The organism is Asticcacaulis solisilvae (genome assembly GCF_017875235.1).
In the GTDB taxonomy this organism is placed as follows: Bacteria; Pseudomonadota; Alphaproteobacteria; order Caulobacterales; family Caulobacteraceae; genus Asticcacaulis; species Asticcacaulis solisilvae_A.
Window position 1 is genome coordinate 288358 of the sequence record NZ_JAGGMI010000004.1, and the last position, 55872, is coordinate 344229.

A 55872-nucleotide genomic window follows, 5' to 3' on the forward strand; every position below is an offset into this window, starting at 1 on the left:
TCGCCGTCTCGACAGGCCAGGTGATGCGCTGCTCGGTCTCGAGCGGCGAATAGCCTTGCGCCTCGGTATTGATCTGTACCTGGACATTGGTGATGTCGGGCACGGCATCGACCGGCAGGCGGGTGAAGTTCCAGACACCGAGCGCCATGAGGCAGAGCACGATGGCCATGACGATCCATCGCTGGCGGATCGATTGAAGGATGATCTTTTCCAGCATCGTCCGTCCCTAATGATCGTGGCTGGCGCCGGACTTTTCGATGTCCGCGCGGATAAGGAAGGCGCCCTTGGTGACATAGGCCGTGCCGGGCTCGAGCCCGCCCAAGACCTCGGTCCATTCCGGCGTCTGGCGGCCGGTTGCGATCATGCGCACCTCATAGGTGTCGCCGAACCTGGCGAACACCACCGGCATGTCGCGGAAGGTCTGGATGGCTTCGGTGCGGACGGCCAGGGCCACGCCCTGCTCGCCAGTGAAGAAGCTGGCTTCGACACCGAGCCCGGGCCGGAAGACGCCCTGGCTGCCCGGGAGGTGAACGTGGGCCATGACCGTCTGGGTGGCGGGATCGGCGCTGGGCAGCACCGTCTCGACCCTGGCCGTGACTTTCGTCGCCTTGTCGAGCGTCCGGACCTCGACCTTCTGCCCGGCGCGGACCTTTTCGGCGTCGCGCGGAAACAGGAAGAATTCGGCGTGCAGCGCATTGGGGTCAGCGATCACATACAGCGGACTGTCATAGGCGACGCCGCCGACATTGGCGTTCTTTTCGACGATGACGCCAGAGATCGGCGCGGGGATCGGGTAGGTCTGCAGGCTCTCGCTCGATTCGACCCGGGCGATGACCTGGCCCTTGCGCACCGCCTGGCCCAGTTCGGCCGACAAGGCCATGATGCGGCCGGGATACCAGGCGCGGACCTCGCTGCGGCCTTCGGGGGTGGTCTCGATACGGCCGGACAGGTCGATGCGGTCACTGAGCGTCGCCGGACCGGCCTGTTCGACCTGGACGCCGGCTGCGACCGCAGCCGCCGGGGCGATTGTCGTGCGGCCCTCGTAGGACGCATAGGTCCAGACATAGGCCTGGCCGCGATATGTCGCGTCGATCCGGACATCGAAGGAGTGCGGTTCCGCAACCACGCCCTGCCCACGCAGATAGTCGCCCTGGGGCGCGAAGGCGAAGCGGTCGACCTTGCCGCCGAGACGCGTCAGCTGCGTTGTGACGGTGACGGCCTTGGGGTCTACCGGCTTGTTTTGCCAATAGGGAAAAAAGCGGAATTCCGGTTCGACCCCGGTCTCATAGATGGTGACTTCAAGCGAGAAGCCGCCATCGCGCAGCAATCGTCCATTGTGCGGGCCGCGTTCGAATTCCTCTTCCGCGCCGTGGCCTTGGCCATCGTCGTCCTTCGGCCTGCCGCACGCCGCCAGTGCCAGGGCCGCCATGCCACCTAAAAGGATGTTACGCTTGTTCATGTTACTGATCATTGTGCCGTCTCCATGTCCGGCAGTACGGCGGCCCATTTGCCGCTCAGGCGCTCGCGGCGGGCCTGTTCGAGGTGAAACTGCTTGAGGATTTCGAGGCGCCGCGCCCTGACCTTGAGGAGCGAATCCTGGGCGCCCATCACGTCGCGATAGGTGAAACCGCCACGGGCAAAGCCTTCGCGGACCTGCGTCACCGCGCGTTCGGCCTGAGGGATGACCTCGGCCTCGATGCGGCGGACCTCTTCGGCGGCATTGACCAGCCGCAGCGTGCTGGCCGCGATCTCACGCGACCGGATACGTTCCGCTGCTTCGATGTCGGTGGCCGCCGCCATGGCTTCGGCCTGCGAGCGCGCGACGGCGCCCTGGTTGGTGTTATAGCGCCCGAGCGGAAGGGTGCCGCCGATCACGAAGGCAAAAGCGTCATCAGCCTTGAAGTGGCGGATGCCGGCCTGCAAGGTCGGGTCCTGGGTGCGGCGCGAGGTTTCGACCTTGATCTCGGCCGCCGCCACGCGTTGCTGGGCGCGCAAGACTTCAACATCCGGCGTTTCAATCAAGGCTGGCGTGGCGCCGGCCGCGCTGACATCGTTGAGCCAGGCGGGATCAAGGTCGAAGTCAGCGCCTCCGTTCCACAAGCTGGCCAGTTCAAGCCGCAATTGCCGGGCCTTGGCCGTCGCCTGATCAAGCGCGATCCGGCTTGAGGCGACATCGCTGTCGGCCAGTGAACCGGCAAACAGCGGGTCGCGCGCGGCCGCGACACGGCGGCCAATTTCAGCTTGCGCTGCCTTCGCCAAGCTCAAGCGGTCGGCGGCCAAGACGGCCTCTGCTTCGGCGGCCATGGCTTCAATCCACAGCCTGTGGGCGTCCCACACGACGTTCCATGTCCGCAGGCGGCCCTGCGCGGCGATCAGGTCGCGCTGCGCCTGCGCCGCGCCGATGCGGGCGGTGCGTTTGCCGCCGCGCTCATAGGACTGCTGGTAGCTGAGCGTCGTTTCGGCCCGGTCGATGCCGCCGTACGGACCGGAACCCAGTGCGTTCTCGACCTCAAGGCCGAGGCTGGGATTGGGGCGGACACTCGCCTGGCGGATATTGGCTGAGGCGGCGGCCAGACGCTGCTGCGTCGCCTGCGCGGCCGGATCGGCTTGCGCGGCCCGCGTCAGGGCGGTGACCAGGCTGAGCGGTTCCGCCCACACGGGCGCGGCTATGACAAGAGACGCGACGGCGGCAGACGCCATGGCGAACGGAAGCGCGCGTTTTCCGCGCGAAGAAAGGGAGATCATCAGAGTCCTCGGTCGAGAGCGTTTCCCGGCGAAGCGGACACCCGTTCGCCGCCAGGTTTTTGATGCGCCGGAGACCGGCGCGCGAAATCAAAAACGCTCAGGCGCGCGGCGGCTGGTCAGGTATGCCGACATATCGGCCGGCGAGGCGGGCGTTGTTACCCGGACGCAGGTCCAGCGCAACGGCGTAGGCGATGGCCTCTATCGGAAAGCCTCCGGCAGGGGTTCCGAACTGGGTTTCGCCGCCGGCATGGTGATGATGGACAGGCCCGCCGTCATGGCTTTCCGGAACAAGATGACCGTCGCAGTCATCGACCTGGCCGTCACAGGCCTTCGCCCATCCGCCATCCGCCAGTTGCATGTCGCCGCTGACCATGTGCTGGATGTTGAGCACATTCGACTGGACCGCGGCAAAACCGGCGTGCAGCATCGCGGCCATGCAGAGCATGGCGCAGACCGTCATCAGTCGAGACAGATATGTGGCAGTTAGAGATTTCATGGCAATGCGACAACCATCGCATCAGAGCATAAGCGCCTTTACAGGAAATGAAAGGCGTTATCTTGTACGGCGATGATGCCGGCAAAACAGCTTTGTGACAAAAAACCAATTTAATAAATGCTGGTTATGAGGCTATTATCCACGAATTGAAGATGGAATAGTTTCGTCGCCGAATCATGGATACTGACGCAAAGCAGCAAACAGCACGGCATCGCCGAGGCGCGGTGACGATCCATGATGTAGCCAGGCATATCGGCGTATCGTCCATGACCGTGTCGCGGGTGATCAACGGCGAAAAGAATGTGCGGGATGAGACGCGCCAGAAGGTCCTGGCGTCCATCAAGGAGCTGAACTACGCTCCCAGCCCGACCGCGCGCACCCTCGCCACCCGCGACCCCGTTCAGCTGGCGGTACTGTACTCGAATCCCTCAACCGCCTACCTCAACGAAGTCCTCCTGGGCGTTCTCATGGAAAGCGGCCGTTGCGGCTGCCGCGTCAGCCTCCAGGCCTGCCGGGACGTCGACGGGGCGGTCGAGGCGCTGGAGCAGTTCAGCCGCTCTGGCATAGAAGGCGTCATCCTTCCCGCGCCCTTGTCGAACTACAATCGCGTCGCCACCACGCTCGAGGCTCTCGGCCTGGCGTCGGTCGGGATCGCGGCCGCCCAGCAGCCGACGGGGCGTACCATTGTCAGCATCGACGATCGCGCCGCCGCCTTCGCGATGACCATGCGGCTGATAGAGCTTGGTCACACGCGCATCGGGTTCATCAAGGGACATCCCAATAACCGGGCAAGCGATTTCCGCGCCGAAGGCTTCATGGCGGCCATGAACGCCGCCGGCCTCGACGCCGATCCGGACCTGATCGTGCAAGGCTATTTCGACTATCATTCCGGCTTCCAGGCGTCGGCCGAGCTGCTGGGACTGGCCAAACGGCCGACCGCGATATTCGCCTCCAACGACGATATGGCCGCCGGCGTGCTTGCCAATGCGCACAGCTTTGGCATTTCCGTGCCTGGCGAGTTGTCTGTCGTGGGCTTCGACGACACGACGGTCGCCACCACCGTCTGGCCGGAACTCACCACGGTCCGCCAGGCGACGACCGACATGGCCGTCCGCGCCGTCGATCTTGTCCTGCAGCAGGTCCGCGCCCAACGCAGCGGCATGGCGTACGAGCCCACCTGGGAAGTGCATCCCTTCGAGATCGTGGAACGCATGTCAACGGCGCCGTTGCCGAAGGCATAGAGCTAGCTGAGCCGGCGGCCGGCTCAATCATGTTATAACATGGCGCCTCCCTGAACGGGATTCCGCCCGCGCACCGACGACGCTCTCTATCGCGCCCGCAGCCTGCTTTTGCTCAAACGCTTTTCCTTGTTCGGATTTCTGAGCAGGCGAGATACCAGCGCTCAGGGTTTTGCGGAATTGTTATCCCATAGTCCCCGTCATAAATAAAAGCTTTCAATATGGCCAAATTTCAGGCTTTATACTCATACAATAACCGTCTTATGTCGTTAGCGCCTGATCATGCTGCACAAAAATCTGAAAATGGACATGTCTCAGAAAGATGGTACCGGTCACATCCTGACGGATTACCCTCCTCTGCCGCGTCTTTCGAACCTTATCTCGCAGCAACTGGGCGTCGATATCGTCAGGGGGCTTTACGCGGCTGGCGAAGCCCTGCCGACCGAGGTCACCCTTGCGAAGCATTGGAACATCTCCCGCTCGGCGGTCCGGGAAGGCATATGCGTCCTGGCCTCCAAGGGCCTGGTCGAAACCCGGACCAAGGCCGGAACGATCGTTACCGAACGGGCGCGCTGGAACCTGCTTGACCCGCTCATCCTGTCGTGGATGCGACTAAGCGATCCGAACGCGTCATTTATCAACGCCCTGCTCGAGCTGAGATACATTATCGAACCCCAGGCCGCCGCTCTCGCCGCCAAGCGTAGGAGCGACGAGGACGTCGATGATCTGCGCAGATTGCTGGACATCATCCGCGCGCCCGGCCGCACCGAGGAAGCCGCGCGAAGAGCTGATCTCCAATTCCACACAACGATTTTAAAAGCCGCGAAGAACCAGACATTCATCCCCTTGATCGATCCGATCGAAGCGTCCGTCGCCTGGTCCCAGACCTACCGCGCCACGCTGAATATCGACGTGCGAAGCTCTGCCAGCAGCTATCTGAGGATCATCGAGGCCATCGCCAGCCATGATGACGCAGGCGCCAGGTGGGAGATGGAAATGCTGATCCGATCGACCATGACGATCGTTACGGCTCAGCAACGCCAACCCGTGGCCGATGCGCCCCTGGTCCTGACCGCCTGATTGCCGGCTGTTCCAACTTCCGCCCCGCCGGAGGTCATACATATACCCACATCGCCCCCTTACGGCATCATATGCAAGATGCCGGACTGAACAGGAGGCCATGCCATGTCCGATTCCAAACCTGACAATCCCCTGAAAGGTCAGCCGCCCGCACCGGATGATCTTCGCGACAAGGACCCTGAGGGGCACAATCCCAACGCATCCTTCCATGTCGAGAACGATCCGAAGTGGAAGAAGCGTCCGGAGCAGTACCCCGCCGCCAAGGACGGCATTGCCAATCCGGACCGGCGTCCGGCCGATTGACCGCGCCGGTGAGCTCTTAAACCGGCTGGACCTCAGCCTTGGCCGTGAGCACGAAATGGCGCCGGTTCACGCTGAGCCAGATGGCGGTCGCCAACCCTATGAGCGCAAGGATCACCATTGCCGCATAGGCCCTGGCGCCGGCAAATTCATAAAGACTGCCGGACAGCAGGGTGACGACGCCCGTCATCAGGCCCGTCGTGTAGGCGGCGTTTACCGTCTGCGCCAGGCCTTCCTGTGATTTCGGCGTCAGGTGGTAGATCAGCTCAAGGCCAGCGATATAGGCCGCGGCGAACGTAAAGCCGTGCAGCAATTGCAGGAACCAGAGCAGCCAGAGCGGCGCCAGCGACATCATGGCCGCCCATCGCACAAGGCCGGCAATTCCCGCCACGATCAGCAACGTCCACGGCCCCAAGCGGTGCTTCAGCCGGCTGGCGAATACCAGGAACACCACTTCGCCGGCCACGGCCGCCGCCCATAGCAGACCGCATATGGTCGAGGAAAATCCGCGCTGCTCCTGCCAGATGATAGTGGAGAAGGCATAGTAGAAACCATGCGCCGCCTGCAGACATCCCGTTGCCAGCAGAAGCAGGAGAAAGCCTTTGTTCCGCAGCAGCTGCTGCAGCGGCTTCACGCCGCCTGAAGGCACGGCGTGGTGAGGCTCGCTCGCCGTCAGTCTGGGGTGTGGCAGCAACAGCCCCCGGCCGCAGACGGCAAGGCCCAGGGCCGAGGCGACGATCCATATGAGCACGATCTGGGTCGTCGACCACTGCAGCACAAAGCCCAGGCAGACATTGGCCGTGACAAAGGCAACCGAGCCCCAGGCCCGGGCGCTGGACTGAGAAAACTTGCCGGCCCGGGCGAGATGCAGCGTCATCGCATCGAGCAGCGGACTGATGTTGTTGATGCAGGTATAGCCGACCAGGTAGAGGACGATGAAGGCTTCGAAGGCGAAGCTGCCATAGCTCCGCCCCGGCAGCATGAGGGCATAGGCCGCGGCGCCCAGCCCCGCCAGGATCAGGATCGGCGAGCGATGGCGCGCGAAGCGTTCCGCCCAAAGCCCCGTCAGCGGCCCCGTCACGGCGCGCGCCAGCAAGGGGATGGCAAGGATCAGCCCGACCTGCTGCGGAGTCATGCCATTGTGGCTCAGCCAGAGGGGAATGAACGGCAGGCTCGCGCCCGTCCCCGCGAACAGGAGCGCGTAGAACAAGGATTGCCGCGTCCGGGTACTGAGCGGCCTGCCTGTCGATGGTCCTGATTGCTGTTCGGAAGACGCCGCATACATGTCCACCTCCGCTGCCGGATGTCAGACATATGCAGAATATCGTCGTAAGTTTTCTATCAGCAACACGGCGGACAAAGTATCATCAGGATCAACGTCTCATATCCGATGTCCTGATAACTCAAAACGCCAAATAATGACGTTATCATTATTTGTGAATTGATGTCATTCTGATCGCGTCCAGCGCCCCGATAAACGCGGCCTGCGGTACCGGCAATGCCGCCTTCCTCTCGCCGATCCGGCCATCGTCTTCGAGCACAAGGACGACAACACTGTTGCCGTTTTGGTGCGCGACAATGATGCGTCCGATCGCCTCAGCGAGATGAAAATGGCGCGGCGACTGGCTGTGCGTCGAGGCATGCTGCAGCAAGGTGATCTGCCCGTCATCCGCGATCGCGAACACCGCCAGGCTGTCGTGTCCGCGGTTGGAGACATAAAGCCGGGTCAGCGCGGCGTTCATTGCGATATGGCCCCCAAGCGACTCTCCGGCATAGCCGTCGGGAAGAGTCGACAGGCGCTGGATTTCCTCCAGCCGGCCATCGGCCGTCATGCGCAGCACAAAGACCTTGCTTCCCAGTTCACTGAGCAGGTAGGCGACCGGCAGACGGGGATGGAAACAGATATGCCTGGGCCCCTCGCCCGGTGGCGCCTGGAAGGCAACCACTGTTGTATCTCCCTCGGCGGCGATGCGTCGCATCAGGACGGAATCCGTGCCGAGGTCGGTGCTATACAACCGGCCGCCACGGAACCTGGCGCAGTGCGCGTGCGGCCCTTCCTGCCTGTCCGGATTGGGGCCGCGCCCGGCATGGGCATAGACCTGTATCGGATCCCAAATCCGGCCGTTCAGGTCGATCCGGTACTGGGCGACATGGCCGCTCTGGTAATTGGCGACCGCGAGGCAGGAGCCATCATCTTCCAGGGCCACGAAGCAGGGCGCGCCACCACAGGTCGGCAGGCTTTGCAGCCTTTGCCAGCCATCGTCTCCGCGCCATAGGCAGGAAGAAACCGTATTGCCGCCTTCGTCCAGCAGGTAATGGACGCCCGTGCGCGGGCTGAAGGCCGCGAACGAACAGTTCTCGATTAACGGATCGGACGCGCCCAACGCCCAGCTGTCATCCTGAGCATTATAATCCAGGAGATAAACGCCCCGTCCATCGTCGGACGTATAGGTGCCGACGAAAAACGTCACGGCGGTCATGGGCGACGGCGGCTCCACCCGAATAGGGCATTGAAGAGTGCCGCCAGCAGGGCAAGAAGCGATGTCATCCGAACCTCCTGTAATATAAGCGCCAGATCGGTATGATTTTAAGTGGAACCGATCTAAGTTTTTGTTTTGTCGCGATATTTAAGGCGAAAACCGCTTACACTTTTCGCCATATCGCTCTAACAGATTTTCTGATGCAAGGGCTCAATGCGCAAGGTGACGACATCGACACCCGGCGGCCGCGTCGCCGCGTACATGATCGCGTCGGCGACTTCCGCCGGGGGCAGCATCTCGTGGCTCTCGACGAATTCCGCCAGCTTGTCGTCGGAATAGGGCTGCAGATGCGTGCCGATCGCCCCCGGCTCGATCAGGGTCAGCCGGATCTTTTCGGCCATCAGTTCCTTGCGCAATGTCTCGGCGAACAGGGCCACGCCACCTTTTGACGCATTGTAAACGCTCTCGCCGACCGCCTTGATGTGGACGCTGATCGAACCGACCAGGATGATCATGCCGTCCGTTACGCCTGACGCCTTGATACGGTTGATGGCCTGTTTCGTCGCCGCGACGTAGCTGACCAGGTTGGTGTCGATGACGGCGCGCCAGTCTGCATCGTCCAGTTCCATCAGGGGCAAGGCGCCAATGCCCGTGCAGGCGACCAAGATGTCCAACCCACCCAGCCAGTCGTCGACCTTGGCGAAGGTTTGCGCGATGCCGTCCGCCGTGGCCGCGTCGGCGGCGACGATGTCTATGTCGCCCGGCCCGCCGCCGAGGCTGTCGCGGACGGCGCCCAAGGCGGCTTCGTCGCGGTCAGTGATCAGCACGCTGGCGCCCGCCATGACCATGCGGGCGGCAATATTGCGGCCGACGCCGCCCGCCCCGCCGGTGACCAGGACGCGTTTGTCTTTTAAGCATTCTTCCGGTTTTTCCATGTGATCTCCGGCCGTCAATCGATGGTCAGGGCAACAAAGAGCGCGCCGGTATGCGCCTTGTCGCGCGCGGTGGCGAAGCCTTCGTTGATCCGGTCGAGCGGGAAGCTGTGACTGATCATTTTTCGGGCGTTCAGCTTCCCCTTTGCCAGCAGGTCCAGGCAGATCTGCATTTCGGGATAGATGCCCCAGTAAGCGTAGCTGGCGCTCGGGATGATCTGCTTCTCACCCATCTGAATGTCCTGCCAGTCGAGGCCGATCGACACCTCGCCCTTGTCGAAGCCGCCGACCAGGACGATCTTGCCGCCGCGCCGGGTGCAGGCGACTGTTTTCGGCAAGGTCAGCGGCATGGCGGTCCCGCCGGCGCATTCGAAGGTGATGTCGGCGCCGCGCCCGCCCGTGAAGGCCTTCACCGCCGCCTCGACGTCTTCTTTGTCGCTATTGACCACGACGTCGGCGCCCAGCTCCCTTGCCAGTTCCAGCGAGGAGTCGACGATGTCGGTGATCAGGACGTCCGCCCCGGCAATCTTGGCCAGTTGCAACTGGCCAAGCCCGATTGAACCGGCGCCGATGACAAGGACCTTGTCGTTGAGCTTCAACCCGCTCAGCTGCACCGCGTGCAGACCGACGGAGAAGGTGTCCAGAAGCGTCGCTTCTTCGAAACTGACGTGGTCAGGCAGCTTATAGAGCTTCTTGGCCGGCGCGATGACATAGGTGGCAAACGCCCGCGACACGGTCTCCATGCGCACGGGGTAAAGTTCGGGGCAGATATTGTACTGCTGGACGCGGCACCAGTCGCAGTTGTCGTCACCCAGCACCGTTTCGACCACGACGCGATCGCCGGCCTTGACGTTTTTCACCGCTTCGCCGACCTCGACGACCTCGCCGGCCATTTCATGGCCCATGATTTCGTGGATCAGTTCAGGCTCTTCCTTTTGCCAGTGACGCAGGTCGGTGCCGCAGATGCCGGCAACCCGGATGCGGACCAGGGTCCAGTCCGGACCTGGAAGCCTGGGGGTATCAACCTCTTCGACCTCGAACTCGCCCTTGGGCGTCTTGAGGGCGGCCTTCATGCGCAGGCTGTGATTATGCTGGCAGGCAGTATCGTGCATCACTCAACTCGTTGTCTGTATCAGGGGTTCAATACGGAGATTGACGACGTCGGCCCGTTCGGACCGCGTCAGCGCGAAAAGGATCGCCTCGGCGACCTCTTCGGCGTAAAGCATTTCGTCCTTGGCGATGGCTTCGCGGCGGGCATCATCGCCGCCAGGCTGCATGTCCGTGCCGGTGGCGCCGGGCTGGATAACGCTCACCCGGATGCGCCTGTCCTGGACTTCCCGGCGCAGGGTTTCGGCAAAGGCCTGGACGCCCGCCTTGGACGCGGCATAGACGCTCTCGCCCGGCTTCTTGATGATGGTCGCGATCGACGACACGAAGAGAAGTTGCCCACCTTGCCTGTCCATGCGCGTGAGGGCGCCCTGGGCGCAGGCCATGTAGCCGGACAGGTTGGTGTCGATGACGTAGCGCCATTCGAGCTCTTCCATTTCGTGGACAGGCTGGGCCCCCAGCGCGGCATTGGCAACCAGGATGTCGAGGCCGCCCAGTTTATCGTCGACGGTGCGAAAGACCCGTTCCAGGTCTTCCGCGCTGGCGGAATCGGCGGTCATGCCATGTACCTCGCCGCCGGCCCGCTCCGTCAGGGCGCGCACAGCCTCAAGCGCGTCATCGAGATGGGCCCGGTCGCGGCCATAGGTCACGACGCGCGCGCCCTCTTCAGCCAGCAACATCAGCGTTGCCCGGCCAATGCCGGTCGTGCCGCCGGTAAGCAGGACGCGTTTTGCTTTGAGGGAATTAAAACGAACAGGCATGGAAATATCTCATTTGCGTTCGGATGTTTGACGACCGCTCGCCTCGTCAACGCCTGACGGTTTCCGGGGCGTTGCCTCAGCCTGGCGCGCTACGGCATCGCGAAAGAGCGGCCAGTTATCCAGGCCGGTCCACCGGGCAATCAGGCGTGACAGGAAGCGGTTCATAGCCGCGATCCGATGTCTTTCGGCGTGAAGCAGCCGGCGGGTGAATAGGCGCCACTGACCAGCCATGCGCCGTGACGGTATAAGGTCAGCACACTGTCCGGACGCTCGACGCTCAAGACCCAGACGCCTTTCGTGTCGGTCCAGACCATGCGGGCGTCGGCCGCCTTCACGGCCGCGAACACAGCAGGCGGCGTTGTGTCCGGGCCGAAGACGACGGTCACGGCGGATCCGCTTCGCCACGGCAGGACGGCCGCCACGCCCATGAGCACGACCAGAATGACCATCGCCGTCACCGGTCCATTGCGGTCCGGGCCCGGCGGCCTGCGTTTGAGGATCAGTCCGGCGGCGAGCGCGGCAATGCCGAGCCCCAGGAACAAAAGGTCCCACACAAGCGGAATCGCGCTGCCTGGATTGATGCGATGCAGGCCCAGAAGCCAGTGTACCAGGATGCCATCGGCGAGATGCCAGGCCCCGAAACCGATTAGCAGGTGCGCGAAGACCTGCCGGCCGGCTCCGGAGCCAGACATCTCTGAACGGGCCTTCCACACCAGCCACATCCCGACCGCCACAATCAGGTACATGGCTGCGTGAAAAAGCCCGTCGGCCAGGATCTGCCCTCTCAGATCGCCGAGTGGCCCTTCCCGCACATTGCTGAGGAGGTGGTGCCACTGCAGGATCTGATGCAGCAGAATACCGTCGAAAAACCCGGCGAGCCCCAACCCCAGGCACAAGCCGCCCCAGGCCGCCGCAGGATTTGACAAACGGGGCGCCCCGGTCGTCATGCTTTATCTCCGCGGCAGCATGAAGCGGAGGATGGCGACAGCGCCCGGCCCGCTCAGGCCGGCTGAAAGCAGCCGGGTGACAGGCAGCGGACGGGCGGCGTCCTGAGGCGGGATGGCAGGGAGGGCGAAAGACCGGGCGGAATCCAAAGGCATGCCAATTCCCTCAGAGGGCGTTTTCGGGTGCGTTTTCCCGCGCGGCTTCAACACGGTCTGTCGCGCGTGCCTGGCGGTGGTCCATTTTCGCAATGTGGTTTGTACGCACAGGCAGGCCTTTCCCGAAGCGAAGCACTTCGTGGTCAAAAGTGGCAAGGACGGGTTCAGCCGGTCTGCGGCATGTAGAAACATGCCTGCGGAAGGAGAGCGCGGCATAGGCCGGCTGAAGGGATATGAGGGTCAAGCCGGCTTCTGCCGGGCTGTTTCAATCATGCTATGATGACGTCGGTAAAAATGGCGGCACTTTGAGCGCGGTTTAAAATAAAAAACGAATTATACTTCCACTAGTGAGTATAGCTTTTGAAAACGCACACTTCGGCCGCTGCACTGCAACGATGGCTGGCAAGCCTGGATTCACTGGACTGCGCACTCAAAACCGCTATTTCTTCGCAATATGGGTTTTCGACGTCTGAGGCGCTTGATTCACCACGACCTTTTTACAAAAATTTCCATTAGATTTGCGTACTTTTTATTTCCCAAAAGGTAGATTTCTCCCGCAACGCACACAACTGGCGCCCTGTCGTCAGACCCTATGACACCTGGATGCTTCAATCTGAATAGCGAAATGCCGAATATATACTTTAACAATAAAGTATATGCCCCGATGCTTGTCCATGTATTCCTTTGTGGCAGGACATCCTGAAATGCCCCTATCCGCTTTTCAACATGGCCACGCCGACTTTGCCGCATTGATGACAGACGTCTTTATCGCAGCGCCCAGCGACCGTGCCCACCAATTCGCCACGCTGCGCGAAGCTATGACCCCGTACCTGGAAGAGCTCGGTGCCGGCAAGCCGCCGCGCGACACCGCCCACTTCGTCGCCACCGCGCGGACCTATCTGCGCGCCCTGTCGACCTATCCGTCGGACTACGCCGAGTGGCTTGAGGTCTTCCGCGCCTTCCAACAGCTCTTCAACGCCTATCAAACCGCACGGTCGGCTCGGCCCGCCGAACCCGTCATGACCCGCGTGCCAAATTCGCGCGCGTGGCGGACCTGACCTCCCGAAGGACTCGTAGACACGCATGACCACCGCAGATGACAAGATCAAAAGCCCGCAGCCGTTCGAGGACCGTCCCGGCTTTACGCCCGAAACATTGAATGTCCACCCCGAGCTTAGCGGTGCGGAAACGCCGGAAAGCCAGTGGCCGTTCGGCGACCTGACCGTGTCGACCCATGCCGGCCGCGACGGCTTCTGGGTCGTGGCACGGCGGCCGGGCGGCGGCGGCATCGCGCTGCGCACCTTCCCGATCATGGGGGCCTATGCGCTGAAAAAGGTCGCGGGCAACGACGCGGGCGGGGACTGGGAGGTTGAAACCAACTCCGGCCATTACCGGATTTCGCTGCGGCTCGAAAACGGCCTGATCCATATGACGTCGCGCCTGACGCCGTCGCACGACCTGCTGGTCGCCTTCTGGCCGCGCGACCTGTACGTCCTGGACAATAACGACGACCCAAGGGCCGCGAAGGGCCATATGGAGGCGGCGCAACGTGGCCTGAACGGCGGCTACTGCTATTTCTGCCTGAACGAACCGGATTTCGGCAATGTCCTCTACATGCAGAACCTGACGGCGCTCAATCCGTTCTTCAAGGAAACCAAGACGACGCCTGACGGCGTGGTCGGCGGCGAATGGCCGGAGCTGGGCTACCAGCCGCCGGCCGCGCCCAATGGCAATACGCCACCGGTCGATCCCCTGCCCAAAGGCCAGGAGGTCGTCATTTCCGACGCTCTGATCGCCATACGCGCGCCCTGTGCGGAAAACGAATTCACCATGGCCCGGACCTTCCTGGAACTGCTGGCCGACATCTATCCGCACATCGACAAGCCCGAACCCGTCCTGCGCGACTGGCGGTGGCGCGCCGCCCGCACGCTGGAGGACCTGAAAACCTCGCCCGACGCCACGGTCGAGCACTACGGCTTCAAATATCTCCATCCCTACACGGCCTCGGAATATCCCGACAGCATGGTGCAGATGTCGGTCGTGGCGACGCTGCGCGAATATGAAGAGGTCTGCCAGATCGGCGGCGGTTTCTCGGCCGAACTGGCCGCCGGCATGCGCAAGTTCTACGACGAGGAGCTGGGCGTGCTGCGCCGCTACCTGCCGAATGTCGGCGCCGACAAGGACAGGGACGCGGTCGATTCCTGGTACCTCTACCATCCGCTGATGAATCTGGCGCGGCTGGCCATCAACGGCGAGGGCTGGGCGAAGGAGCTGTTCTTCGACGGTCTGGACTTCGTCATCCGCGCGGCGCAGCATTTCGACTATGTCTGGCCGATCATCTACAAGGTGACCGACTTCTCGGTCGTGGTGAAATCGCGCGAAGGCAACGGCGAAGACGGTCTGGGCCAGACCGATGTCGGTGGCATCTACGCTTATGTCATGCTTCAGGCGCATCAGTTGACCGGCGACAGGCGCTATGTCGACGAAGCCAAAAAAGCCTTGAAGGCTTTGGAGGATTTCCGCTTCGAGCTGGCCTACCAGACCAACCTGACGGCGTGGGGCGCGGTCGCCTGCCTGAAACTCTACAAGCTGGAAGGCGACCAGCACTATCTCGACCAGAGCCTGATCTTTATCGCCAGCCTGCTGCACAACTGCGAACTGTGGGGCTCGCACCTGAACTGGGCCGAGCACTATGCCAACTTCTTCGGCGTCACCTGCCTGCACGACGGGCCGTACCTGGCCGCCTATGAAGCGTTCGAATGCTTCATGGCCTTCGATGAATATCTTCAGGAAGGCGGCGACGACATCCCCGATTCCGCCCGCCTGCTGCTGGCCGAATACTGGCGCTTCACACTCGACGTCCTGTGGTCCTTCTATCCCGACGCCCTGCCCGAAGAGGCGATTTCCAAGGAGGTCCGCAACGGCCATATCGACCGCAACCTGTCCTTCCCGCTCGAGGACATCTACGGCGACGGTAGTCCGGCCGGACAGGTAGGCCAGGAGATATACGGCGCCGGCGCGGCCTTCGTCATCGCGTCGCGCGCCTATGCCGAGTGCCCGGGCGCGCCGTTCCGCGTCTTTTCGGAATATCCCATGCAGGTCGATTGCCGCGACGGCCAGGTCCACATACGGCTTCTGGGACCCAAGGGCTATAAAGGCCGCCTGAAGCTGACGCCCAAGGACGAAGGGGCCGCGCCGCGGATCGCGCTCCTGGCCCACGACGGCGAGCCGGTTCCTGCCGAAGACCACGACATTTATCGCGCCGCCGCCGATGGCCGCTTCACGGTCATGTGGCAGCCGCCGGAAAGTACGGCCGTATGATGCCCGCCTTAAAGGAACACGCCGTGCTTCTGCACGGGCTTGGCGAAACGCCGTGGCAGATGGCGCTGATCGAAGGCGCGCTCCAGGCCGCCGGGTTCGGCGTGACCAACCTGCGCTATCCATCGACCGAAGCCTGCACCGCGGAACTGGCGGACCGCTTCGTGCGGCCGCTGTTCGACCGGTTTCGCGACGCGCCGAAACTGCACTTCGTCACCCACTCGATGGGCGGCATCATGATGCGCTACCTGCTTCAGGACCGGCAGCCGGCCAATCTCGGCCGCGTCGTCATGCTGGCGCCCGGCCACCACGGCAGCCAGATCCTGGAACTCTATCGCCGCACGCGAATGTTCAAGGAGATGTTTGGCCCCGCCGGACAGGAGGTGGGCACGGGAGACCATTGCTTTTCCTGCTTCCTCGACGACACGGCGGAATACGAGCTTGGTATCATCGCCGGCATCCTGTCGGGAGACCCGCTGGCCAATCTTGTCCTGTCCTGGCCTCATGACGGGCGGCTGTCCGTGGAGACCACGCGCCTTCACGGCATGCGCGACCACACCCTGGTTCCGGCGACCCACGACCACATTACCTTCCACCCCTTGGCCATCTTCCAGACCCTTCAGTTCCTGAAAACCGGACGGTTCTTCAGGATCACCTCGTCCTCCTCAGTGCCCGTCCCTGCCGGGACACGCCCAGCGATTTTCGAAAGTACTGACGCTTAGCGTTTCCCGCTAAACCGCATTTATTAGTGGACGCTGCCAGAAATTGCATCGGCGCTTTACCGGGAAACGCCCAAGATTCGAATGATTTCGGATAAACATCATTCAAGTCCGGATTTTTTACGTTATCGCGATATTTAGATCGGTATGATTTTAAATGGAAACATTATACCAATCTACGTTTTGTTTTGTCGCGATATTTAAGGCGAAAACCGCTTACACTTTTCGCCATATCGCTCTAGCCGAAATCCGCCCAACGCGTTTCGACGTATCGCTCCACAGTCCGGCACACCTGTCAGGAGGCCGCGCACCTGACCCACAGCCTCCGGAAAGCACACGGCCATGACACTGCGGTTCAGCGATCCCCGTCACATCCATCTTCTCTGCAGGATCGCGGAGGGCGATCTTTCAACCCTGAAAGCCCTGTACGGCCTGACCGCGCTGGTCCTTTACGCCTCCCTGCGCCGTCGCATGGACGATGATGAGATTATCGAGCGCTTGCTGGCCGATATTTTCGCCGCCATCTGGAAACGTCCGCATGACTTTCATGCGCGGTCGGAATGGGCTGGAAAATCCCGGGAAACGGCGCTGCTGCCGTGAGTAGTTCCTGAGCATGGCGCCGGCCACAATGGTGTTTGTGGTGCTATCCTTGACCCACAGCACCCGCCGCGTCTTGCGCTCCGCGGCGATCGACTTCGCCCGGACGGCTGCCGCCTGCGTTTTTCTCCAGCTTGCGATCGCCAAAAGTCTCTTTGAAGAATTGTGGGGTAGCCACTATAGTTCGCGCCCGTGTTGGCACGCGTTTTCAGGACCGCAGGCCAAACCTCTCAAGCCCTTATAAAACCTGGCGCACCCGGCGCGATTCGAACGCACGACCTTTGCCTTCGGAGGGCAACGCTCTATCCAGCTGAGCTACGGGTGCCTGCTTCGCCGGACACCGGCCTCAGGTGGCGCGGAACCTAAGCCAATCCCCAGCCACACTCAACCGCAAAAAGCGGATAACCACAAAAAACGGCCTCCGGCCGCCAGGTCAGGCAGCAAGCCCCGCCGCCTGCATCATCGGTTTCAGCGCCGCCAGGGCCTGGGGATTGCCCATCAGGCTGTCGCGGATCTGCGGTATGCGTAGCAGCCGCATCACTTCCGCCTTGGCCTGGTCGCTGACCGGACCCAGCGGCGCACCATTGCCGGCGGCGAAGTTGAGCAGCATGGCCAGCTTGTTCATCGGCGACACGGGGGCCTTCAATGTCTGCTGGATCAGATGGATGTCGCCGGCGATCTGGCCGCCGATATGGCCCAGCTTGGCCATGATCTCGTCCCGGTCGGCATCGCTCAAGGCCGCCTTCAGCACCTTCTTCTGCATCTGCGCCAGTTGCTGCAGCCGTTGCGGCGCAGGCGTGTTGGAGTTGCGGATCTCGCGTTCGAACTTCAGGCTGGTGATGGCCGACGCCAGCCAACGCGCCGCCTGGCGCTTGTTGGCCGCGCCCGCGACGTTTTCGCAAAGCCAGATCAGCTTGTCGATTTCTTCGGAGGCGGTGTTGGCGTTCTGGGTCAGGCTGGCAACGAAATCCGACGACACCAGCATCTTGGAACGCTCGGTGAATGCCTCCTTGACGTCATCGCGCTGGGATTCTTCCTTGCCGGCGGCCGTCATGCACATGGCCAGGGCGCGCAGAATCTCGATCTCGCCTTCCGGATCGCCCGGCTTCAGGCGGCGCGGCCCCTTCAACTCCAGCATCAGGCGCTTGGAAATGTTTGCCGCCAGGGTTTTCAGGCAATCGCGCAGGATCAGGTTGTGATAGCCTTCCAGCACGTCCTTCAACGGCGGGATGATGCGCGCGATCTGCGGATCGACCTTGGCGACCAGATCGACTTCGCGGCCCGCGGCCATGCGGGTCATGATGGCCAGCGACGTGCCGAGATCGGCCTCTTCGCCCAGGACATCCGACAACGAACTGCGCGACGCGAAGATTTCGACCACCGGCGCCTCGATGACGTGCATGGCCCACTCACGGCCATCGAGATTGTCGGCCAGCACGGTGGCGAACAGCAGCAGTTTTTCGAGCTTGACCGCCGGCCGCCTGTCCTCGCCCAGCACCTTTGCCAGGGCGCCGCCCAGGATATAGGCCTTTTCAGGGTGGCCCGACAGCTTGTCGATCGTGCCGAGCCAGTTGGATGGCACCACATCGGGGAAGGTCTTCTTGCGGCCATCGGTGATCAGGCGGGTCACTGCCTTGTCGATCAAGGCGCGCCAGCGGCGCATCAGTTCGTGCAGGTCCTGGCCCGTGTCCTGGCTTTCCGGCACGGCCAGCTTCTGCACCACATGCTGGAGCTCGGTGCCCGTTGCCTCCAGCCGTTCAGCGAGGTCGGGCCGGTGCAGCAGTTCAAACGGCGTGACGGCATTGCGTTTCAGCCATTCTTCCAGAAGGCGCGAAATCTTCTCGCGCGCCACGGCGGTATACAGGTCCTGGGGGGCGGTACAGACGCTGTCGACCGAAGCGACCGTCTTGACCTTTGTCTTCTGTTCGGGGGCGCCCTTGGTGAAGACGGTCAGCGAGCGGTATTCACCGCTGTTGTTGTCGAGCGTCTCCTTGCTGACCATCACGGCCGCGAAGCTTTTTTCGACCAGCAGGGTCTCGGCCGACTTTATGGCAAGATCACGGTTTTCCAGCGCCATTTGCAGGGCCCATGACGATGACGGCGTCTTGCGCGCGAAAACCTCGTAGTGCACCTGGCTGTGAGCAAAGGAACTCATTACATTTCCCGGTCAACCCCTACCATGGGGCCTTGAAATTCCTGCAAAATTTACACAAATGGGGTTAAAATCCCATTGAGGACGCAGACGCGTCCCGATATGACCTGCTTTGAGCCGCGTTCCCGCCTTGAAATGGTCGCTATTGCGCTCGAAGAACTGTAGCAGTGGCGTATCCTATTCTACCCTTTACAGAAAACCGGAGCATTCATGGCCCGCATTACCCTGGTCGATGACGACGAAAACATCGTGACAAGCGTATCCCTCGCGCTGGAAAGCGGCGGTCATACGATCCAGGCCTATTACGACGGGGCCACCGGCCTGGCCGCGCTCGAGAAGGATCCGCCGGATCTCGCCATTCTCGACGTCAAGATGCCGCGCATGGACGGCATGGAAGTCCTGAAACGCGTCCGGGCGACATCGAACCTGCCGGTCATCATACTGACGTCCAAGGACGACGAGATCGACGAAATCCTGGGTTTCAACCTGGGCGCCGACGACTATATGCACAAGCCGTTCTCGCAGCGCCTGCTGCTGGAGCGCGTCAAGGCAGTGCTGCGCCGCGCCGGCATCGTCGAACAGGGTGAGGCGCCTGAGGTCCAGGAAGCGCTGAACGCCAAGTCGCTGAAGCGCGGCAAGCTGGTCATGGACGCCGCGCGTCACGAATGCACCTGGGACGGCAAGCCCGTACGCCTGACCGTCACCGAATTCCTGCTGCTGCACGCCCTGGCCCAGCGTCCAGGCTTCGTCAAGAGCCGCGACAACCTGATGGACGCGGCCTATGACGATCAGGTCTATGTTGACGACCGTACGATCGACAGCCACGTCAAGCGCATGCGCAAGAAGTTCCGCGTCGTCGATCCCGAGTTCGATTCGATCGAGACGCTGTATGGCGTCGGCTACCGTTACCGCGAAGCCTGAGCACACGTCCTGCCATAGGAAACGGCGATGACACCCAGTCCCTGGTACAAGCGGCTGCCCTTTATCCATTCGCGCCTGGGGCGGCTGGTTGTCGGACTGAACATCATCAGCCTGCTGATCCTTGTTTCCGGCACATTGGTCGTGAACGAGTTCCGCCGCGGTCTGATCCAGGCCTATGAGGATTCGCTGAAGTCCCAGGCCCAAACCATCGGCAACCTGATCGGGGCCGTGGCGACGGGTGAGGAGAACGAAGCCCCACATCTGCAGCCCTATTACGCCGCGCAGGTGATGAACCGCTTCATTCCGCAGGGCCAGCGCGCGCGTCTGTTCGACATCAACGGCGAGCTGGTATCGGACGGCACCTGGATCGCCGACTCGCTGGCCGGATCGGACCGGATCGAGGTCGCGCCCCTGCCGCCGGCGCGCAAGTCCACCGATCCGCAGCCCAAGGACAATTCTTCTGAAATGGCGAAGCTTCGCGCCCAGGGCCAGAGCGACCTCCAGGACGAGGTCGCCATGGCGCTGAGCGGTACGGAAGTGGCGCATGTCCGCCACAACGAGCGCGGCCGGAAGGTCGTGTCAGTCTCCATTCCGATCAAGCGGGTGAAGACGGTTCTGGGCGTGCTGACGCTGGAGCGCGGCAATGTCGACGAGATCGTCCAGGCGCAGCGTCAAGCCATGGTGCCCTTCATCCTGGTCGCCTTGGGCGTGACCTTCATCTCGTCGATCATGCTGCATTTCCTGATCACGCGTCCGATTCAGCGCCTGTCGGTGGCCGCCGATACGGTTCGCGCCAACCAGGCGCGCGCCATCTCCCTGCCTGATCTCGAGGAGCGCCAGGACGAGATCGGCGGCCTGGCGCGGTCGCTGGAAAGCATGACCGATACACTATGGCGGCGGATGGAGGAGATCGACCGCTTCGCCGCCGACGTGGCGCATGAGATCAAGAATCCGCTGACCTCAATCCGCAGCGCCCTGGAGACCCTGTCGATCGTCAGGGACGACAGCGCCAAGGACCGGCTGATGGGGGTGCTGAACCAGGATGTACGCCGGCTGGATCGCCTGATCACCGACATCTCCAATGCGTCGCGCCTCGACGCCGAGCTGTCACGCGACGTGCCCAAGGCGGTCGATGTCGGCGGGCTGATGGAAGACATCGTGTCGCTGTATGAACATACCGGCACGGTGCGCGTCTCCTTAAGCCGGGAGATCGCGCACGCCCGGGTCAACGGCCGCGAAGGCCCGCTAGGCCAGGTCTTCCGCAACGTCATCGACAATGCCCGCTCCTTCTCGCCCGAAGACGGTGAGGTCCGTGTCACCCTGCTCCCGGGCGAGGCCGGGCAGCTCCTGGTCACGATCGAGGACGATGGCCCGGGGATTCCGGAGGAAAACCTGGAGACCATCTTCCAGCGGTTCTATACGTCGCGGCCGAAGGGCACGAGCTTCGGTAACAATTCGGGCCTTGGCCTGTCGATCTCGCGCCAGATCGTCGAGGCGCACCACGGCAAGATCTGGGCGGAAAACCGGACCGAAGGCGACACGGTGTTGGGGGCGAGGTTCAGTATTATCCTGCCGAGCGCCTGATATTTCCGGGGTGTGGGGCCCGTGGCCCCACGAACACCCTTTTTTCTTTTCCTCTTTCGGCCGCTTGCGGCCGAAAGAGGAAAAGAAGTAAGTCTTGGGGCCCAAAAAACGTTTCTTGGGGCCCCAATCCCATAAGTTTTCGGCACCCGCATGAGCAAACTGATCCTCCACGCCACCTCCCTGACCCTCCTGGTCGGCCAGACCTGGCGCGGCGTGCTGATCGTGGGGCCGTCCGGCATCGGCAAGAGCGACCTGGCCCTGCGTGCCATCGAATCGGGCTGTCACCTGGTTTCGGACGACTATTCGTGCATCTGGACGTCCGGCGGACACCTCTATGCCGCCCCTCCCGAAACCATCGAAGGACTGATGGAAGTACGGGGCTTAGGGATAATCGGCCAGGGCCAGCGCCGTCCCATGACCCGCGTCACACTTGTGGCCCTGGCGCAGACCGATCCGGTCGACCGCTTGCCGGAAAACGAAATCACTCCCATATTGGGACTGAACCTCCCGACGACCCGTCTCAATCCGCGTGAAGCGTCATCGGTGTCCAAGCTTATCACGCGCCTGCGGCAAAACTAGACGGGCGCTGGTTTCGCAGCACCGTCACATCTTTACCGTGCCCTTACGTCAAGTGACACAGAAGCCACGGTTTTCGCTGTGGTGCGGGTTTTGCTGGGAAGTTCAGAATTTCTCATTTTGCAGTGCGAAGCAAAGAGGACTAGTATCGCGCATTCGGCCGGTCGCACGAGCGCGGCAGTAAGGTTAAGGCATACATGATCGGACTGGTGATCGTTACGCATGGCAGGCTCGCCGAAGAGTTCGTCGCGGCGATGGAACATGTGGTGGGGCCACAGAGCCAGGTAACCCCCATCTGCATCGGCCCCGAGGACGATGTCAGCCTGCGCCGTCAGGAAATCCTGAAGGCCACGGCCGAGAACGACACCGGTGACGGCGTCATTCTGCTGACCGACATGTTTGGCGGCACGCCGTCCAACCTGGCCATTTCGGTGATGGAACAGACGCGCGCCGAAGTCATCGCCGGCATCAACCTGCCCATGCTGATCAAGCTGGCCTCGCTTCGCCGCAACGAAGACCTGGGCGCCTGCGTCTGCCACGCCCAGGAAGCCGGACGCAAATACGTGACCGTCGCCTCCTACGTCCTGTCCGGAGACAACTGAGTCTCATAGGATTTTGACTGGACTCAGAATCAGAACTCTCGCATCATCCCGCAAAACACAGAGCATCGCCCGCTTCAAATGAAGCGAAGCTATGCTCTTATTTTTCGTTTTGTCGCATTTCCTAACGGCGAACCGCTTTGGCACTTCGCCGGGAAATGCTCCGCCTCCCAAGGAGGTCCCATGAGTGAGACGGCATTACCGGTGCGAGCCCAGGTCGAAATCTGCAACAACAAAGGCCTGCACGCGCGCGCCTCGGCTAAGTTCGTGAAACTGGCCTCGAGTTTCGAAAACGCTCAAATCCATGTCATCAAGGACGACAATCGTGTCGATGCCCTGTCGATCATGGGCCTGTTGATGCTGGGCGCCGCCAAGGGCTCGCTGATTGAAATCGAAGCCGAGGGCGAGGAAGCCGAAGCCGCCGTCACGGCACTCAGCGAACTGGTCGCCAACCGCTTCGACGAAGAGGCATGACGTGAAACCGCTCTGGCTTGCCGTTGCCCTTGCCCTTTCGTTCACGGCGCCGACTGTCGCGCACGCCGAAGAGGGCGAGCCCGAAGCCACGGCGCCGGTAAAGAAGAAAATCCGCAAGAAGACCAAGGCGAAACCCAAGGCCCCGGCGCCCGCGAAACCCGCCGGGCCGGTGCCCTATACCTCGCTTGCGCCGTCGACCTTGCCCAATGCCCAGCCGGTGACGCCCGGCCCGCCGGCGCACGCGCTGACGCATGAGGTCATGCCCCAACCGGCGGAAACGAACGTGCCGGTCGCGCCGCCTTCCGATGTCGCCATTGCGCCGAAAGTCGATACTACGCCGCCTCCCCCACCGCCGCCGGTGGTGGCCCAGGCGATCCCACAGGCCGCGCCGACGGTCGGCGGCCAGGCGCAGATCAGCCTGAAGTGCGAAACCACCGTGGTCGACGGCAAGCAGATGGTCAGCCGCGGCAGCTTCTATATCGACCTGTTCCCGTCGGCGGTCTTCCCCGACCAGACGGCCGACTTCAAATTCCTCTTCGTCGACCCCGCGCACAAGTCGCTGATTCGCGGCTCGGTTTGCCAGGATACGATGTGCACGGCCAATGTCACCGACAGTGCCTACTACCTTGTCAACAAGGTGACCAAGCGCGGCGCGGCGCTGCGCATCACGCTCGACCGGTCGCGCGGCGCCTTCTATGCCGAGGAGATCGACAGCGGCGTCTTCGGGATGTTCGGCGGCAACAAGAAGGGCAGTCATCCCGGCGAAAGCGGCTATTGCACGCCGCAAAGCTTACCATCGAAGCTGTTCTGACTTCGTAAGCCAAAGCGCCATTACGTCTTTCTTACGAACGCACCCGGGTCCCGCGTGGAAACCTTAGCCGGTGCCCGCTATCCTTTGATCAACAAATTGATTTCAAAGGAGATAAGTCATGAACCGCGATCGTATCGACGGCAGTTGGGAACAGGTTAAGGGCCACGTGCAGAAGGCGTGGGGCAAGCTGACCAATGACGATCTTGACGTTATCGAAGGTAACCGCAAGCTTCTCGCTGGCAAGATCCAGGAGCGCTACGGCGTCGCCCAGGACGAAGCAGAACTTCAGGTTCGCCGCTGGAACGACGAAAATAACGACTTGGTCGACGACGGCACGATCCGTTCGGACCGGCTTTAGCAAACATCTTCGGTTCCGCCGGACCGGAGTGACAAGAGCGGAAACGGCCTGACGGTCGTTTCCGCTCTTTGTGTTTGAAAGGCACAACGTGTTAAACAGACCGCAGCGAAACGACCTGGACGCCGATGACCCTGCTGGAACGCCTGAGAACCGAGACGCGCGACGCCCATGAAGCCCTGCATATCCATCCGCTTCTGGCGCCCCTCGTCTCCCCGGACGTGACGTTGCGCGACTACCGCTATGCGCTTCTGGCCTTCGAGCTGTTCTACCGGACCATGGAAGCCCGCACCGTTTCTTTTCCGGTCGACAGCGCGCCCGTGCGCGACTGGCTGGCGCAGGACATGCGCAGGCAAGGGCTCACGCCGCTCGATATTCGGGTTTCCCTCCCCGGCCTCTATACTCCCTCCCAAATATGGGGTTACCTCTATGTCAAGCAGGGATCGATGCTGGGCGGTAACGTGATGACAAAGGCCCTCCGGCGCCATCTCGGGCTGCAACCCCTGACGGAACAACGATTTTTTGCCGGATTTGGCGACCAAAACGGGGCGCAATGGCAAAAATTTATTGAAAACTTATTCGCGACAGCGTCTTCTTTACGCATGAATGAAACCATAGAGACGGCCGTGGCGTGCTTTCAGGGAGTCGCCGGTATTTGCGACGCCGTGCTCCGCCTGAAAGACGCCGACGGCCATGACCTTCAAACCCCGTGAACACTTAACCGAAAAGCAGCTGGAACGCGCCCTGGAGGGCTGCGACCAGGAGCCGATCCATACCCCGGGCTCGATCCAGCCCTACGGCGTCATGCTGGTGCTCGACCGCGACGACCACACCATCCTGCAGGCCAGCGAAAACCTCGACCAATGGATCGGCATTCCACACGCCAGGGCCATCGGCGCGGCGCTCGACGACATTTTCGGCGCCGACCAGGCCGACATCATCCGCCACATCGTCGTCAGCCGTGAGTTGGAGCCGACGCGATCGAGCGTCATCCGGATGAACGACAAGTCCTTCGACGCGGTGGCGCACCTGTCCGACGGCTATATCGTCGTCGAGCTGGAAATCGTCGACAATCCCCGCGCGCTGGAACGCGACTTCTTCTACGACGAACTGCGCCAGTTCGCCGTCGGGATGCGCGACCAGCGCCGCCACGAGGACCTCTACGACTTTGTCACGGCCCAGGTGCGCAAGATCACCGGTTTCGACAGGGTCAAGCTCTATCGCTTCGACGAGGATTGGAACGGCGAGGTCATCGCCGAAAGCCGCGCCGACTACATGGCCTCCTACAAGGGTATGCATTTCCCGGCCTCCGACATCCCGGCCCAGGCGCGCGCCCTCTATATGAAGAACTTCATCCGGGCGATCGCGGACATCAACTATGCGCCGGTACCGGTGCTGCCGGTGCGCAATCCGCACACCAACCGGCCGGTCGACATGTCGATGTCGGCCTTGCGTAGCGTGTCGCCGATCCACGTCCAGTACCTGGCGAACATGGGTGTATCAGCGTCGATGTCGATCACCATCGTGCAGAACGGCCGCTTCTGGGGCCTGGTCGCGTGCCATCACAACACGCCTTACCACGTGCCCTACCGCATCCGCATGGTGTCGGAAATCATGGGCCATATCTTCTCGGCGCAACTGTCTTCGCTGGAAGAGATCGTGGACCGCGCCGAGACCGAAAAGCGCAAGCTGATCGTCGAGCGGCTGTCGGCGACGCTGGGGACACACTTCGACCTCTATGACCTTTTGGTCGAAAAGAAGGAGATGGCGCTGGACGCCATGAAGGCCCAGGGCATGGCCGCCCAGTACAAGAAGCGCGTGCACAGTTTCGAGGCGGCGCCGCCGGAAGACGTCCTGACCCGCCTTACCGACTGGCTGCACGACACGCACCCGGGCGGCATCGTCAAGACCAATGACGCCGAGGCGTTCTGTGCCGGGGTCGCGGGCCTGGAAAGCCTGAAGGGCGGCTTTCTGGCGGCGCCGATCAGCCACATGCGCAAGGACTACGTCATCTGGTTCCGCGACGCCATCGCCAAGCACGTCCGCTGGGCCGGCAATCCCGAAAAGACCGCCGTCGAGGAGAAAGCCGGCTATCGCCTTGTGCCCCGCGCCTCGTTCGACCTGTGGCGGCAGGAGGTCAAGAGCCGGTCAAGGCCATGGGCGCGCGAGGATGTCGAAATGGCCCAGGCCATCATCCACATCTTCAACCAGTCCGAACGCATGGCGGCCGAAGAGGCCAGCCTGGCCAAGAGCGAATTCCTGGCCAATATGAGCCATGAGCTGCGCACGCCGATGAACGCCATCATCGGCATCGTCAACATCCTCGACCGCGACCCTTCGCTGACCGATAAGCAGCGCCAGTTCATCTCGACCCTGAATGTCAGTTCCGCCTCGCTGCTGAATTTGATCAACGACCTGCTCGACATCGCCAAGATCGAATCGAGCGAAATGCAGATCGAGAACCGGCCGTTCAACCTGTCGGACGTCCTGGAAGAGGTGCGCTCGATCATGAATGTGCGCGCCATCGAAAAGGACCTGCTGCTGTCGGTCAAAGCGCCGCCCCGCGCCCAGATGAACTTCATCGGCGACGTGGCGCGCATCCGCCAGGTCATGCTGAACCTGGTGTCGAACGCGCTGAAGTTCACTGAGGAGGGCTTCGTCAACATCCTGGTCAAGATCGAAGGCGACCACAAGGTCCGGATCGACGTCGTCGATTCGGGCATCGGGATGTCGAAGACGCAGTTGGAACGCATCTTCGACAAGTTCGTCCAGGCCGATGAGACGATCTCGCGCCGCTTCGGCGGCACGGGCCTCGGCCTCGCCATCGTCAAGAATCTCGTCGGCATGATGGGCGGAGAGGTCAATGTGCAGAGCCAGGAGGGCATGGGGTCGCGCTTCTGCATCAGCCTTCCGCTGCAACACGTCGAACACATCGCCGAGAATGATGACGATCCCCGCTTCCGCGTCACCGGCCCGGCAATGTCGCGCAGCACGCTCAAAAAGGCCAGCCACCGCAAGCGCATCCTGCTGGTCGAGGATTACGAAGGCAATGTCATCGTCGCCCTGACCCTGCTGCAGGAGGCAGGCTATGAAGTCGTCGTCGCCGGCAACGGCAAGGAGGCGATCACCAGGCTGGAAGCCGATCGGTTCGATCTGGTGCTGATGGATGTCCAGATGCCGGTCATGGACGGCTACACGGCCACCGCCCTGATCCGCAAGCTGCAGGCGGCCGGCCAGATGCAGGACGTCAAGATCGTCGGCATGACCGCCCACGCGCTGACCGGCGACCGCCAGAAATGCCTGGATGTCGGCATGGACGACTATCTGTCCAAGCCGTTCGACCCGGAGCGTCTTGACGCCATACTGGCGCGCAACCTCAGCGCCTCCGTGGCGCAAACCGGCCAGGCGAAGTAGGTCTACTCAGGCTCATAAATATCGATAACGTCGATGAGGCTCAGCCCTTCGGGCAGGGCCTCATCCGGCTTGTCCTGGTCCGCAGCGCGATCCTGTCCCGGCGGTGGCGTTACGCCACGGCCTTTCGGTCCGACCGCGTCGAGCGGCTCCGGCACTCCGCCGACCACATCGGCGGCAGGGCTGCCACCGACGACGAAGGCGCCACCGCCCGGCAACTGAGACGCCGCGGCGTCCACAGGCGCGGCGATGTAGACGCCCGTGCTCGTCATCTCTTCCATGGGCTCAGCCGCTGCCAGAGCGTCGGCCAGCGGGATTTCCGCCACCAGGCTCTGGCGTGTGGCCTCCATGACGAAGCGACCGCCGGTGATCGCCATGGTGCGCCTGAACCGCGTCCCGGCCAGGGTCATATCCATCGGTTCACCGACGATCTTATACCCAGCGCCACCGTCAGGCAGAATGATGGTCTCGCCCGAACGCTCAAAGACGGGGTGTTCGACCACCACCGGCACGTCCGTGTGCTTGCCCTCTTCCCGGCTGACCGTGACGGCCTGCAAAAACGCGTAGCCGTCGGTCTCATATAGCGGTCCGTGGCCGTCCTTTGGCAGCGACCATGCCATCTTGGCCCTGCCTTCCATGGCCATCCGCGACTCGTTCTTCGCGACATCGTAATCGTAGGCGACGGTGTCGACCGTGATCCACGGATACCGCCGCTTCCAGGCCAGGCGCATGTAAGTGTCGAGGGCTTCGGGCGTCATACCCTGCCAGACGACGCGCATCCGAACCGCCTCGCTGCCGCGCAGGATCAGCGAGGCGCGCGCCGGCGCCAGCGTTTTCAGGCCCGCCGACGCGTCGAGCGTCAGGTATATATCCATTTGCGGCAGGTCGAGCGGCGGAACGATGATTTCCTCGAGATCGGCGCCCTCGGCGCGGATCGGCAGGGTCCAGCGATAGGACGGCACATCGTTGGCGCTGATGTCACCGTCACCATAACCCGTACCGTCCAGCCAGTAGGACTTGCCGTCGATTATCGCGCGCACGATGACGTGGTCGAACAGGCCCATGGAAGCCAGGTGCAGGTTCGTGCTGTCGCCCTGCTTGGTGTTGACCAGGGCCGGCTCGGCCTTGACGCCGAGTTCGCGCAGCAGGGCCAGCAGCAACACCGTCTTGGCCTTGCACTCGCCGAAGCGCCGGACCCAGGTTTCGTCAGCCGCCACCGGTGTATGGCCGCCTTCGTTGACGGCGCGGTAGGCATAACGCACCTGGTTCTGCACCAGTTGCAGCGCCGCCGTGGCACGAACCTTTGGGTCGGTGCCCAGGGCGGCGATCTTCGCCGCCTCGACCTTCAGCGGCGAGTTGGGGCGCAGGGCGCTGGCCCTGGCGTAGAGCGGCGCCATGACCGAAGACACCTCGCGCCACGAGCCGAACTCGCTGAACTGGACCTCGCCGAAATGGCTGAAGCGCGACGGCGCCTCGTCGGGCGTGTCGGGAAACTTGTAGTCCGAAAGGTTTAAGGAGAACTCCGTATGCCCGCCCGTATTGACCAGGTTGGGCGGCGGCAGTTCCGGGCTGATCTTCCAGCGCACCGGCTTGGCCTGCGGCCAGCGAACGCGTACCTCGGCATCGGCGGCATTGGTGGCGTTCACGGCCGACCACATGGCGTAGGATCGGCCCTGGCTGACCGTGGCGCGGTCGGTCTTGGAGAAGGCAAAGGCAATGACATCGCCGACCTGCAGGCCTTCGGTCTGCATCAGGGCGGTCAGTTCACCGTCGATCATCGATTCCGTCAGCGAGGTTTCGCGGCGCATGACAACGAAGGACTGGCCACGCGCCAGCACGTCGATGACCTTGCCGTCGCGCAGGATGTGCAGCTTATGGATGGTGACGGTTTCCGTGTCCGGGGTCCAGACGACCGCAGGCTGGCCCGCCCTGAGACCCAGCGGCGTCTGGATGCGCAACACGGTTTCGTAATAGTAGGTGTCACCGCTGGCGGCAAAGTCGATCTGGAGCGACCGGTTGAGAATGGCATAGTGCGCGTAAGCGGCCTCGCGCGTCGGCGCCAGGGACTGCGTCACCGGACGCACCCAGGCGGCCGGCGCGCCGAACTCCAGCTTTTCGCCGGCCATCGCGCCCGGCGCCCACGCGGCGCACGCCACCGATGCCAGCAACATCCATTTACGCATACGATACCCCCCAACCCCGATTTTTCAGGCCCCAATTCTTAACGCTAACCTCCCGCGACAAAGCTGGCAACTCCCCGCACCCCGTGGATTGACCTGTAAGCCCGCCTGTGTCACCTTGTTGCCATGCTGAACAGCCGAGCCTTTAACGTAGCCGTAACAACGACCGCCGCCAGTGGCGGGGCGTTTTGCCGGTGCGTGGCCTTAAGCTGACAGCACTCTTCGCAAACTCCCCGTTCCTTTCATTGTAAAGGCCGGGGACGAAGATCCGCTCCGGCCGCACTGCCCCGGAGCCACGCATGCCCCCTCAACGCAATAGTCAATCCGCGCTGATCGTCATCGACATGCAGCGCGCCCTGTTCGCCGCGCAGCCGCACGACGCCGACTTTGTCACCCGCCGGGTGTGCGCACTGATCGACCGGGCGCGACGCGACGATGTGCAGATCGTCTTCGTCCAGAATGTTTCCGAGGCGCATCCCCGCGGGTCGAACGGCTGGCGGCTGCTGGCGCCGATGGAGCCGCGCTTTCCGGACTGGGTCATCGACAAGACGCGGCCGAGCATTTTCCACGGCACCAACCTGTCGGCACAACTGAAAGCCATCGGCATATCGCGGCTGATCCTGGCCGGCGCGGGCACCGATACCAGTATAGACGCCTCGTGCCGGGCGGCGGCGGACCTGGGCTTCGAGGTCGTGCTGGCGGGCGACGCCCATACCACGGTCGACGGTGAGCTTCTGCCAGCCGACATGATCATCGCGCACCACAATGCGACGCTCTCAGGGCCGTTCGCCAGCGTGGTGGCGGCCGACAGCGTCGGTTTCTGGCGAGGCGCGGAGTTCGCTTAGAGCGATATGGCGAAAAGTGCCAAGAAGCGCTTCTGGGGTTTTCGCCTAAAATATCGCGACAGAGCAAAAAATTAGACCGAGCTACCAGCTTCCGGTATTGGGCATGCTGACCCAGGGCTCGGCCGGCGGCAAGGCTGGGCCCTTCTGCAGCAGTTCGATGCTGATGCCATCCGGTGAGCGCACAAAGGCCATGCTGCCGTCGCGCGGCGGGCGGTTGATGACCACGCCCATATCACGCAGATGCTGGCAGACGGCGTAGACGTCATCGAACTCATAGGCCAGGTGGCCGAAGTTGCGGCCGCCGCCATAGTCTTCGACATGACCGTTTTCGTCCGGCCAGTTGTAGGTGAGTTCGACCTCGGCCTGGCCGCGCAGGCCATCGTGCGCGCCCATATGGGCGTCTTCGTCGGCCGACAGGAAGATCAGGCTGAAACGGCCTTTTTCGTTATCCATGCGGCGGACCTGTTTCAGGCCCAGGCCGTCACAGTAAAAGCGCAAGGACGCGTCCAGGTCCTTCACACGGACCATGGTGTGCAGGAACCGCAAGGTTAGTGGTCCCCTTCCGGACGGGGCGCCGGGTCGTGGTAGTCGTGGGCGTGGTCCTTATGGACGAACTTGCGGTCGCAATAGCCGCATTCGACCTCGCCGTCCTCGCCCAGCTCCAGATAAACCAGCGGGTGGCCCAGCGCGCCGCCGCCGCCGTTGCACGCGACCTTGTGGCCGTCGACATAGATGACTTCGGGGGGCGGAATGATGGTGCTCATGGATATTCGGACCTGCGACTGAACCTGCCCAACCCTTAAGCAAAGCCGGTCCTTTCGTCAATTTCCTTGTCCCAGCCGCCGGGGTGTGAAACTCTCCCGTCATGGGAGCGCCGAACAAACTGAAATCCATGCTGGGCGGAACCATCGGCAACCTGGTCGAATGGTACGACTGGTACGCCTATGCGGCCTTTGCCCTTTACTTTTCCAAGTCCTTCTTTCCAAAGGACGATCCGACGGCGCAACTGCTCAATACCGCCGCCATCTTCGCCATGGGCTTTCTGGTCCGGCCGATCGGCGGCTGGCTTTTGGGCATGTATGCCGACCGTTATGGCCGCAAGACGGCGCTGACCGGATCCATATTGCTGATGTGCGCCGGCTCGCTGATCATCGCCATAACGCCGGCCTATGAGACGATCGGCATATTCTCACCCATTCTGCTTCTGCTGGCGCGGCTGCTGCAGGGCCTGAGCGTCGGCGGCGAATACGGCGCCAGCGCCACCTACCTGTCGGAAATGGCCGGCCACCACAATCGCGGCTTCTGGTCGAGCTTCCAGTATGTGACGTTGATCATGGGCCAGTTGATCGCGCTGGGCGTGCTGATCGTCCTGCAGAAGGTCCTGTTGACGCCGGAACAACTGGAGGCCTGGGGCTGGCGCATTCCCTTCGTCATCGGCGCGGGACTGGCGGTCGTGGCCATGTTCATCCGCAGCCACATGGAAGAGACGGACTCCTTCCAGAAAACCGTCAATACGCAGAAGGGCAGCGTCTGGGCGCTGGTCCGCGACCACCCGTGGCAGTCGCTGCAGGTCGTCGGCCTTACGCTTGGCGGCACAGTTGCGTTTTACACATATACAACCTACATGCAAAAATTCCTGGTTAACACCGCGGGCTGGACCAAGGAGGCGGCGACCGCCGTATCGGCGCTCTGCCTGTTCATCTACATGTGCCTGCAACCGCTGTTTGGCGCCCTGTCCGACCGTGTCGGGCGCCGGCCGCTGCTGATCGGGTTCGGCATATTGGGGACGCTGCTGACCGTGCCCCTGATGACTCTTCTTGCCGGCACAAAGGACTTCTGGGCGGGGTTCGCCTTGATCATGGCCGCGCTTGTGATCGTCAGTGGCTACACCTCGATCAACGCTGTTGTAAAAGCCGAACTCTTCCCTTCACACGTCCGCGCCTTGGGTGTAGCGCTACCCTATGCCATCGCCGTGTCGCTGTTCGGCGGATCGGCCGAATATGTCGCGCTGGGCTTGAAGGCCCAAGGGATGGAGACAGCCTTCTACTGGTACGTCACGGCCTGCATCTTCGTGTCGCTGCTGGTTTATGTTTTTACCGCCGACACTAAGGTTACTTCGGCGTTTCGCGCGGAAGTGGAGGAGTAAGCTTACCCGGCGATTTACCGACACGCCCACATCGCCTTTTTACATGCCGTCCTCTACTCGTTTTTGCGCCGCAGCAAAAAGGAGAAGGGCATGTTGGATCAAACCATCGATCTCGTTTTCAGACGGCTGCATCTGGAGCTGACCGGCCCCGATGCAGCGTGCGCGGCCATCAAACAGCTGGTGCGGGTTCACGTCCGTCAACGTCCGCACGACCTCGATACGTTCGAGCGCTTCGCGGATACGCTGTTCCGCCGGCACAACGGCCGCAACACCATCCTGATCGCCAATGCGGTCAAGACGCGCATTCAACGCATGGACGCCGAAAGCCAGATGGTCGAATGGCTGAACGCCTAGGCCTTAAAGGATTTGTCAGGCCGGATCGCGGAAGTTCAGTTCGAGCAGGACATTGTTCGGGTCGGTAACGAAGACCTGACGCAGGCCGATCGACGGGATATCGGCGCGTTCGAACGGCAGATTGCGTGACTTCAGGCGCTCGATCATCTCATCGAAGCCATCACATTCAAAAGCGACGTGATGGATGGCGCCCGTCGGCGCGCCTGGCTGGACATCGCGCGGAACCGTATTGTCGGTGCCGAACAGGTTGAGATGAATGACCGCCATATCGCGGCTGTCATACAGCCATTGCCGCAGTGCGGGATCGCGTTGGGGCGCCACGCGCGCCTCAAGCCCTAAAAGATCGTGGTAAAAAGCGACCGTTCCCGCCATGTCGCGGGTCTGGATGTTCACGTGGTTGAGGTTTTTGACGATCATTATTAGTGCGCCTCGTCCCAGTTCATTGCGGCATTGGCTTCGACGACCAGAGGCACGCTGAAATCGACCGCGGGCACAGATGCCTGCGACATCACGTCCTTGATCAGCGGCATGACCGCTTCGACCTCGGCGTCGGGCGCTTCGAAGATCAGTTCGTCGTGGACCTGAAGCAGCATCTTGGTCGTAAAACCGGCCTTTGTCAGGGCATCCGGCATGCGCATCATGGCGCGGCGGATGATGTCGGCGGCGGTGCCCTGGATCGGCGCATTGATTGCGGCGCGTTCAGCAAACGACCGCAGCGCGCCCTTGCCGTTGATTTCCGGGATGTGGATCTTGCGGCCAAACAGCGTCATCACGAAGCCGTTGGCGCGGACATAGTCGCGAGCACCGTCCATATAGGCCTTGATGCCAGGGAAGCGGTCGAAATAGGTCTCGATATAGCGCCCCGCCTCGCCGCGCTCGATGCCCAGTTGATTCGATAGACCGAAGGCCGAGATACCGTAGATGATGCCGAAGTTGATCGCCTTGGCGCGGCGGCGGATTTCCGAAGTCATTTCCGCCATCGGCACATTGAACATTTCCGACGCCGTCATGGCGTGGATGTCGTCGCCGCGCGTAAAGGCCTCCTTCAACTGAGGAATATCGCCGATGTGGGCCAGGATGCGCAGTTCGATCTGCGAATAGTCTGCGCTGATCAGCTTGTGCCCCGGCTTGGCGACAAACGCCGCGCGAATCTTGCGGCCTTCGGCGGTGCGGATCGGGATGTTCTGCAGGTTCGGCTCGTTGGACGACAGGCGCCCGGTCGGCGTCGCCGCCAGGTGGAAGCTGGTGTGGATGCGGCGCGTTTCCGGATCGGCATATTCGACCAGGTTATCGGTATAGGTGCCCTTGAGCTTGGACATCTGGCGATAGTCCAGCACCAGCTTGGCCAGCGGCACGCCTTGTTCGGCCAGGTCTTCCAGTACCTTGACGTCGGTGGCCCATTGGCCAGACGCCGTCTTCTTGCCTCCGGACAGCTTCATCTCATCGAAGAAGATCTGGCCCAGCTGCTGCGGACTGCCGATATTGAATGGCCGGCCCAGCAGGGCGTGCGCCTCCTGCTCGATGGCGTTCATGCGCGAGCCGAAATCCTGGCTGAGATTGCGCAGGATGTCCGGGTCGATGCGAATGCCGTTGAGTTCCATCTCGGACAGGACGGCAGGCATGTTGCGTTCCAGCGTCTCATAGACCGTCGTCATGCGCTCGCGCTGCAGGCGCGGCTTCAACAGGTTCCACAAGCGCAGCGTCACGTCGGCGTCTTCGGCGGCGTAGCGCGTCGCTTCCTTCAGATCGACGTGCTTGAAGCTCTTGGCCTTCTTGCCCGAGCCCGCGACGTCCTTGAACGTAATCGGCTTATGACCCAGATGCATTTCCGAGAGTTCGTCCATGCCGTGGCCATGCAGGCCGCCTTCGAGCACGTAGGAGATCAGCATGGTGTCATCGATCGGAGCCACCTTGATGCCGTAGCGGTGCAGGACGCTCAGGTCATACTTGATGTTCTGACCGACCTTCAGGATGTTGCGGTCTTCCAGCAGCGGCTTCAGCACGCGCAAGGCGTCGTCGAGCGGGATCTGCTTCAGCTCATCGCCGAAATCGAGGCCTTCAGGCGCGTGGCCGAGCGGGATGTAACAGGCGCAGTTGGGCGCGGTCGCCAGCGATACCCCGACCAGATTGGAGTGCGAGGCTGACAGGTCGTCGGTTTCGGTATCGACAGCGAGAACCTGCGCGTGTATGGCGCGCGCCACCCAGGTTTCCAGCGCTTCGATGGTCTGGACGCACTCATAGGCGTCAAGATCGAAGGGCTGTTTGGCGGCGTCTTCGGCCGTGTGCTTGACGCCGTAAAGCGGCCGCAGGATCGGTGCAGTCGGGATTTGAGAGATCGCCGTCGAGCTTTCCAGCGCCGACAGGGTACCGCCGACGCGCTTGGCCAGGGTGGCGAATTCCATGGCGACCAGAAAGGCCGTCAGCGTCTCGGGCTCGGGTTGCTTCAGGATAAAGTCGTCCAACGGATGCGGATCAGGTGTATCGCAACGCAGGCGCACCAGTTCGCGCGACAACAGAATCTGGTCCTTGAAGTCGATCAGGGTCTGGCGGCGCTTCTCCTGCTTGATCTCGTGCGCGCGTTCCAAGATGCCGTCGAGATTGCCGTATTCGATCAACAACTGCGCGGCCGTCTTGACGCCAATGCCCGGCGCGCCCGGCACGTTGTCGGCCGAGTCGCCGATCAGGGCCTGGGCATCAACGACCAGTTCGGGCGGCACGCCGAACTTCTCGATGACCTCTTCGCGGCCGACGACCGTCGATTTGACGGGATCGAGCATGGTCACGTCATCGTCGACCAGCTGCATAAGGTCCTTGTCCGACGAGACGATGGTGACCTTGAAGCCCTGGCCCTTGGCGATATGGGCATAGGTGCAGATCAGGTCGTCGGCCTCATAGCCCGGCAACTCGATCGCGGGCAGGCCAAAGGCGCGCGTCGCGTCGCGGATCAGCGGAAACTGCGGGATCAGGTCTTCGGGCGGAGGCGGACGGTGGGCCTTGTACTGATCGTACATGTCATTTCGGAAGGTGTGCGAACCGGCGTCGAAGATGACCGCCAGGTGCGACGGCGCCTCATCGCCGCGGTTCTCCTTGATCAGCTTATACAGCATGTTGCAGAAGCCGGAGATGGCGCCGACAGGCAGGCCGTCCGACTTGCGCGTCAAGGGCGGCAGGCCGTGATAGGCGCGGAAGATATAGCCCGACCCGTCGATAAGAACGAGGCGCTTTGGCTTGCCATCGGTGGGTGCTGTCGAGGTATCGGGCATGTGAGGAATCGTCTGCTTCTCAAAGGAACGGCTTTTACATAGAGCCATATCCTTCGAAGCGCCAGAACCTGTCAGCCGTATTGCGTCTTCCATGCGGATTTGCGTGCGGCGTATTCCGGATCGGCCTCGGCCTTGCGCCAAAGCTCGTAAAAGATGCGCGCGCTTTCTGCCTTTACCGGATCGCCCGTGCCGCGTTCCTTTGGTGCGTAGTCTTTATCGCGATCGTATTTGCGGCCACCTTTATAATTGGCGTAGCGCCGGGCGCGCGTATAGCCCATCTGTAGGAACTTGCGCGCCATGTCGGCACCGACAAAGTCGTCGTCCTCCAGATAGTCATGGAACATGGCATAGAGAGTGTCTGCGGATGCTCGCGCGATTTCCGGCGTGCGAAAACGCCAGTGCGGTGTCATCTCGCTCTTGTACGGTTCGACGATCAGAACGCCCTGCTCACCCTTGCCGACGCGGTATGCCTCAGGTGTCTGACGATAATCGATGTTGGGCTTCCAGCCATAGGCGTCTTTGTCGAAGTTCAGATAGGACGGGCGCTCGGACATGAGGGGCTGGGCATAAAAGAAGACCAGGATAACGTTGTGCTTTCAGCATCTAAGCCCTTTGAGAGCCGTAATACCCGCACATCCGTTTCCTGGCCGCTTCATTCCTACCGGGTGTCCCAAGATGGGGTCTTCGATAGTTCGGATAGAGTAGCGGAATGCCGGTAAATATGCAGCATGCTTGGATCAGCTAACGGTAAAGTCCGCGTAAGGACGAAATCTAAACAACGTCGAACTTGGTCTTATCCAGCACCGCCAAAACGGGCGCCAGTTCGCGCCCGCGCTTAAGCACCATGCCCGACTGGTTATAGATAGCAAAGGCCCCCTGTTTGCGCGCCAGGGACGGGCGCTTTTCAATGCGATAGAGTGGCGCTTCGGACGTGCGGCGGAAGATGCAGAAGGCGACCGCCTCATTGCCGCTGTCGATGGAGTAGTCGCGCCAATCGCCGGACGCCACCTTTCGTCCATACAGCCTCAGGATCAGTTCCAGCTCCTTGCGCTCGAAAAAGACCGGCCCCTTGACCGGCTGCGAATTCTGGTAGGCGCCACTGAAATCCTGAACGCTCATAGAGTTGGGCATCCCCAAGCAGACATGGAACTGGACAGAAGTAGGCCCCAATTACCGGAAACGTGCAAGTCACTTTCCTTTATGGGGATGAACACAATCTTTATCGGCCAGTTATCTTATCACCCCAATATGACCTTATTTCCGCCCTTTCGCCGCCGCTTCGGGTCATCATATTCATAAGCGTCGGCCAAGGCGCTTTGCTCTGGTTCCTCCCCTGAACAGCCCCCCCAGCCCCCGGGAATCAGGTGAGGTGTTTTGGCCGGCGATGTTTCCTCCCTATTATTAAGACCCTGACCGCCCTTGCCTTGTCGCAAGGGCTTCTTTTTTTTGGGGGTCAGGCGCTCGCCGCCCACAGTCCTACGGCTGAACGGCGCATCGGCACGAAATACGACAGGGCTTCGACGCGTGCGATCCAGGCGTTGACGTGGCTGTAAGCCGACAGATCGACGCCGCCTTCGGGCGCATGGGCGATATAGGTATAGCAGGCGAAGTCGGCGATGGTTTCGCTTGAGCCCACCAACCAGTCCTGATCGGCCAGGTGCGAGTCCATGACTTTCAGGAGGTCATGCGCCAAGGTCTGAGGCACTGTGATGTCGCCGGGCGCCTTGAAGACGTTCATGCGCCGGGCGGTAGCGGCGCCGTAATTGATCGGGCCAGCAGCCTTGCCGAGCCAGGCGGTGATTTGCGCGGCCGCAGCCGGATCGCGCGGCAGGAAGAGGCCTTCGTCGTCATACTTCAGGCAGAGATAGACAAGGATGGCCCCCGAATCCCAGATGACCGTGCCGTCATCGTCGATCACTGGCACCTGACCGAATGGGTTGAGCGTCATGAATTCGCTGGTCTTTTGCGCCTTGTTGGCCAAGTCGACGTCGATCCGTTCGAACGGCAGGTCGAGCGCGCGCAGCAGCAGTTCGACGCGGTGGGCGTGGCCCGACACCGGGAAGCTGTAGAAGACGATCGGCATTTCAGGTCTGGTCATGATGTTTTCCGAATTTAACGCGTCAGAAACAGGAAGGTACGCACACCGGCATCGACAAGGACAAACAGGCCCGGCCCGAGCAGGGCCATGCTGATATAGCGCCACGCCGTGCCTTTGCGCACCAGATACGCGCCGCAACCTATCGCGATGACTGCCGCGATAGTGGCAGCATAGGACAGGGTGCGGTTCGCAGACAAGTCGGCGCCCGTCGCCAGGTTACACACGACGGCAAAGAAGGTGGCGACACCGCCAGCCATGGCTACGATCTGCGGACGCGTCATGCTCAACTCCATGTATCGGGGTGCAGGGGTCCGTGACCCCTGCGACTTATAAAGAAAAGGCCCCCCGTCACAAGACAGGGGGCCTTTTCTTTATTCAATCGCGAGAACGCTTACTCCGCAGCCTCGGCGACATCGCTGCCGCGGGCCAGGTTGCGCAGGACGTACGGCATGACGCCGCCGTTCTTGTAGTATTCCAATTCGGTCGGCGTATCGATGCGGCAGCGGACCGGGAAGCGGGCCACCTTGCCGTCCGAAGCGCGGAACAGCTCGACGATCAGGTCCTGACGCGGACTGACGTTTTCCAGGCTGCGGATGGTGACGATTTCCTCACCGGTCAGGCCCAGCTTGGCCCAGCCTTCGACCTTGAACTGGAGCGGCAGGACGCCCATGCCGACCAGGTTCGAACGGTGGATACGCTCGAAGGATTCGGCGATGACGGCGCGGACGCCAAGCAGCTTGGTGCCCTTGGCCGCCCAGTCGCGCGAAGACCCCGTGCCGTATTCCTTGCCCGCGAAGATGACCATGTTACGGCCTTCCTTCTGGTAGCGCATGGAGGCGTCGTAGATCGACATCACTTCGCCCGACGGGAAGTGCTTGGTCACGCCGCCTTCGATTTCCGGCGTGATCTTGTTGCGGATGCGGATGTTGGCGAAGGTGCCGCGCATCATGACTTCGTGGTGGCCGCGGCGGGCGCCGTAGGAGTTGAACTCCGACACCGGCACATTGTGGTCCGACAAGTAGATGCCGGCCGGGGCCGTCTTCTTGATGTTGCCGGCGGGCGAGATGTGGTCGGTCGTGATCGAGTCACCGAAGATGCCCAGGACGCGGGCTTCGACGATGTCGGTCACCTTGTCCGGCGTCATCGTCATGCCTTCGAAGTACGGCGGGTTGGCGACGTAGGTCGAGTTGCCATCCCAGCCATAGGTCTGACCGCCCGAAACGGCGATGGCCTGCCAATGCTCGTCGCCCTTGAAGACGTCGGAATAACGGCCGGTGAACATTTCGTTGGTAACGTGCTTGGCTTGCAACTCGGCGATCTCGGCCTTAGTCGGCCAGATGTCCTTGAGGAAGACCGGCTGACCATCGGCGTCGAGGCCCAGGGCCTGTTCGCGCAGGTCGATCTTGGTCGAGCCGGCCAGGGCGTAGGCGACCACCAGCGGCGGCGAGGCCAGATAGTTGGCGCGGACGTCCGGCGAGACGCGGCCTTCGAAGTTACGGTTGCCCGACAAGACGGCCGAAGCGACCAGGTCGCCCGAATTGATGGCAGCCGAGATGGCGTCCGGCAGCGGGCCGGAATTGCCGATGCAGGTGGTGCAGCCGTAGCCGACCAGGTTGAAGCCCAGGGCGTCGAGGTCCTTGGTCAGGCCGGCCGAGTTCAGGTAGTCGGTGACGACCTGCGAACCGGGCGCCAGCGAGGTCTTGACCCACGGCTTGACCTTCAGGCCCTTGGCGACGGCGTTGCGCGCCAGCAGGCCGGCGGCGATCAGGACTGACGGGTTCGAGGTGTTGGTGCACGAGGTGATGGCGGCGATGACGACGTCGCCATGGCCGACCGAGAAGGCTTCGCCTTCGACGGCGACGCGCTCGTCTTCCTTGCCGGCCTTGCCGAAATCACCGGTCAGGGCGGCGGCGAACTCTTCGGCGACCTTGGACAGGGCGACGCGGTCCTGCGGACGCTTGGGGCCGGCCAGCGACGGCTCGACGGTCGAGATGTCGAGTTCCAGCGTGTCGGTGAAGACCGGCTCATGGGCCGGATCGAACCACAGGCCTTGCGCCTTGGCGTAGGCTTCGACCAGGGCGACGCGTTCCGGCGTGCGGCCGGACTTGGCCAGGAAGTCGATCGTCGCCTGGGAGACCGGGAAGAAGCCGCAGGTGGCGCCGTATTCCGGGGCCATGTTGGCGATGGTCGCCTGGTCTTCGAGGCTGAGGTGGGTCAGGCCTTCGCCATAGTATTCGACGAACTTGCCGACGACGCCCTTCTTGCGCAGCATCTGCGTAATGGTCAGGACCAGGTCGGTGGCGGTGACGTCTTCGGCCAGGACGCCGGTCAGCTTGAAGCCGATGACTTCCGGGATCAGCATGGGAATCGGTTGACCCAGCATGGCGGCTTCGGCTTCGATGCCACCGACGCCCCAGCCCAGGACGGCCAGGCCGTTGATCATGGTGGTGTGCGAGTCGGTGCCGACGACCGTGTCCGGGTAGGCGACTTCGCCGCCGTCCGCGACATTGGTCCACACGGTCTGGGCCAGGTATTCCAGGTTCACCTGGTGGCAGATGCCGGTGCCGGGAGGCACGACGCGGAAGTTGTTGAAGGCCGAAGACCCCCAGCGCAGGAAGTTGTAGCGCTCCATGTTGCGCTCATATTCGCGGTCGACGTTCTTGCCGAAACTGTCGCCCTTGCCGAAATAGTCGACCATGACGGAGTGGTCGATGACCAGGTCGACGGGGTTCAGCGGATTGATCTTCGCCGGGTCAGCGCCCAGCTTGACCATGGCGTCGCGCATGGCGGCCAGATCGACGACCGCCGGCACGCCGGTGAAGTCCTGCATCAGCACGCGCGCCGGGCGGAAGCTGATTTCGTGTTCGACCGAACCCTTGTTCTTGGTCCAGGCGGCCAGGGCGGCGATGTCGTCCTTGCCGACGGACACGCCGTCTTCGTTGCGCAGCAGGTTTTCAAGCAGGACCTTCAGGCTGGCCGGCAGTTGTCCGGCATTGGTGAGGCCATTGGCTTCGGCCGCCTTGAGGTCGTAGTAGGTGTAGGTTTTATCGCCGACTTTCAGCTCGGCCTTTGACTTGAAGCTGTCAACTGAAGACATGAATGCGTGTCCTTTCCGCGTTCACCGCCGGCCGCCCCGATGGCGGCTGATATGTCCGGAGGGGGCGCGCTTGTAACGAAGGACGCACAGGGTCTCGACGTTGCGCTGCAACCTTTCCGTTGGCGGCAAATTGCCTTCTAAACTTCTTATTCCTTTTCGTCTATGAAGCCTTACGTTCGACGAGGTTATTTTTATGGTTATGGAATTGCAGGTGGAGGGGCTGGCCTTGCGCAAAGGCTATAACCTGCTGATTTCCAATTTGTATTTCGCGCTGAAACCGGGTGAAGGCATGAGCCTGACCGGCGAAAATGGTGTCGGAAAGACCACGCTTTTGCGGACGCTGGCGGGGTTTTCGGCACCGTTCGCCGGGCGCATCGCCTTTGTTGAGAATGGTGCGCAGCTTGAGTCGGAGGATGTGCGGGCGCGAAACATTCACGTGCTGGGCCATCATGACGCCTTGTCGCCGTCGCGGACGGTGGCGCAGGAGCTGGCGTTCCAGGCGAAGTTCCTGGGCGGGGAGCCGGCGGCGGCCATTGCTGCCTTGCGATTAGAGACGCTGTTGGACCTTGAAACACGCTATCTGTCGGCAGGACAAAAGCGGCGTCTGTCGTGCGCGCGGTTATTGATGGCGAAGCGCGAACTGTGGTTGCTGGATGAGCCAATGGCGCCGCTGGATGCCGATCATCGGGCATTGCTGGCCAGATTGATGCAGGCGCATCTGGCCGAGGGCGGGATGCTAATCGCGGCTGTGCACGATCCCCTGCCGTTTCAGACGCGCGACCTGCGCCTTACCCGCCCCACTCGCGAACAACAGGAGGCGGCAATTGGTGTGTGAACACGTATCGAGCCACTTCGCCCTCCCCATTTATGGGGAGGGGGGACCGCCGAAGGCGGTGGGCGGGGCCTACCAGCGAAGCACCAGGCTGTGTCGCTCATCAACAAAAATACGAACCGTATACGAGGCTGATAGAAAGAAGCCCCGCCCACCATTGGCTCCGCCAATGGTCCCCCCTCCCCGCAAGCAGGGAGGGCGAAGAGGTACTTTCCCGCAAAACAACTTGAGGCAGGGGTGTCTCGCGTGACTCCTTCCCTTACCCAAGCTGCCTTCGCGCTGCTCAAACGCGATCTTGGCCTGTCCCTGACGCGCAGCGGAGGGCCGCTGCTGGCGATCGGTTTCTACCTGACGCTGATGGCAATGATCCCGTTGAGCCTCGGGCCCGACCAGGCCGTGTTGAGCCGCATCGCCGCCGGATTGACCTGGCTGTGTCTCGCCCTGTCGAGCCTCTTGTCACTCGAACGCCTGTTCGAGCGTGACTATGAAGACGCCATGTTCGATGTTCTGCGATTGGGGCCATTGCCGCTGGGACTCATCGCGCTGTTGAAGTGCCTCAGCCAATGGCTCGGGACCGGCGTGATCCTGTCACTGCTGACGCCCGTGGTGATGATCATCCTCGGCGCGCCGGTCGATATGTCACTGATGGCGCTGACCTCGGCGCTGCTTGGCTCTTTAAGTTTCGCCCTGATCGGCGGCATGGGCGCCGCACTATCCCTTGGCACGCGCAAGGGCGGCGTCTTGATGGCGCTCCTGGTCCTGCCCTTCTATGTCCCGCCGGTGATCTTCGGCGCAGGCCTGATGCAGGCCATGCAAACCCAAAGCTCTCCCTGGCAAGCTCTGGCGTTTCTGGGCGCCTACGCTTTGTTCGCCCTCGCCCTCACCCCCGTCGCAATGGGCGCGGCCCTACGCAGTGCGCTGAACTGACGCTCTTGCCGCAAGACCAATTCCGCCCTATGTCGCACTCATGATCAACTGGCTGGCCAACCCCGAGCGCTTCTCGTCCGTCGCACGACCCGTGCGGCCGTGGCTGGGCGCCGTCGCGGCAGCACTCCTCGTTTGGGGCCTGGCGCTCAGCTTCCTGTCGCCCGAGGACTACCAGCAGGGCGATACCGTCCGCATAATGTATATCCACGTACCGGCCGCCTGGATGGCAATGGCGGTTTACGGCATCATGGGTGTGGCCAGCTTCTTCGGTCTGATCTTCCGCCATGCGCTTGCCGATGCCGCCGCCAAGGCCATCGCGCCGATCGGTGCGGTCTTCACGGCGCTGGCGCTACTTACCGGCTCGCTGTGGGGCAAGCCGATGTGGGGCACCTGGTGGCAGTGGGACGGCCGCATGACCTCGGTGCTGGTGCTGTTCCTCTTCTACATCGGCTATATCGCGCTGCATGCCTCGATCGAGGACGAACAGCGCGCCGCCAAGTCGACCGCCATCCTGGCCTTGGTCGGCCTGATCAACCTGCCGGTTATCAAGTTCTCGGTCGAATGGTGGAACAGCCTGCACCAGGGCGCATCGATCTTCGTCAAGGGTGGGCCGACCATCGAAGCCTCGATGCGCTGGCCGTTGTACGTCATGGGACTGGCCTATCTGTTCCTGATGCTGTGGCTGTTCCTGATCCGGCTCGACTCGGAAATCCTCAATCGCAAATACCGCGCCTTGCGCGCCAGATTGGCTCTGAACTGATGCATTTCGATCTGGATATGGGAAAGTATGTGTTCTTCGTCTGGGGCGCTTATGGCGCCTCGGCACTGGGGCTGATCGGGCTGGTCGTGCTGACCCTGCGTGCCCACGCCGAGCGCAAAAAGCAGCTGGCGGCGCTTCAGGCCGCGGTGACAGAGGCGAGACGGTGAAACGCGTCCTGGCGTTCGTCCCGCTGATCGTGCTGGCCGGCCTGCTCGCCGTACTCGGCTGGTTCAACTTTCACAAAAAGCCAACCTACGAACCGCGCGAAATGATCGGCAAGTCGGTGCCGACGCAAGCCCTGGCCGATCTCGATGACGGCAGCCTGCAGGACCTGAAGACGCTGGCGGCAACGTATGACCGGCCCATCGTGGTCAACATCTTCGCTTCATGGTGCGCACCATGCGTCGCCGAAAATCCCCAGCTTCTGGCGCTAAAGCAGAAGGGCGTGCCGATTATCGGCATCGCCTGGAAAGACCAGCCCCAGGACACGCGCAACTTCCTCAACCAGCACGAAAACCCGTACGTCCGGACGCTGAGCGATCCGGACGCGCGCATCGGCGTACAGATGGGGATTAGCGGCGTGCCCGAGACCTTTATCGTCATGCCGGACGGAACGATCACCGACAAGCTGGCCGGGCCGATCGTTCCGCAGGCGGTTGACAGCGTCTATCAGGCAGCCACCAAAGGCGGCAGGATCAAATAATCTGGGCGCATGATTTTACCGAAACAACGTTCGGCGAAGCCAAAACCGGTGACCACTTTTCGGATCATGCGCCGAGTTAAAGCAAACCCAGGGTTTGCTGAACCAGGAAGATGATGGCGGCGACGCTGGCCGCGACCACACCCGACACCAGCACGCACGACACGATTGCCGAGACAAAGCCGGTGATAATCCACGCCCCATCCTTTTCCAGCAGACCCAGGGCGAAGACGCAGATGGTGAAGGCCGGCAGCATGTTGCCAAGCGGGATCGGCAGGAACAGGATCACAGCCATCAGCAGGCAGACCCAGCCGGCGACACGTTCGAATGTCACACCCGTCATAAAGGACAGGCGGGGCTTAAGCAGGCGCTCGGCGCGCATTTGCCACGGCACGATCTTGTCGACCATGACCTTGAACGTTGCCTTCGGCAGTGACTGCTTGGTCACGAACTTCGGCAGCCACGGCTCCTTGCCCAGGGCCAGTTGCAGCGCCAGGAAGATCAGTGGCAGGCCCAGGATCGCCGAAGCCCCCGGCGGCATGGGCAGGGCGATCGGCAGGGCGAAGACAAACAACAAGGCGGCGACCGCACGGTCGCGCATCGCATAGAGCAGGTCCGAAATCGCCACGGCGCCTTCACCCGGCCGAGTGGCCAGGCGCTGCAGGACATCCGACAGCTTCTCGTTTTCCGGGGGCGTGACGCGCGGAAGGGGAGCCAGACGGGCAGTGGTTTGGACGTTCTCGGACATTTTGAAACGGGCTCGGCACGCACAATCGGGAATTTGTGCGATTGCGAAGGATATGGCCGCCGAATGTGGCCACGGCAAGGCCAGCCCGTGCAAAAGTGTGTTGTGTGTCCTTGGGGAAACAAAAGGTGATGTTGTGTGCCGGTGCGAAGCATTTTGCACCGCATATAACGCCGTTCGATATTAGTAGTGCGGCGGCTTGGTGACCGGCGCGGCTTCGGTTGAGCGGTCTTCCAGTCCGATCAACCGCTCGCCCAGGATTTCCAATGAGCGCTTAAGGCGGTCGACCACCTTCCACTGTTCGGCCAGTTGATCGGACAGTTCGTCGATGGTCTTCGCCTGATGCGCCACCATTTCCTCCAAGGCTATGATGCGGTCTTCGGGTGTCATGACCGCTGCGCGTCCGTGCGGCGGAAAGGATCAAGCGGATAGGTGCCGAGTATCTCAAGCTTGGTGGCAAAGAACTGAAGCTCTTCGAGTGCCCGGGCAAGACCCGGATCGCTGGGGCGGCCTTCGACATCACAATAGAAGAAGGTCGAGGCGAAGACGCCGTTTTCGATATAGCTTTCCAGCTTGGTCATGTTGACGCCGTTGGTGGCGAAACCGCCCAGCGCCTTATAGAGCGAGGCCGCGACATTGCGGACCCGGAATACAAAACTGGTCATGCACTCGGTTTCAACGGGCGGCGGCGTGACGCGATCTTCGGTCGTCAGGACCAGAAAGCGCGTCGTATTGTGGCGCGCGTCTTCCATGTTGCGCTTCAATATCTCCAGGCCATAGAGCTCGGCGGCGACTTCCGGCGCGATGGCGGCGCGACCGGGCTCACGCGACTGCGACAGGGCACGCGCCGCCCCCGCCGTGTCGTGGAAGACCTCGGCGGTAATGCCCAGTTCGCGCAAGGAATTGCGGCATTGAAGCAGCGCCATGGCGTGCGAGGCGGCAACCTTGACATCGGACAGCCTGGTGCCTGGGGGGGCCATCAGGTTCATTTCGATCGGCAGAAAGCGCTCGCCGATGATCTTGAGACCCGAATGCGGCAGCAGGTGATGAACATCCGAAACGCGGCCGGCGACGGAGTTCTCGATGGGAATCATGCCCATTTCGCACTCGCCCGAGGTGACGGCGGCAAACGCCGCTTCAAAGGTCGGATAGGGCGCGGCGGTAAAGTCGCCAAACCAACGCTTGATGGCCTGATGGCTGAAAGCCCCCGGCTCGCCCTGATAGGCGATCTTGCGTGGTGTCGGCGAAGTCATGACTATGAATTTCCTTAATGGGCTAGGCTTCCAAATGCGGGGAGCATTTGGCAAGCGCGACTGCGCGCCCGAGCGCGTGCGAGGAACCCGCGGCGCTTGAGCGATAAAGATGCGGCGATTTGTCCCGGCAAGGCCAAAAATGGCCTTTCCGGGACAAATGCCCGCTTGCGAATTTGGCGGTAGCGTGTCAGAGAGCCAAACGCAAGCAGATGCGTGCCGGACCCCGTTCGGGCGCTGCGATTTCAATTTTATAGGGTATCCCAGGCGATATGAGCGGCGACCTTACAGTAAACAAGATTATGGGCGCGGTCCTGGCGACCGGTCTGGTCATCATGGGTGCGAACATCGGCTCGGAAATGATCTTCCACACGGATGCGCCCAAGAAGCCTGGCTATCTGATCGAGGTCGCCGAAGTCGAAGAAGCCGGTGGCGGCGCTGCCGTTGACAGCCCGCCGGACTGGGGCACCGTCCTTCCGGCCGCTGACATCGCCGCGGGTGAAGCCGTCTTCAAGAAGTGCTCGAGCTGTCACACCGACACGTCGGGCGGTCCGGACCTGACCGGCCCGAACCTGTTCGGCGTTGTCGGACGCGCCACCGCTTCGCACGGCAGCTTCGCCTATTCGGACGCCATGGTGGCGCACAAGGCGGAGGCGCCCAACTGGACCTACGACCAGCTCTACGGCTTCCTCGGCGCGCCGCCGAAGTGGGTCAAGGGCACCAAGATGACCTTCGCCGGCGTCAAGAAGCCGGAAGACCGCATCAACCTGATCGCCTATCTGCGCACGATGGGTTCGACCGGTTACGCCATTCCGGCACCGGATCCCTCGCGCGCACCTGGCGCGACGGCGACGCCGGCCACGGGTGATGGCGGCGCGGTTGCCGCGGGCACCGAAGCGGCTCCGGCCTCGACGCCTGCCGCCGCCACGGCCAAGGCTTCGGGGACTACGACCACGACGCCGCAGGCGACCGTCAATTCGCCGAACACGCCTGTTCCGGCTCCGGCGAACGCCGGCCACTAGAGCGATATGGCGAATAGTGTAAGCGGTTTTCGCCTTAAATATCGCGACAAAAACAAAACTTAGATCGGCATGATGTTTCCACTTAAAATCATACCGATCTAAGCGTGGCATGAGACCAAATAAAAAGCCCCGCCGGCATCACCGGCGGGGCTTTTTATTTGGAGATTTTAGCCATTACAGCCGGCGGAAGGCGGTCGGCGCGCCCGACCCGCAGGCGTCGATGCGATTGACCGCGGCCGCCAGCGGCTCGACGGCCACCTTCATGTGGTGGGCATTGGCGTGGATGATGTTTTGCTCGTCGACCATGATGGCGACGTGCCCCTTCCAGAAGACCAGATCGCCGCGCGTCAGGCCGTCAAGATCCGGGCGGACGTCCAGCCCGATGCCAAGCCTTGCCTGCATGTCGGAATCGCGCGGACAGCCATAGCCCGAGGCATAAAGCGCCTGTTGCAGCAGGCCCGAGCAGTCCAGCCCGATGCTTTCGCGACCGCCCCATTGATAAGGCGCATTGATATAGCTTTCGGCCACGGCGACAAAGTCGTCGGCAAAGGTCTCGAAGGTCGACAGATGACTGGCAAACACCCAGCCCATGTCGTTGATATAGGCAAAGCCGTTCTCATAGCGCGTGACGCTGACCAGGGCGTTCAGGCTGATCGCCGTCAGGATCGACGCCTTGACGTTCGGCGCAACGAAGACATAGGTGCGCAGCGTCGAGACGTAATGGGTCGGCAGGTACCAGTCGTTGCGGAAGGCCGACACCGGCACATAGCCGACATAACCGTCGCGCAGCGCCTGGCCCCAGTAAAAGTCGTGCTTGCGCTCGATAACCTTGAAACGCTCACCCAGCAGCAGCTGGTCCCATTGCTCGGAACCGTGTTCCGGCTGGGCCAGGATCGGCGCCTTGGCGTCGTAGCAGCTTAAGACTTCACCGGCGACATAGGATCGGGCGCGGATCAGGCCTTCATGCGCCTGGTCGGTTACGCCGTCCTTGTACGGCGTGATACGCTTGTCGAAGGGTTCGCCACTCATCTCGGTCATTACAAACGGTGCCTTTTGCATCGGTTATGCGGGGCGCTCATCCGGCTCAGATCCATCTATTCAAAGACCGGATGCGCTTAGTATGTGGTGAGCCTAGCAGACGGATGCAAAGGTGACGTTAACAGCGAGGCTGAACGCAAGATTTATCGCCGCAAACCCTTTAATTCATTGGTAATGGTCCTTACCGAAGCGTGACCGGATTTTTTGTTTTGTCGCGATATCAGGCCAAAAACCGCTACACACTTTTTGGCATATCGCTCAGCGTAAGGCACAAGAAAAAAGCCCCGGCATCCGAAGATACCGGGGCTGAACCTTGCCTGTTTCGGTGAGGAGTTACAGGCAACGGCGCCGACCAGGAAACGATAGTGGCGGCGCCAAGTTGATTTGGGAGACATCACGGTCGGCCAGATCCAATAGCGTCGCGAAAAATGTCGATATTGTCCTACAATAAAAACGCACGCAGTGCAATTAAATAAATTGTTTTTGGTTAATCGTGCAGAGGTTGATTTCACAAGGGCTCATAAGCCGCCGATCAGATGGTAGACGGCGCGCAACGCCTGGGCCTCGGCGCCGACCGGCCATCCGGCCCGCCCGCGCGGGTTCCAGGCATAGATATCAAAATGCACCCAGGCGCCGGTCTTGGGCGCAAAGCGTTGCAGGAACATGGCCGCGGTCACCGATCCCGCCTGCGCCCACGCCGCCGGATCGTTGCGGATATCGGCAATGTCGCTGTCGAGCGCATCCTTGTAGCCCGGCCACAGCGGCATGCGCCATACCGGATCATTGTGCGCCAGGGCACAGACTTCCAGCCGGCGGGCGATGTCTTCGTCATCGCAGTAGAAGGGGATGACTTCAGGGCCCAGGGCCACGCGCGCGGCACCCGTCAGGGTGGCGAAGTCGATCGTCAGATTAGGCTCCAGCTCGCCGGCCCGTGTCAGGGCGTCGGCCAGGATCAGCCGGCCTTCGGCATCGCTATTGCCCATTTCAATGCTGAGGCCCGCGCGCGACGCCAGGATGTCACCCGGACGCATGGCCGATCCCGAGATGGCATTTTCGACGGCGGCAATAAGAATGTGCAGACGCACCGGCAGGCGGCAGCTCATGATCCAGTCGCCCAGGGCCAGGGCGTGGGCGGCGCCCCCCATGTCCTTCTTCATCAGTCCCATGCCGGTTGTCTTGATGTTGAGCCCGCCGGTATCGAACGCCACGCCCTTTCCGACCAGCACGACCGTCGGCGTCGACGGCCCCGGTCCCTGCCAGCTCAGTTCGATGAAGCGCGGCGCCCGGTCTTCGGCGGCGGCGCGGCCGACGGCGTGGATGGCCGGATAGTTTTCCGTCAGCAGTTCGTCACCGATCGTGACATTGAACTCCGCGCCATGCCTCAATGAAAGCGCAAAGGCCGCATCGGCGATATCAGCTGGTCCCATGTCGTTGGCCGGAGTATTGACCAGGTCGCGGACGAAATTATGGGCGCGGACCTCGGCCTCCAGCGCCCCGGGATCGGGGAGGTCGCTGTCGTCCAGCGTCGCCACCTCCTTGGGCTCGCCGGACTTGTAGCGGTCGAAGCGATAGGCGCCCTGATGCCAGGCGGCATGGATGGCGTGGCGGTCGAGACCGTCATCGGCTTTTAGCGCCCAGCGTATGGCCGGCAGTTGCGAGGCCAGGGCGCGGAAGGTCAAGGGCGAATAATCGCCGCGCGCGCCCAGGCCGAAGAAGGCCTGCATGACGCTGCCCTCACCCTTGCCGCCGTCGCCCGGCAGCACGACCAAGCTGGCTGCTTTACCCGTAAACTTGCGGGCCGCGAGAAAGGCCGACTGCGCCGGCTTCAGCGCCGCCAATGCGCCTTCGACCTCATCCTCGAACAGGGCATGGATGGTGGGCTCTATCTTGACGGCCTTGCCGGGCAGGGGCTTGGGCATATGGGATCTCCGCGAGAGCGACATGTCGAAAAGTGTGAAGCGGTTTTCGACCAGATGTCGCGTCAAAAAAACGCGATATGGCGATTGGGTGACTGTCGCACGGCCTGCGTTAACAATTGATTGGGGCCTTAACCTTAAATTCACGCCTGTCTCTGAATCCTTAACGCAGCTTTACCTGAAGAGGCATCCATGCGTAACCGCCTTCTGTTCTGTCTGACCGCTGCTGTTATCATGGCCGCCTCGCCGGCTTCGGCGGGCCTGTTCGGCAAGAAGGACAAGCCGGGCGCCCCGGCTACCAACGCCACGCCCGGCGTTGAGAGCGACACGTTCCGCAAGGCGACCAAGGCCGATATCGAAAAGGCGCTACGCTCCGACCCGCTGGCCCAGGCGGCCTTCTTCGCGTTGCAGTTCAGCCGCGACCCGACCAATGCCGAGATCGGCCTCTACCTGTCCAATGCCCAGCGCGCCATCGGCCACAATGCCGAAGCCGCCGACGCGGCGCAGAAGGTCCTTTTGTTCGCGCCCGACAATATCCAGGTCCTGACCGCCGCCGGCAAGTCGCACATCGCCGCCGGCAATGCCTTCTATGCCATCGCGCCGCTGAAGCACATCATCGAGCTGAAGCCCAACAGCTGGCAGGCCTATTCGCTGCTGGGCATCGCCTATGACCAGACCCAGCGCCCGGAGGACGCCCAAGCCGCGTGGGCCACGGCGCTCAAGCTGTCGCCCGACAATCCGTCGGTCCTGACCAATATCGCCATGTCCAAGGCCGAGGCCGGCGACCTGGCCGGCGCCGAAACCCTGCTGCGCACGGCGGCCGCGCAAACGGGCGCCACCATGCAGGTCCGCCAGAACCTGGCCCTGGTGCTGGGCCTGTCGGGCAATTTGACGGAGGCCGAAAAGCTGCTGCGCCAGGACCTGCCGCCGGCGCAGGCCGAGGCCAATCTTGCCTGGCTGCAGAGCCAGCAGGCCAAGCCCGGCGCGGTGCCCATGACGCGGTCGTGGGATTCGCTGAAGGCCTCGGGTTCCTAACCAGAGTCGGAGCACCTCTGCCATATTCCCTCTCCCCACCTGAGGGGAGAGGACGAGAGCCGAGCGCTACGATGGCGATCGGGTGAGGGGTCACTTCAATCAACAAACATGCGGACAGAGGGTTACCCCCCAATCCGGTCCGGCAAGCCGACCCACCTTCTCCCTCAAGCGGGGAAAAGGGATTTAGCCTCGACTCTCCACTTCGATCCCGTTAACCTTTAGGCATACCGAGTCCTGATTCCCATGCACGGAAAGGCCGGTGAAAAATATCCCCAAAAACGATATACAAGATGTAGATGTTTACTGGTCATTAACCACTAGGTGTGGTGAATATGCCTAGGCCAAGTGGCGCGTAACCTCGATTCGGGAATGGTAAAATGAGCTCTCTGATTTTGTCGCAGTCCAAGGCCGGTCTCCTGACCCCCAGCCATTCCTACAAGCCCTTCCGTTACCCGTGGGCCTTCGAATTCTGGCGCAAGCAGCAGCAGGTCCACTGGATCCCGGAAGAAGTACCGCTGGGCGAAGACTGCAAGGACTGGGCGACCAAGCTGACCGACAGCGAGCGCAACCTGCTGACGCAGATCTTCCGCTTCTTCACCCAGTCGGATATCGAGGTCCAGGACAACTACCTGGAACGCTATTCGCGCGTCTTCAAGCCGACCGAAATCAAGATGATGATGTCGGCCTTCGCGAACATGGAAACGGTGCATATCGCCGCCTACGCCCTGCTGCTGGAAACGATCGGCATGCCGGAGTCGGAATTCGGCGCGTTCATGGACTACCAGGCCATGCGCGACAAGCACGACTATATGGGCACGTTCGGCGTCGATACCGAAGCCGATGTCTGCCGCACGCTTGCCATGTTCGGTGGCTTCACCGAAGGCCTGCAGTTGTTCGCCTCGTTCGCCATGCTGATGAACTTCCCGCGCTTCAACAAGATGAAGGGCATGGGCCAGATCGTGTCGTGGTCGGTGCGTGACGAAAGCCTGCACTGCGAAGGCATCATCAAGCTCTATCACGCCTTCAACAAGGAAACGAAGGCCGTCACCAAGTCGGTCGCCGACGACATCATCGACTGCTGCAAGACCGTCGTGTCGATGGAAGACAAGTTCATCGACCTGGCGTTCGAAATGGGTCCGGTCCAGGGCATGACGCCCGACGACATCAAGGCCTATATCCGTTACATCGCCGACTGGCGCCTGCGTCAGCTCGACCTGCCGGAAGTCTATGGCGGCGTGAAGGAAAACCCGCTGCCGTGGCTGCAGGTCCTGCTGTCGGGCGTCGAGCACGCCAATTTCTTCGAAGCCCGCGCCACGGAATATTCCAAGGCCGCCACCAAGGGGCAATGGACCGGCGACCAGGGCGTCTGGGGCGCCTTCGACGAACTGCTCAAGAAGCGCGCCGAAGCGACCAAGCAGGGCATCAACGCCTAGATTTGCCAGGAATAGCAAATGCAAAAGGGAATCTTCACGGGCTCCCTTTTTTTGTGTCGACCGGCATAGCCGCACCTACCCTCTCCCCCACTTGCGGGGAGAAGGAAAACAAAAACCCCGGAAGTCACCTTCCGGGGTTTCTTGCATTTGAGGGTAGCCTGTCCGCTTAGCGACGGCCGCCGAAGATCTGCAGCAGGCTGATGAACAGGTTGATGAAGTTCACATACAGCGACAGGGCGCCGATATAGGTCAGGGCCGCGCGGTGCTGCTGGCCGGCTTCACCGAACTCGTAGTACATCTGCTTCAGCGCTTGGGTCTGGTAGGCGATCAGAGCCGAGAAGACCAGGACGCCGATGGCCGAGATCGCCAGTTGCATCATGCCGCTCTTGAAGATGAAGGCGTTGCCGAGGCCGGCGATGATGATGCCGAGCACGGCCGCCATCAGGAAGCCCCGCATGCCCGACAGGTCACGCTTGGTCGTATAGCCGATCAGACTGACCACGCCGAAGGTGGCGGCGGTCACGAAAAAGATGTTGGCGATAGAAATGCCCGTGTAGAGCAGGAAGATCGACGACAGCGACACGCCCATGATGGCGACGAACACCCAGTAGAAGGTACCCGCGACCGCCGCATTCAGGCGGTTCATGAACATGCCCGAGATGAAGCTCAGGCCCAGCGGCGCAAAGGCGAAGACCCAGCCAAGCATGGTATAGCCGCGGACGCGGCCGTCCGGCGTAACATTATAAAGCAGTTGCAGGATGGCCGGCGAATTAGCCACCGCCCATGCCATCAGACCCGTGACCACCAGGCCCAGCGCCATCTTTTGATAGATGCCGAGCAGGAAGTTGCGCATGCCAAGGTCGATGGCCGTGTCCTTGGTATTGGTTTTTACAGAGCCGCGGCCCTGTGCGATTTGACCGTCATAGTCAGCCATTGAGGTAATTCCCCGTATGAATCTTGTCCGGACAGGTTCCAGGCGACAAAGCCTTATAGTCCGTCTATGGGTCAATATGAGGGCGGCTTGGCGTGCTTACAAGAGTTTTCCACACACCGGCCGACTTAATTTCAATAAGCCAAGGGGTTAGCCCATGACCATCGCGCGGTATCGCTCCACCCTGTTCATACCCTGCGGCAATGCGAAGGCCCTTGGCAAGGCTCCGGGACTGTCTTGCGATGCCCTGATCTTCGATCTCGAAGACGCTGTCGGCCCCGATGGATGGGCGAATGCCCTAGCCGGGCTTGTGGCCACGCTGGAGGCCGGCGGGTTTCAGGCCAGCCAGGTTCTGGTGCGGATCGATCCTCGCCACACGGCTGCGACGGTCGATGCGTTGAGCCACTGCATGCGCTCCGGCACGGTCTCGGGCATTGTCGTGCCCAAGGTCGAAACGCCCGAAGCGCTTCACGCCGTGCGCGATGCCTTGCCGCGTGGGACGGGCGTATGGGCGATGATTGAAACGCCGCTGGGCGTGGTCAATCTGGCCGCCATCGCTTCTGTCGTCGGATTGAAAGGCCTGATCGCCGGGCCCAACGACCTGCGCAAGGGCTTGCGCACTCGGCCGATGGATAACCGGCAGGACATCATCATCGCCCTGTCACACATCGTGCTGCATGCCCGGGCGCATCGCCTGATCGCGCTCGATGGCGTATATAATCAGTATACGGATGAAATTGGTTTTGGCGCCGAGTGCGATCAGGGCCGAAGCCTGGGCTTTGACGGCAAGACCTTGATCCATCCCAGCCAGATCGCGGCCGCCAACCGGGCCTTTTTTTCGCCTTCTGACGCCGAGATCGCCTGGGCCCGGGCCGTGGTCGCGGCCTTTGCGGGTTCCGGCGACGGTGTGCTGTCGGTCAATGGCGAGATGGTCGAACGCCTGCATCTAGAGCAGGCGCAGGGGATTTTGTCCGTTGCTGAACTGAAGTAAGAGACCCCACCACCACATCTCACTCACTGCGTTCGCTCGTGCGGCCCCCCTCCCCATGCCTTCGGCACAGGGAGGAGAATAAGAGCGCTATTACTCCTCCCTGTCGCGCAGCGATGGGGAGGGGGACCGCGCCAGCTTGCTGGCGTGGTGGTGGGGCTTCTTGCTTGAATCAGCGCCGGTTGAGGTAGTCTTCGGAGCGCATTTCCTCGAGGCGCGACACCGTGCGCTCGAACTCGAACGCGCCGTCGCCGGCCGGATAGAGCTTCGCTGGTTCGGCTTCGGCCAGGATGACCGTCTTCGCCGAGGCTTCGTACAGTGCATCGATCAGGGTCACGAAACGGCGGGCTTCGTTACGGTTATGAGGCCCAAGCACCGGCACGTTCTCGATGAACACGGTCGTAAAGCGTTCGGCGATTTCGAGGTAGTCGGCCGGGCCGTTATAGACGCCGCACAGTTCCGAGAAGGTCGCGCGCAACAAAGGCCCGGCGGCGCGCTTGAAAGTCAGCTTGCGCTCATTGACCGTGAGGACCGCTTCCATTTCGGTATTCAACTT

At 62.0% G+C, this 55872-nt stretch carries 56 protein-coding genes and 1 tRNA gene (2 of these 57 cut by a window edge); 28 read left to right on the forward strand and 29 right to left on the reverse strand.

Annotated elements, in window-relative coordinates; translation table 11 throughout:
• The 4 genes from J2X24_RS09500 to J2X24_RS09515 all read right to left on the reverse strand — a co-directional run.
• On the reverse strand, positions 1 to 217 hold the 5' end (the start) of the coding sequence (locus tag J2X24_RS09500) for an efflux RND transporter permease subunit (protein ID WP_209720126.1). Its footprint begins 2936 nt before the window's first position; only the first 217 of its 3153 coding nucleotides appear in the window; its start codon is at positions 215 to 217; the stop codon falls past the left edge of the window.
• 9 nt (positions 218 to 226) lie between these two features.
• Positions 227 to 1471 (reverse strand): efflux RND transporter periplasmic adaptor subunit, encoded by a 1245-nt coding sequence (locus J2X24_RS09505; protein ID WP_209720129.1) that lies wholly within the window; start codon positions 1469 to 1471, stop codon positions 227 to 229.
• Positions 1468 to 2745, reverse strand: coding sequence for a TolC family protein (locus J2X24_RS09510; protein ID WP_209720132.1), 1278 nt, complete (start codon positions 2743 to 2745; stop codon positions 1468 to 1470). The genes J2X24_RS09505 and J2X24_RS09510 overlap by 4 nt, the downstream gene beginning before the upstream one ends.
• Before the next feature lie 97 nt (positions 2746 to 2842).
• Entirely contained in the window at positions 2843 to 3241 is a 399-nt protein-coding gene (locus J2X24_RS09515; RefSeq protein ID WP_209720135.1) for a hypothetical protein, read from the reverse strand.
• A gap of 176 nt (positions 3242 to 3417) precedes the next feature.
• Between J2X24_RS09515 and J2X24_RS09520 the strand changes: the two genes are divergently transcribed.
• The 3 genes from J2X24_RS09520 (at position 3418) to J2X24_RS09530 (ending at position 5862) form a co-directional block, all read left to right on the forward strand.
• Positions 3418 to 4482, forward strand: coding sequence for a LacI family DNA-binding transcriptional regulator (locus J2X24_RS09520; protein ID WP_209720138.1), 1065 nt, complete (start codon positions 3418 to 3420; stop codon positions 4480 to 4482).
• A gap of 306 nt (positions 4483 to 4788) precedes the next feature.
• Complete coding sequence (locus J2X24_RS09525; RefSeq protein WP_209720141.1) at positions 4789 to 5559, forward strand: FadR/GntR family transcriptional regulator; 771 nt, start codon at positions 4789 to 4791, stop codon at positions 5557 to 5559.
• A 105-nt stretch (positions 5560 to 5664) separates the two neighbouring features.
• Positions 5665 to 5862, forward strand: a complete 198-nt coding sequence (locus tag J2X24_RS09530; protein ID WP_209720144.1) for a hypothetical protein — start codon at positions 5665 to 5667, stop codon at positions 5860 to 5862.
• A gap of 16 nt (positions 5863 to 5878) precedes the next feature.
• Here the strand turns inward: J2X24_RS09530 and J2X24_RS09535 are convergent, their stop codons facing one another.
• The 6 genes from J2X24_RS09535 to J2X24_RS09560 form a co-directional block, all read right to left on the reverse strand.
• A complete protein-coding gene (locus J2X24_RS09535; protein ID WP_209720147.1) occupies positions 5879 to 7144 on the reverse strand; it encodes an MFS transporter in 1266 nt (421 codons plus the stop codon).
• Positions 7145 to 7289: 145 nt separating this feature from the next.
• Entirely contained in the window at positions 7290 to 8339 is a 1050-nt protein-coding gene (locus tag J2X24_RS09540; protein ID WP_209720150.1) for a lactonase family protein, read from the reverse strand.
• A gap of 185 nt (positions 8340 to 8524) precedes the next feature.
• On the reverse strand, positions 8525 to 9274 hold the full coding sequence (locus J2X24_RS09545; RefSeq protein WP_209720153.1) for an SDR family oxidoreductase: 750 nt from the start codon (positions 9272 to 9274) through the stop codon (positions 8525 to 8527).
• A gap of 14 nt (positions 9275 to 9288) precedes the next feature.
• Positions 9289 to 10383, reverse strand: coding sequence for a zinc-dependent alcohol dehydrogenase (locus J2X24_RS09550; protein WP_209720156.1), 1095 nt, complete (start codon positions 10381 to 10383; stop codon positions 9289 to 9291).
• Positions 10384 to 10386: 3 nt separating this feature from the next.
• On the reverse strand, positions 10387 to 11139 hold the full coding sequence (locus tag J2X24_RS09555; protein WP_209720159.1) for an SDR family oxidoreductase: 753 nt from the start codon (positions 11137 to 11139) through the stop codon (positions 10387 to 10389).
• A gap of 161 nt (positions 11140 to 11300) precedes the next feature.
• On the reverse strand, positions 11301 to 12065 hold the full coding sequence (locus tag J2X24_RS09560) for a DUF2243 domain-containing protein (protein WP_209720162.1): 765 nt from the start codon (positions 12063 to 12065) through the stop codon (positions 11301 to 11303).
• An 878-nt stretch (positions 12066 to 12943) separates the two neighbouring features.
• On the opposite strand from J2X24_RS09560, the gene J2X24_RS09565 reads away from it, so the two are divergent.
• The 4 genes from J2X24_RS09565 to J2X24_RS09580 all read left to right on the forward strand — a co-directional run bounded on the left by J2X24_RS09565 (position 12944) and on the right by J2X24_RS09580 (position 16876).
• Complete coding sequence (locus J2X24_RS09565; RefSeq protein ID WP_209720165.1) at positions 12944 to 13297, forward strand: hypothetical protein; 354 nt, start codon at positions 12944 to 12946, stop codon at positions 13295 to 13297.
• A 25-nt stretch (positions 13298 to 13322) separates the two neighbouring features.
• On the forward strand, positions 13323 to 15560 hold the full coding sequence (locus J2X24_RS09570; RefSeq protein ID WP_209720168.1) for a hypothetical protein: 2238 nt from the start codon (positions 13323 to 13325) through the stop codon (positions 15558 to 15560).
• A complete protein-coding gene (locus J2X24_RS09575) occupies positions 15557 to 16279 on the forward strand; it encodes an esterase/lipase family protein (RefSeq protein ID WP_209720171.1) in 723 nt (240 codons plus the stop codon). The genes J2X24_RS09570 and J2X24_RS09575 overlap by 4 nt, the downstream gene beginning before the upstream one ends.
• A 339-nt stretch (positions 16280 to 16618) precedes the next feature.
• On the forward strand, positions 16619 to 16876 hold the full coding sequence (locus J2X24_RS09580) for a hypothetical protein (protein WP_209720174.1): 258 nt from the start codon (positions 16619 to 16621) through the stop codon (positions 16874 to 16876).
• Between the two features lie 245 nt (positions 16877 to 17121).
• On the opposite strand, the gene J2X24_RS09585 is transcribed toward J2X24_RS09580, so the two are convergent.
• Positions 17122 to 17198 (reverse strand) — tRNA-Arg (locus J2X24_RS09585).
• Between the two features lie 108 nt (positions 17199 to 17306).
• A complete protein-coding gene (locus J2X24_RS09590) occupies positions 17307 to 19028 on the reverse strand; it encodes a hypothetical protein (RefSeq protein WP_209720178.1) in 1722 nt (573 codons plus the stop codon).
• Between the two features lie 207 nt (positions 19029 to 19235).
• Between J2X24_RS09590 and J2X24_RS09595 the strand changes: the two genes are divergently transcribed.
• The 9 genes from J2X24_RS09595 to J2X24_RS09635 all read left to right on the forward strand — a co-directional run bounded on the left by J2X24_RS09595 (position 19236) and on the right by J2X24_RS09635 (position 27759).
• The gene (locus J2X24_RS09595) at positions 19236 to 19946 is read left to right on the forward strand and encodes a two-component response regulator ChvI (protein ID WP_209720180.1); all 711 of its coding nucleotides are present in this window, start codon (positions 19236 to 19238) and stop codon (positions 19944 to 19946) included.
• Positions 19947 to 19973: 27 nt separating this feature from the next.
• Positions 19974 to 21530 (forward strand): ATP-binding protein, encoded by a 1557-nt coding sequence (locus tag J2X24_RS09600; protein ID WP_209720183.1) that lies wholly within the window; start codon positions 19974 to 19976, stop codon positions 21528 to 21530.
• 150 nt (positions 21531 to 21680) lie between these two features.
• A complete protein-coding gene (locus J2X24_RS09605) occupies positions 21681 to 22109 on the forward strand; it encodes an HPr kinase/phosphorylase (protein WP_209720186.1) in 429 nt (142 codons plus the stop codon).
• A 194-nt stretch (positions 22110 to 22303) separates the two neighbouring features.
• Positions 22304 to 22708: a PTS sugar transporter subunit IIA gene (locus J2X24_RS09610; RefSeq protein ID WP_192622214.1), complete on the forward strand. Its 405-nt coding sequence runs from the start codon at positions 22304 to 22306 to the stop codon at positions 22706 to 22708.
• Positions 22709 to 22888: 180 nt separating this feature from the next.
• Positions 22889 to 23179 carry an HPr family phosphocarrier protein gene (locus J2X24_RS09615; protein ID WP_209720189.1) on the forward strand — a complete coding sequence of 97 codons (291 nt, stop codon included), beginning with the start codon at positions 22889 to 22891 and terminating at the stop codon, positions 23177 to 23179.
• A 1-nt stretch (position 23180) separates the two neighbouring features.
• On the forward strand, positions 23181 to 23990 hold the full coding sequence (locus tag J2X24_RS09620) for a hypothetical protein (protein WP_209720192.1): 810 nt from the start codon (positions 23181 to 23183) through the stop codon (positions 23988 to 23990).
• A 118-nt stretch (positions 23991 to 24108) separates the two neighbouring features.
• Positions 24109 to 24348 carry a CsbD family protein gene (locus J2X24_RS09625; protein ID WP_209720194.1) on the forward strand — a complete coding sequence of 80 codons (240 nt, stop codon included), beginning with the start codon at positions 24109 to 24111 and terminating at the stop codon, positions 24346 to 24348.
• 125 nt (positions 24349 to 24473) lie between these two features.
• On the forward strand, positions 24474 to 25058 hold the full coding sequence (locus tag J2X24_RS09630; RefSeq protein WP_209720197.1) for a biliverdin-producing heme oxygenase: 585 nt from the start codon (positions 24474 to 24476) through the stop codon (positions 25056 to 25058).
• Positions 25039 to 27759 carry an ATP-binding protein gene (locus J2X24_RS09635; RefSeq protein ID WP_209720200.1) on the forward strand — a complete coding sequence of 907 codons (2721 nt, stop codon included), beginning with the start codon at positions 25039 to 25041 and terminating at the stop codon, positions 27757 to 27759. Before J2X24_RS09630 ends, J2X24_RS09635 begins: the two co-directional genes overlap by 20 nt.
• A gap of 2 nt (positions 27760 to 27761) precedes the next feature.
• On the opposite strand, the gene J2X24_RS09640 is transcribed toward J2X24_RS09635, so the two are convergent.
• On the reverse strand, positions 27762 to 29939 hold the full coding sequence (locus J2X24_RS09640) for a DUF3857 domain-containing protein (RefSeq protein WP_209720203.1): 2178 nt from the start codon (positions 29937 to 29939) through the stop codon (positions 27762 to 27764).
• Positions 29940 to 30235: 296 nt separating this feature from the next.
• Between J2X24_RS09640 and J2X24_RS09645 the strand changes: the two genes are divergently transcribed.
• The gene (locus J2X24_RS09645; RefSeq protein WP_209720206.1) at positions 30236 to 30781 is read left to right on the forward strand and encodes an isochorismatase family protein; all 546 of its coding nucleotides are present in this window, start codon (positions 30236 to 30238) and stop codon (positions 30779 to 30781) included.
• A gap of 81 nt (positions 30782 to 30862) precedes the next feature.
• Here the strand turns inward: J2X24_RS09645 and gloA are convergent, their stop codons facing one another.
• Both gloA and J2X24_RS09655 read right to left on the reverse strand, forming a co-directional pair.
• Positions 30863 to 31327: a lactoylglutathione lyase gene (gene gloA, locus J2X24_RS09650; protein ID WP_209720209.1), complete on the reverse strand. Its 465-nt coding sequence runs from the start codon at positions 31325 to 31327 to the stop codon at positions 30863 to 30865.
• 2 nt (positions 31328 to 31329) lie between these two features.
• A complete protein-coding gene (locus tag J2X24_RS09655; RefSeq protein WP_209720213.1) occupies positions 31330 to 31545 on the reverse strand; it encodes a zinc-finger domain-containing protein in 216 nt (71 codons plus the stop codon).
• 101 nt (positions 31546 to 31646) lie between these two features.
• Between J2X24_RS09655 and J2X24_RS09660 the strand changes: the two genes are divergently transcribed.
• Both J2X24_RS09660 and J2X24_RS09665 read left to right on the forward strand, forming a co-directional pair.
• Positions 31647 to 32927: an MFS transporter gene (locus J2X24_RS09660; RefSeq protein ID WP_209720216.1), complete on the forward strand. Its 1281-nt coding sequence runs from the start codon at positions 31647 to 31649 to the stop codon at positions 32925 to 32927.
• A gap of 90 nt (positions 32928 to 33017) precedes the next feature.
• Positions 33018 to 33281: a hypothetical protein gene (locus J2X24_RS09665; protein WP_209720221.1), complete on the forward strand. Its 264-nt coding sequence runs from the start codon at positions 33018 to 33020 to the stop codon at positions 33279 to 33281.
• Between the two features lie 15 nt (positions 33282 to 33296).
• On the opposite strand, the gene J2X24_RS09670 is transcribed toward J2X24_RS09665, so the two are convergent.
• The 7 genes from J2X24_RS09670 to acnA form a co-directional block, all read right to left on the reverse strand.
• Positions 33297 to 33698 (reverse strand): VOC family protein, encoded by a 402-nt coding sequence (locus tag J2X24_RS09670; RefSeq protein WP_209720224.1) that lies wholly within the window; start codon positions 33696 to 33698, stop codon positions 33297 to 33299.
• A 2-nt stretch (positions 33699 to 33700) separates the two neighbouring features.
• Positions 33701 to 36544 carry a DNA polymerase I gene (gene polA / locus J2X24_RS09675; protein WP_209720227.1) on the reverse strand — a complete coding sequence of 948 codons (2844 nt, stop codon included), beginning with the start codon at positions 36542 to 36544 and terminating at the stop codon, positions 33701 to 33703.
• A 71-nt stretch (positions 36545 to 36615) separates the two neighbouring features.
• Positions 36616 to 37098 carry a DUF4385 domain-containing protein gene (locus tag J2X24_RS09680; RefSeq protein ID WP_209720230.1) on the reverse strand — a complete coding sequence of 161 codons (483 nt, stop codon included), beginning with the start codon at positions 37096 to 37098 and terminating at the stop codon, positions 36616 to 36618.
• Positions 37099 to 37315: 217 nt separating this feature from the next.
• Positions 37316 to 37663: a DUF2794 domain-containing protein gene (locus tag J2X24_RS09685; protein ID WP_209720233.1), complete on the reverse strand. Its 348-nt coding sequence runs from the start codon at positions 37661 to 37663 to the stop codon at positions 37316 to 37318.
• Between the two features lie 334 nt (positions 37664 to 37997).
• Positions 37998 to 38642 carry a glutathione S-transferase family protein gene (locus tag J2X24_RS09690; RefSeq protein ID WP_209720234.1) on the reverse strand — a complete coding sequence of 215 codons (645 nt, stop codon included), beginning with the start codon at positions 38640 to 38642 and terminating at the stop codon, positions 37998 to 38000.
• Positions 38643 to 38656: 14 nt separating this feature from the next.
• Positions 38657 to 38923 carry a hypothetical protein gene (locus J2X24_RS09695; protein ID WP_209720237.1) on the reverse strand — a complete coding sequence of 89 codons (267 nt, stop codon included), beginning with the start codon at positions 38921 to 38923 and terminating at the stop codon, positions 38657 to 38659.
• Positions 38924 to 39033: 110 nt separating this feature from the next.
• Positions 39034 to 41739, reverse strand: coding sequence for an aconitate hydratase AcnA (acnA, locus tag J2X24_RS09700; RefSeq protein WP_209720239.1), 2706 nt, complete (start codon positions 41737 to 41739; stop codon positions 39034 to 39036).
• A 193-nt stretch (positions 41740 to 41932) separates the two neighbouring features.
• On the opposite strand from acnA, the gene ccmA reads away from it, so the two are divergent.
• From ccmA to J2X24_RS09725, 5 genes are all read left to right on the forward strand, one after another.
• Entirely contained in the window at positions 41933 to 42574 is a 642-nt protein-coding gene (gene ccmA, locus J2X24_RS09705) for a heme ABC exporter ATP-binding protein CcmA (protein ID WP_209720242.1), read from the forward strand.
• Positions 42575 to 42817: 243 nt separating this feature from the next.
• Entirely contained in the window at positions 42818 to 43498 is a 681-nt protein-coding gene (gene ccmB / locus J2X24_RS09710) for a heme exporter protein CcmB (protein WP_209720245.1), read from the forward strand.
• Positions 43499 to 43538: 40 nt separating this feature from the next.
• Entirely contained in the window at positions 43539 to 44258 is a 720-nt protein-coding gene (locus tag J2X24_RS09715; RefSeq protein WP_209720248.1) for a heme ABC transporter permease, read from the forward strand.
• On the forward strand, positions 44258 to 44425 hold the full coding sequence (ccmD, locus tag J2X24_RS09720; protein ID WP_209720251.1) for a heme exporter protein CcmD: 168 nt from the start codon (positions 44258 to 44260) through the stop codon (positions 44423 to 44425). Before J2X24_RS09715 ends, ccmD begins: the two co-directional genes overlap by 1 nt.
• Positions 44422 to 44961, forward strand: coding sequence for a redoxin family protein (locus J2X24_RS09725; RefSeq protein WP_209720255.1), 540 nt, complete (start codon positions 44422 to 44424; stop codon positions 44959 to 44961). The genes ccmD and J2X24_RS09725 overlap by 4 nt, the downstream gene beginning before the upstream one ends.
• A 76-nt stretch (positions 44962 to 45037) precedes the next feature.
• Here J2X24_RS09725 and J2X24_RS09730 read toward each other — a convergent pair whose 3' ends face one another.
• From J2X24_RS09730 to J2X24_RS09740, 3 genes are all read right to left on the reverse strand, one after another.
• Positions 45038 to 45706 carry an exopolysaccharide biosynthesis protein gene (locus J2X24_RS09730; protein ID WP_209720258.1) on the reverse strand — a complete coding sequence of 223 codons (669 nt, stop codon included), beginning with the start codon at positions 45704 to 45706 and terminating at the stop codon, positions 45038 to 45040.
• A 180-nt stretch (positions 45707 to 45886) separates the two neighbouring features.
• A complete protein-coding gene (locus J2X24_RS09735; protein ID WP_209720260.1) occupies positions 45887 to 46093 on the reverse strand; it encodes a SlyX family protein in 207 nt (68 codons plus the stop codon).
• Entirely contained in the window at positions 46090 to 46956 is an 867-nt protein-coding gene (locus J2X24_RS09740; RefSeq protein ID WP_209720263.1) for a prephenate dehydratase, read from the reverse strand. The genes J2X24_RS09735 and J2X24_RS09740 overlap by 4 nt, the downstream gene beginning before the upstream one ends.
• Before the next feature lie 269 nt (positions 46957 to 47225).
• Between J2X24_RS09740 and J2X24_RS09745 the strand changes: the two genes are divergently transcribed.
• Positions 47226 to 47975: a c-type cytochrome gene (locus J2X24_RS09745; RefSeq protein ID WP_209720266.1), complete on the forward strand. Its 750-nt coding sequence runs from the start codon at positions 47226 to 47228 to the stop codon at positions 47973 to 47975.
• Between the two features lie 174 nt (positions 47976 to 48149).
• Here J2X24_RS09745 and J2X24_RS09750 read toward each other — a convergent pair whose 3' ends face one another.
• Both J2X24_RS09750 and J2X24_RS09755 read right to left on the reverse strand, forming a co-directional pair.
• Positions 48150 to 49013: a C40 family peptidase gene (locus tag J2X24_RS09750; protein ID WP_209720269.1), complete on the reverse strand. Its 864-nt coding sequence runs from the start codon at positions 49011 to 49013 to the stop codon at positions 48150 to 48152.
• Between the two features lie 518 nt (positions 49014 to 49531).
• Positions 49532 to 50932: a leucyl aminopeptidase family protein gene (locus tag J2X24_RS09755; protein ID WP_209720271.1), complete on the reverse strand. Its 1401-nt coding sequence runs from the start codon at positions 50930 to 50932 to the stop codon at positions 49532 to 49534.
• Between the two features lie 189 nt (positions 50933 to 51121).
• Here J2X24_RS09755 and J2X24_RS09760 point away from each other — a divergent pair, with 189 nt between their 5' ends.
• Both J2X24_RS09760 and J2X24_RS09765 read left to right on the forward strand, forming a co-directional pair.
• A complete protein-coding gene (locus J2X24_RS09760; RefSeq protein ID WP_209720274.1) occupies positions 51122 to 51964 on the forward strand; it encodes a tetratricopeptide repeat protein in 843 nt (280 codons plus the stop codon).
• Positions 51965 to 52341: 377 nt separating this feature from the next.
• Complete coding sequence (locus J2X24_RS09765; protein ID WP_209720277.1) at positions 52342 to 53397, forward strand: ribonucleotide-diphosphate reductase subunit beta; 1056 nt, start codon at positions 52342 to 52344, stop codon at positions 53395 to 53397.
• Positions 53398 to 53563: 166 nt separating this feature from the next.
• Here the strand turns inward: J2X24_RS09765 and J2X24_RS09770 are convergent, their stop codons facing one another.
• The gene (locus J2X24_RS09770) at positions 53564 to 54331 is read right to left on the reverse strand and encodes a Bax inhibitor-1/YccA family protein (protein WP_209720280.1); all 768 of its coding nucleotides are present in this window, start codon (positions 54329 to 54331) and stop codon (positions 53564 to 53566) included.
• Between the two features lie 154 nt (positions 54332 to 54485).
• Between J2X24_RS09770 and J2X24_RS09775 the strand changes: the two genes are divergently transcribed.
• The gene (locus tag J2X24_RS09775) at positions 54486 to 55319 is read left to right on the forward strand and encodes an HpcH/HpaI aldolase/citrate lyase family protein (protein WP_209720283.1); all 834 of its coding nucleotides are present in this window, start codon (positions 54486 to 54488) and stop codon (positions 55317 to 55319) included.
• 169 nt (positions 55320 to 55488) lie between these two features.
• Here the strand turns inward: J2X24_RS09775 and zapE are convergent, their stop codons facing one another.
• Positions 55489 to 55872, reverse strand: the final stretch of a protein-coding gene (zapE, locus tag J2X24_RS09780) for a cell division protein ZapE (RefSeq protein ID WP_209720286.1). The gene runs 723 nt beyond the window's last position; the window shows 384 of its 1107 coding nt (coding positions 724–1107); its start codon lies beyond the right edge, outside the window; it ends in the stop codon at positions 55489 to 55491.

Coding starts and splice junctions, on each gene's coding strand:
- J2X24_RS09505 (WP_209720129.1), bottom strand. CDS start 1,471: ATGATCAGTAACATGAACAAGCGTAACATCCTTTTAGGTGGCATGGCG.
- J2X24_RS09510 (WP_209720132.1), bottom strand. CDS start 2,745: ATGATCTCCCTTTCTTCGCGCGGAAAACGCGCGCTTCCGTTCGCCATG.
- J2X24_RS09515 (WP_209720135.1), bottom strand. CDS start 3,241: ATGAAATCTCTAACTGCCACATATCTGTCTCGACTGATGACGGTCTGC.
- J2X24_RS09520 (WP_209720138.1), top strand. CDS start 3,418: ATGGATACTGACGCAAAGCAGCAAACAGCACGGCATCGCCGAGGCGCG.
- J2X24_RS09525 (WP_209720141.1), top strand. CDS start 4,789: ATGTCTCAGAAAGATGGTACCGGTCACATCCTGACGGATTACCCTCCT.
- J2X24_RS09530 (WP_209720144.1), top strand. CDS start 5,665: ATGTCCGATTCCAAACCTGACAATCCCCTGAAAGGTCAGCCGCCCGCA.
- J2X24_RS09535 (WP_209720147.1), bottom strand. CDS start 7,144: ATGTATGCGGCGTCTTCCGAACAGCAATCAGGACCATCGACAGGCAGG.
- J2X24_RS09540 (WP_209720150.1), bottom strand. CDS start 8,339: ATGACCGCCGTGACGTTTTTCGTCGGCACCTATACGTCCGACGATGGA.
- J2X24_RS09545 (WP_209720153.1), bottom strand. CDS start 9,274: ATGGAAAAACCGGAAGAATGCTTAAAAGACAAACGCGTCCTGGTCACC.
- J2X24_RS09550 (WP_209720156.1), bottom strand. CDS start 10,383: ATGCACGATACTGCCTGCCAGCATAATCACAGCCTGCGCATGAAGGCC.
- J2X24_RS09555 (WP_209720159.1), bottom strand. CDS start 11,139: ATGCCTGTTCGTTTTAATTCCCTCAAAGCAAAACGCGTCCTGCTTACC.
- J2X24_RS09565 (WP_209720165.1), top strand. CDS start 12,944: ATGCCCCTATCCGCTTTTCAACATGGCCACGCCGACTTTGCCGCATTG.
- J2X24_RS09570 (WP_209720168.1), top strand. CDS start 13,323: ATGACCACCGCAGATGACAAGATCAAAAGCCCGCAGCCGTTCGAGGAC.
- J2X24_RS09575 (WP_209720171.1), top strand. CDS start 15,557: ATGATGCCCGCCTTAAAGGAACACGCCGTGCTTCTGCACGGGCTTGGC.
- J2X24_RS09580 (WP_209720174.1), top strand. CDS start 16,619: ATGACACTGCGGTTCAGCGATCCCCGTCACATCCATCTTCTCTGCAGG.
- J2X24_RS09590 (WP_209720178.1), bottom strand. CDS start 19,028: ATGAGTTCCTTTGCTCACAGCCAGGTGCACTACGAGGTTTTCGCGCGC.
- J2X24_RS09595 (WP_209720180.1), top strand. CDS start 19,236: ATGGCCCGCATTACCCTGGTCGATGACGACGAAAACATCGTGACAAGC.
- J2X24_RS09600 (WP_209720183.1), top strand. CDS start 19,974: ATGACACCCAGTCCCTGGTACAAGCGGCTGCCCTTTATCCATTCGCGC.
- J2X24_RS09605 (WP_209720186.1), top strand. CDS start 21,681: ATGAGCAAACTGATCCTCCACGCCACCTCCCTGACCCTCCTGGTCGGC.
- J2X24_RS09610 (WP_192622214.1), top strand. CDS start 22,304: ATGATCGGACTGGTGATCGTTACGCATGGCAGGCTCGCCGAAGAGTTC.
- J2X24_RS09615 (WP_209720189.1), top strand. CDS start 22,889: ATGAGTGAGACGGCATTACCGGTGCGAGCCCAGGTCGAAATCTGCAAC.
- J2X24_RS09625 (WP_209720194.1), top strand. CDS start 24,109: ATGAACCGCGATCGTATCGACGGCAGTTGGGAACAGGTTAAGGGCCAC.
- J2X24_RS09630 (WP_209720197.1), top strand. CDS start 24,474: ATGACCCTGCTGGAACGCCTGAGAACCGAGACGCGCGACGCCCATGAA.
- J2X24_RS09635 (WP_209720200.1), top strand. CDS start 25,039: ATGACCTTCAAACCCCGTGAACACTTAACCGAAAAGCAGCTGGAACGC.
- J2X24_RS09640 (WP_209720203.1), bottom strand. CDS start 29,939: ATGCGTAAATGGATGTTGCTGGCATCGGTGGCGTGCGCCGCGTGGGCG.
- J2X24_RS09645 (WP_209720206.1), top strand. CDS start 30,236: ATGCCCCCTCAACGCAATAGTCAATCCGCGCTGATCGTCATCGACATG.
- J2X24_RS09655 (WP_209720213.1), bottom strand. CDS start 31,545: ATGAGCACCATCATTCCGCCCCCCGAAGTCATCTATGTCGACGGCCAC.
- J2X24_RS09660 (WP_209720216.1), top strand. CDS start 31,647: ATGGGAGCGCCGAACAAACTGAAATCCATGCTGGGCGGAACCATCGGC.
- J2X24_RS09665 (WP_209720221.1), top strand. CDS start 33,018: ATGTTGGATCAAACCATCGATCTCGTTTTCAGACGGCTGCATCTGGAG.
- J2X24_RS09670 (WP_209720224.1), bottom strand. CDS start 33,698: ATGATCGTCAAAAACCTCAACCACGTGAACATCCAGACCCGCGACATG.
- polA (WP_209720227.1), bottom strand. CDS start 36,544: ATGCCCGATACCTCGACAGCACCCACCGATGGCAAGCCAAAGCGCCTC.
- J2X24_RS09680 (WP_209720230.1), bottom strand. CDS start 37,098: ATGTCCGAGCGCCCGTCCTATCTGAACTTCGACAAAGACGCCTATGGC.
- J2X24_RS09685 (WP_209720233.1), bottom strand. CDS start 37,663: ATGAGCGTTCAGGATTTCAGTGGCGCCTACCAGAATTCGCAGCCGGTC.
- J2X24_RS09690 (WP_209720234.1), bottom strand. CDS start 38,642: ATGACCAGACCTGAAATGCCGATCGTCTTCTACAGCTTCCCGGTGTCG.
- J2X24_RS09695 (WP_209720237.1), bottom strand. CDS start 38,923: ATGACGCGTCCGCAGATCGTAGCCATGGCTGGCGGTGTCGCCACCTTC.
- acnA (WP_209720239.1), bottom strand. CDS start 41,739: ATGTCTTCAGTTGACAGCTTCAAGTCAAAGGCCGAGCTGAAAGTCGGC.
- ccmA (WP_209720242.1), top strand. CDS start 41,933: ATGGTTATGGAATTGCAGGTGGAGGGGCTGGCCTTGCGCAAAGGCTAT.
- J2X24_RS09715 (WP_209720248.1), top strand. CDS start 43,539: ATGATCAACTGGCTGGCCAACCCCGAGCGCTTCTCGTCCGTCGCACGA.
- ccmD (WP_209720251.1), top strand. CDS start 44,258: ATGCATTTCGATCTGGATATGGGAAAGTATGTGTTCTTCGTCTGGGGC.
- J2X24_RS09730 (WP_209720258.1), bottom strand. CDS start 45,706: ATGTCCGAGAACGTCCAAACCACTGCCCGTCTGGCTCCCCTTCCGCGC.
- J2X24_RS09735 (WP_209720260.1), bottom strand. CDS start 46,093: ATGACACCCGAAGACCGCATCATAGCCTTGGAGGAAATGGTGGCGCAT.
- J2X24_RS09740 (WP_209720263.1), bottom strand. CDS start 46,956: ATGACTTCGCCGACACCACGCAAGATCGCCTATCAGGGCGAGCCGGGG.
- J2X24_RS09745 (WP_209720266.1), top strand. CDS start 47,226: ATGAGCGGCGACCTTACAGTAAACAAGATTATGGGCGCGGTCCTGGCG.
- J2X24_RS09750 (WP_209720269.1), bottom strand. CDS start 49,013: ATGACCGAGATGAGTGGCGAACCCTTCGACAAGCGTATCACGCCGTAC.
- J2X24_RS09755 (WP_209720271.1), bottom strand. CDS start 50,932: ATGCCCAAGCCCCTGCCCGGCAAGGCCGTCAAGATAGAGCCCACCATC.
- J2X24_RS09760 (WP_209720274.1), top strand. CDS start 51,122: ATGCGTAACCGCCTTCTGTTCTGTCTGACCGCTGCTGTTATCATGGCC.
- J2X24_RS09765 (WP_209720277.1), top strand. CDS start 52,342: ATGAGCTCTCTGATTTTGTCGCAGTCCAAGGCCGGTCTCCTGACCCCC.
- J2X24_RS09770 (WP_209720280.1), bottom strand. CDS start 54,331: ATGGCTGACTATGACGGTCAAATCGCACAGGGCCGCGGCTCTGTAAAA.
- J2X24_RS09775 (WP_209720283.1), top strand. CDS start 54,486: ATGACCATCGCGCGGTATCGCTCCACCCTGTTCATACCCTGCGGCAAT.